Here is a 50325-nt window from a genome sequence, read left to right on the forward strand (position 1 = left end):
CCCGCGCACGTCATCGAGGGTGACGGAGCGCAAGGAGCCGGCCGTGCGGTAGCTCATGCTCCAAGTCTCGCAGTTCACGGTCGTGCGCGACGCGTGTGACCAAGCTCCGAGACCGGGTTTGCGCAGCGCCGGTACGGCCCGCGCCCGGGCCGCGTACCCTGTCCCCCAACCCAGCAGCCCTCATGAAGCGAGCCTCCGGCCATGCCCACAACACCTGAAATGTCGATGGACATGACGACCGTCGGTGACACCGGTCTTCTCGACACCCTCCAGCACGAGGTGGCGGTGTTCGCCCGGCGTGCCGAACAGACCCGGCTCGGCGGCGTCGGGCAGGTGCGCAACACCATGGACCGTGCCGCCTACCTGCTGCTCAACCGCCTCGACAGCGAGGGCCCGATGGGCGTCAAGGCGCTCGCCGCGAGCATGGGGATCGACTCCTCCACGGTCACCCGGCAGGTGGCCCCGCTGGTCGACACGGGCCTCGTCAAGCGCACCTCGCACCCGGAGGACGGGCGGGCCGTGGTGCTCCAGCTGTCCCCGCGCGGGGCCGCCCGTCTCGAGGAAGTACGTTCGTCGAGGCGTCAGTTGATGGCCGAGCTGACACACGACTGGGCGCCGGAGGAGCGCGAGCAGTTCTGCGCGCTCCTCACGCGCTTCAATTCCGCGCTCTCCTCCCGGATGGCGGTCCAGCCGGTGCCGGCGGCCGAGCGGACGCCCGCTTCCTGACGCCCTCTTCCTGACGCGCGCCCCGGACGGGTGCGGTCCCGAGTCTTGACCCCGGGCCGCCACTGGCCTCATATGAGACCGGGTCCTGCGTGGTGCGCGGTCCGCCCGTCCCGTACCGGACAGGACCCCCTCAGGGGGGAGGCGCGGTGCGTGATCGGCGGGCATCCCGCGATGCCCGCCGGGCCCGGGAGTTCGAGTCGTTCGTCGCGGGCGCGGCGGGGCGGCTGCTGCATGCCGCCACCCTGCTCACCGGAGAGGCCCCGGACGACAACCCGCGCGCGCGGAGGCTGCTGGCACCGGCGCTGGCCCGCACCTACGCCCGCTGGGACCGGCTGCGCGGCGAGGACCCCTACGACTGCGCCCGCCAGTGCCTGGCCACCCGGTTCGCGCACGAGGCCTGGCGGCACTACGGAGCCGTGGGCCGGCCCCGTCCGCATCCGCGCAGCCCGCTCGCCGAGCTGGCGCCGCAGGAGCGGCTGATCCTGGTGCTGCGGATGTTCGAGGGGGTCGCCGAGGAGCAGACGGCGGCACTGCTGGGCCTGCCCGTCGAACGGGTGCACACCATCTGCGACCGCGCCACGGCCACCGTGCTGCATCCGTCGCGCGGGGCGGCGCCGCGCGCGGTGGGCGTGAAGACGGCGGCGTCATGAGGCGGCCACCGGGCGGGAGGCACCGGTGAACCGCGCCCAGCGGGAGGCCGCCGTGCGCCGGATCCTGGAGCAGGCCGCGGTGCCGGTGCCGCCCGATCTGCACGCCGAGGCCGTCCGCCGCGGCAGCCGTCTGCTGCGGCGCCGGCTGCTCGCGCACCGCCTGCTGTGGCTGCTGCTGTGCGCGGCGGCCGTGGCGTTCACCGTGTGGGCGGTGCGGGTGCAGCCCTGGGTGGAGCCGCCGTCCCAGACGACTCCACCGCTCACCGGCTGGTGACGGGACGGCGGCCCAGCACTAGCCGAGCGCCTGCTGCAGGTCCTCGAGCAGGTCGTCGACGTTCTCGATGCCGACGGACAGGCGCACCAGGTCGGCCGGGACCTCCAGGGCGGAGCCGGCCGCGGAGGCGTGGGTCATCCGGCCGGGGTGCTCGATGAGCGACTCGACGCCGCCGAGCGACTCACCGAGGGTGAAGACCTTGGCGCGGTTGCACACCTCGACGGCGGCCTCCTCGCCGCCCTGGACCCGGAAGGACACCATGCCGCCGAACGCCTTCATCTGCTTGGCGGCCACCTCGTGCCCGGGGTGCTCGGGCAGGCCCGGGTAGAGCACGCTGCTCACGCGCGCGTGCCCGGTGAGCATGTCGGCGATCTTCGTGGCGTTCTCGCTGTGCCGGTCCATGCGCACCGCGAGGGTCTTGGTGCCGCGCAGCACCAGCCAGGAGTCGAAGGGGCCGGCGACTGCGCCCATCGCGTTCTGGTGGTAGGCCAGTTCCTCGCCCAGCGTCTGGTCGGAGGCGATCAGGGCGCCGCCGACCACGTCCGAGTGGCCGCCCATGTACTTGGTCAGCGAGTGCACCACCACGTCGGCCCCGAGCGACAGCGGCTGCTGGAGGTAGGGCGTGGCGAAGGTGTTGTCGACGACGAGCCGCGCGCCCGCGTCGTGGGCGACCTGGGCCACGGCGGCGATGTCGGTGATGCCGAGCAGCGGGTTGGAGGGGGTCTCCACCCAGACCACCTTGGTCTTCGGCGTCATCGCGGCCCGTACGGCGGCCGGGTCGCTGGTGTCGGCGACCGACCACTCCACGCCCCAGCGGGTGACGACCTTGGCGAAGAGACGGAAGGTGCCGCCGTAGGCGTCGTTGGGGATCACCACGTGGTCGCCGGGGCTGAGCAGCGTGCGCAGCAGGGTGTCCTCGGCCGCCAGGCCGGACGCGAACGCGAGACCGCGCCGGCCGCCTTCCAGCGCGGCGAGGTTCTCCTCGAGGGCCGTCCTGGTCGGGTTGGCGCTGCGGCTGTACTCGTAGCCGCCGCGCAGACCGCCCACGCCGTCCTGCTTGTAGGTCGAGACCTGGTAGATCGGCGGGACGACCGCGCCGGTGAGGGGATCCGCGGTGTTGCCCGCGTGGATCGCGAGGGTCTCGAAGTGCTGACTGATGTGCCTGTCGCTCATGTGCACCGAGCGTAGTGCGCTCGGCCGGATGGTGGCGTCCGACGGGCTCGGGGAGCGGGAAGTCCCGGGGCGCCGGCGGCGCCGGGCGGGGGTTTTCCACAGGTCCGGCGGGCGTGGTTGGCCAATTGTCGGCGGCGTCTGGTTCGCTTGAGGCATGGCGACTCTTTGGCTGCTCATGGCACTGGCCCTGCTGTGCGTCGTGCTGCTCCCGGTCCTGCGGCGCAGGCGCGGAGCGGCCGGCCGGGCTCCGGCGGGCCTGCCGGACGGCGCGCGTGCGGCGGCCTACGGCTTCGTGCCCGAGGAGGAGCTGGACGTGCGGATGCCGGGCCCTGACAAGGATCTGCTGGACGTGCTGGACGTGGTGCGGCGCGCCGGGGACTACCGGGCCGCCGCCCAGTTGCTGGCCGGCACCGAGGCGGAGGGCGAGACGCGCTGGCAGCGTGTGCAGGCCTTCGCCGGCGCGGCGGCACTGGAGCTGGCGCAGCGGCCGGGCGGGGTGCATGAGACGCCCGGCGGGCAGTGGCTGCGGGTGTGGCGGGCGGAGCGGCCCAAGGACGCCGGTGGCGCGGCCGTGCACGCCGAGTTCCTGGTGCAGCAGGCGTGGCGGACGTCCTCGCCGGGCACGGAGGACTTCCGGATCATCATGGAGGAGGCCCGGCAGGCCTGCGGCGAGGCGGCGCTGCTCGCGCCCGGCGACCCGGTGCCGTACATCGTCGAGCTGTCCGTCGCCCGAGGCCTGGGCTGTCCGCGGCCGGAGTTCGAGAAGCTGTGGCTGACCGTCCTGGAGCGCGCCCCGCACCACATGGGCGCGCACCTGGCCGCGCTGCACTACTGGTGCGAGAAGTGGCACGGTTCGCGCGAGGAGGCGTACGCCTTCGCCGAGAGCGCCGCGGCCCGTGCTCCGGAGGGCTCGCTGCTGGCCGCGCTGCCGCTCTTCGCGGTCTTCGAGCACCTCCCCGAGGTGAACCTGGTCCGGAGCTTCTACCAGAGCGAGGTGGTCACCCGGGCGATGCAGGGCGCGCTGCACGCCGTGCACACCGCCCGCTCGGACGACCCGGTGCTCGCGCACGTCCGCCATCTGCTGCTGTTCTTCCTGGTCCGGGCCGAGCGCTGGCCGGAGGCCATGGACCAGCTCGCGCACGTCGACGGGCATGTGGGCGCGCTGCCGTGGACCCTGTCCGCCGACCCGGCCGCCGCCTTCGCCGCCCACCGCGCGCTGGCGGTGGCCGGTTACGAGGCGGCCGGCGGCAGCCCGGCGGGGCTGCCCGGCTGACGGGGCCCGCAGAGGTCCGCCCAGGTCACGGCCGGGATTGCCCCGCTGATCTTCGGTAGGGCATACTCCGCTTGCTCCGGCTTTGCTCGCGCTTTGCCCGGAGCCGCTCCGGGCGCACCCCGGAAGTCGTCTCGAGTCCGCTCGAAGTCTGCTCCGAGTCCCCCCACACTCACCGGCAGCACCGCCCGGCGGTGCGCGTCGGCCTGTTCATTTTCTCCGGGTCCTGTGGGGGGATCTGCCCGATGGGCGCAACTCTGCGCGCGCTGCGTGCTCTCGTTCTGCTGTGCGGTTTCCATCTGCTGAGCCTGCTGCTGCTCGCGGCACTGGCCGGTGTCGACATGGCCGTGGTCACCTGGGTGCACGGCGCCGCCGGAATCAAGATCGTCGCGGTCTCGGTACTGCTCGCCATTCCCATCGTGCGCGGCATGTTCATGCTGCGCACACCCAAGGGTGAGGGGCCGCCCGGCATCGAGGTCACCGAGGCGGACGAGCCCCGGCTGTGGGCGCTGGTGCGGGAACTCGCCGCGGCCACCGGCACCCGCGCCCCCGACCGGATCGTGCTGACGGCCGACGTCAACGCGGCCGTCAGCGAGGACGCGCGCCTGCTCGGCCTGCGGTCCGGCCCGCGCCGGCTCTATCTGGGCGTCCCGCTGCTGACCGGCCTGACGGAAGCGCAACTGCGCGGTGTGCTCGCCCACGAGTACGGCCACTACACGGGCGGTGACACCCGGCTGTCCGCGCTCGTGGTGCGCGGCCGGGTGCAGATCGCCCGGGTGATCGAGCACTTCCACGAGAAGGCGGACGGCAAGGTGGCCGCCGAGCGCGGCCGCCAGGAGAAGGCCGCCGCCAAGCGGGTCGCGAAGGGCAGGAAGGCCAAGGAGGTCGACACCGCCGGGGCCGGGGTGACGTACCGGATGATGGCGTCGGTCTACACGCTGTACGGCAACCTCTATCTGCGCGCCTCCCTGTCCACGGCCCGGGCCCAGGAGTACGCGGCCGACCGGGCCGCCGCCCGGATCGCCGGGCGCGACGCGATCGCCTCGGCCCTGCGCGAGATCCCGGCCCTGTCCGCCTCGCACGACTTCTACCTCGACTCGTACGCCACCCTGGGCCTGCCGGTGCGGCTGCTGCCGCCGCGCGGCGAGTTCTTCGGGGGCTTCGCCCGGCTGCTCGCGGCCCGCGAGGAGGAGCTGGCGGCGCTGCGCACGGAGCTGCCCACGGCACCGGTCTCGCCGTACGACTCCCACCCGCCGATCGCCGAACGGGTGCGCCGGCTGGAGGCGCTGCCCGCCGACGGACGCGCGGCGGAGGCCGGGGGCCCGGCGCTCGCCCTGCTCACCGACGCGGAGAAGACGCTGACCGCGCTGGAGGACGCCGTCCTGTCGGACGAGATCCTCGGCCACCCGCGCGCCGCCGCGTGGCAGGAGCTGCTGGACGCCGCCATGGCCCAGGGCATGTCCACCGCGCACACCCCGCTGCACCGGGCGCTGGCCGAGTACACCGGGCAGCCGGCCACGCCGGCCGCGCTGCTTGCCGTCGTCGACGACGGCAAGCTGTGGCGGCTGGCCGAGCGACTGCCGCTGTCCGACGAGGCGGCCGCGGCGAAGGGCCGGGCCTTTCGCGAGTTCGTACGGCCGCGGCTGCGCTCGTCGCTGCGGACGATGGTGCTGGCCGAGTTCAGCGCCCGCTCGCTGGTGAGCTGGGAGTTCTCCTGGTCGCACGCTGCTGCCGCGCGGCTGACCGGCCCGGGCCCGCACGGCGCCCCGGACGGTGGCGCCGAGGCCGCGCTCGACGCGGCCGTGAACGCGGCGCTCGCCGACCACCCCGACACCGCCCCGCTGCGGGCTCTGCTGTTCCCGGCGGCGACGCCGCCCGTGTGAGCCGCGGGCCCGCCGTCCGCCCCGCACGACCACGCCACAACGGCCCGACGCCGGCTCCCTCGACGCCGGCTGTCCCGCCACCCCGACGAACGGACCGCAACTCCCATGACCGTCCTGCTTTGGATCCTCGGCATCCTGGCCGCCCCCGCGGTGCTCTTCGCGCTCTGGCTGGCCTGGGTCTTCCTGAAGGAGTTCTTCTCCCCCAGCCCCGACGACGACGCCGACGCCGCGGAGGCGGCCGCGGCCGGGAAGGCCGCGGAGAAGCTCGGGCTGCTGCCCGTCGAGCGGCAGAACACCGAGCACGCCGCCCCACTGCCCGCGGACTGGGCGGCGGCGCTCACCGCCGTCCGGGCCGGCGACTGGCGGCCCGCCGCCGAGCTGCTGAGCGGCATCGGCCGGGACTGGGAGCGCCGGTCGGCGGCCGGCTACCTGCTCGCCGAGCGTGCGGCCGAGGAGGACGAGTGGCTGCTGGCCTGGGAGACGGCGCGCCCCGACGACCCCGACGCGGCCGTGGTCCGGGCGCGCAGCACGGTGATCCTCGCCTGGAAGCTGCGCGGCGCCAAGACGGGCGAGCACACCACCCGGGAGCAGGCCGAGGGCTTCCACCGGACGCTGCGCGGCGCCCGTGAGGAGATCGCGCGGGCGGCCGCGCTGAACCCCGACGACCCGACGCCGTACATCGCGGAGATCTGGGTGGCGCTGGGACTCGGCTACCCGAACGCCGAGATGGAGAAGCTCTGGGCGCAGATCACCACCCGGGCGCCGCACCACTACGAGGCGCACTTCTCGGCGCTGCAGTACTGGTGCGCCAAGTGGCGCGGCTCCGAGCGGCTGGCGTTCGACTTCGCCGAGCGGGCCGCGGCCGAGGCGCCGGCGGGCAGCCTGCTGACGGCGCTCCCGCTCATCGCGCACTTCGAGCACGACGACTCGGACGACACCGCGGCCGACAACACCCCGCAGATGCTGGCCCGGGTGGAGGCGGCCCTCGCGGACGTGGCGGCCGCCGACCCGGCCCACCCGCGCCTGCCGGAGCTGCGCCACCTGCTGGCGTTCTACCTCCATCTCCAGGACCGCGACGAGGCGGCACTGGAGCAGTTCAAGCTGGTCGACGGCCATGTCAACACGCTGCCCTGGCGCTACCGGGGCGACGGCATGGCACGCCACTTCTGCCAGGTGCGCGACACGGTGGCCCACAGGGTGACGGCCGCGGACTGATCCTCACGGCGGTTTTTCCAGGCGACGGCACCGGTCCCGACCCCGTACATTCGCCCCTCGCACAAGGACGAGAAGACGTGTGAGGACGTGTGGACGGGAAGGGCCGGATGGGCGGTCGTACGTTTCTGATCGGTGGCGGATGGGACCGCGCGGAGGTGTACGCGCCGTTTCTGCGGGCGGCCGCCGAGCGCGCCGGCGGTGTGCCGCGGATCGGCTGTGTCGTGATGGACAAGGGCGACGGGCGGGAACAGTTCGAGCGGTTCGCGCAGGCGCTGGGCAGGAGCGGGGCCGGGTGCACACCCGTGCCGGCGCTCGTGCCGCTCGGTGGGCGGTTCGAGCCGGAGCAGGCGCTGGACGGCGCCGACGGGCTGCTGGTGTGCGGTGGGCTGACGCCCGCCTATCAGGAGGCGTTCGCCGGCTGCGCGGACCGGCTGCCGCGGCTGCTCGCCGAGCGCGGAGTGCCGTACGCGGGCTTCTCCGCGGGTGCCGCCGTCGCCGCCCGGCGGGCGGTGGTCGGCGGATGGCTGGTGGACGGGGTTCCCGTCTGCCCCGAGGACACGGCGGAGGACCTGGAGGAGGTCGCGGTGCGGCCGGGCCTGGGGCTGGTGCCGTTCGCGGTGGACGTGCACGCCGCGCAGTGGGGGACGCTGGCGCGGCTGGTCGCGGTGGTGGGGCGCGGGGACGCGCCCTGCGGCGTCGCCGTCGACGAGAACACCGTGGTGGAGGTGGCCGGTCCGGCCGCCCGGGTCGCGGGGCTCGGGCGGGCGCATGTCGTACGCCCCGGTGCGGACGGCGCGGTGGCCGTGCGGTCGTACGCCGACGGGGAGAGCTTCTACGTCGGCTGAGGCGGGGGCCTGACGGGCCCCCTGGGCCGTCCCGTCCTCCGGCCGGCGCGCCGAACGCGCCGGCCGGAGGACGGGCCCGGCAGCAGGACCGGTCGCAGGACCCGTCAGATGGTGGCCGCGTCGATGACGAAGCGGTAGCGGACGTCGCTGGCGACCACCCGCTCGTAGGCCTCGTTGATCTCGGCCGCGCCGATCAGCTCGATCTCCGCGCCCAGGCCGTGCTCCGCGCAGAAGTCCAGCATCTCCTGGGTCTCGGGGATGCCTCCGATGTTGGAGGTGGTCAGGTTGCGCAGGTTGCCGAAGAGCGAGGTGAGGGTCACGTGGACCGGCTCCTCGGGCAGGCCGACGTTCACCATCGAGCCGCCGGTGCGCAGCAGCGAGAGGTAGGCGCCGAAGTCCATCGGGGCCGAAACGGTGTTGAGGATGATGTCGAAGGTGCCCTTCAGGTTCTCGAAGGTCGCCGGGTCGCCGGTGGCGTAGTAGTGGTCGGCGCCCAGCCGCAGGCCGTCGTCCTTCTTGCGCAGGGTCTGGGACAGCACGGTGACCTCGGCGCCCATCGCGTGCGCGATCTTGACGCCCATGTGGCCGAGGCCGCCGAGTCCGACGACGGCGACCCGCTTGCCGGGGCCCGCGTTCCAGCGCTTGAGCGGCGAGTACGTGGTGATGCCGGCGCACAGCAGCGGGGCGGCCACGTCGAGGGACAGGCCCTCGGGGATGCGGACGACGTAGTTCTCGTCGACGACGATCTTCTCGGAGTAGCCGCCGTAGGTGGGCTCGCCGTCCCTGCCGACGGAGTTGTACGTCCAGGTGGGGCCTCGGTCGCAGTACTGCTGCAGCCCGGCCTTGCAGTTGTCGCACTCGCGGCAGGAGTCGACCATGCAGCCGACGCCCACCCGGTCGCCCACGGCGAACTTCGTGACGCCGGGACCGACCTCGGACACGACGCCCGCGATCTCGTGGCCGGGGACCATCGGGAAGATCGCCTCGCCCCAGCCCTCACGGGCCTGGTGGATGTCGGAGTGGCAGATGCCGGCGAACTTTATGTCGATCAGGACGTCGGACTCGCCGACCGGACGCCGCTCGATGGTGGTGCGCTCCAGCGGAGCCTTCGCGGCGGGCGCGGCATAGGCGGCAACAGTGGTCATGGGGGGATCTCCTAGTTGACTCTCGGTGCCCGGTCGCCTTCCGGCCAGGTACGTCTTCCAGCCTGCCCCATGTCCCGCGCGTCACCCAGGTCCCGCTTCTTCGTACGACCACCGTGCCTACCACTGGCGGGGTCAGGCTCGCCGGCGTACGACCACGCGGCACCACGGATACTTGCCGTATGGATGTACAGCCGGAAGCGGCCGCGGGACCACCCCTGGACCGGTGGGCCGAGCTGAGCGAGTTCCTGCGCAGCCGGCGGGCCCGGCTGAAGCCGGAGGACGTGGGCCTGCCCGAATTCGGCCGGCGCCGCAGGGTGCCGGGGCTGCGCCGCGAGGAGCTGGCCCAGCTCGCCGGGGTGTCGGCGGCGTACTACACGCGGCTTGAGCAGGGCAACGGCCGGAACGTCTCGGCGGAGGTGCTGGACTCCATCGCCCGGGCCCTGCGCCTGACGGACGCCGAGCACGCCCACCTGACCCACCTGGCCAAGCCGACGGCGCACAAGAAGAAGCCGGCGGCACGGCAGCAGCAGGTGCGGGCGGCGCTGCGCCAGCTGCTGGACTCGATGGAGGGCGTACCGGCGTACGTGGTCGGCCGGCGCACGGAGGTGCTCGCCTGGAACCGGATGGCGGCCGCGGTGTTCGGCGACTGGTCGGAACTCGCGCCCGCCGAGCGCAACTGGGCGCGGATGGTGTTCCTGCGCCCGGACTACCGGGACCTGTTCATCGACTGGGAGCAGAAGGCGATCGACATCGTCTGCGCCCTGCGCATGGACGCGGGCTGCTATCCGGACGACCCCCGGCTGTCCGCCCTGGTCGGCGAACTGTCGGTGAAGAGCGCGGAGTTCCGCCGCCTGTGGGCGACGCACGACGTCAAGGAGAAGGGCTACGGCGTCAAGCGCCTGCGGCATCCGCTGGTGGGTGACCTGTCGCTCAGCTTCGAGACCTTCCGACTGGCGGACGACGGCGACCAGGCGCTGCTCACCTACCACGCCGAGCCGGACTCCCCGTCGGCGCAGTCCCTGCGGCTGCTGGCGAGCTGGGGCACGGACGCGGCGCGCGCGGTGCCGTCGGCCTGATCCGGCATGACCGGCTCGGTCCGGCCTGATCCGGACGGGCCGACTCAGTCCTCGACGCCCAGGTCGGCCCGCATGAGCCGGCGCATGGCGGTGAGCAGGGGCTCGGCCTCCTTCAGGTCGCGCAGGGCCCCTTCGGCGCTCTCGCCCTCACGGGCCAGTCCCCGGTCGAGCCGTTTGACCACGGCGTCGATGCGGGCCAGGACCTCGTTGACGGCCCGGGAGGCGTCCAGGATCCGTTCGGGGACCACCATCTGCGCCTCGGCGTACCGGTCGCGGTAGTCCCGCCGGGCATCCTCGAGCTGCTCCCGGTCCTGCTCGGCGTAGACGCCGTCGCGCACCCGGTGCAGGGCGTCCTTCAGCAGGGTGTGGAACTGGCGCGAGGCCCGGTTCATGGCGGTGTAGGCGTCGCGCCGCTCCTCCAGCAGCCGCCGCCGCTCGGCCTGTCCGGCCTCCCGGAGGCGCTGCCGGTCCATGTGGCGCTGCGCGAGTACGGGCGCGAGGAGCGTGCCGAGGACACCGACGACGGCTGTGATCATGGCGGTCAGGGCGGCGGTCACGAGGGGACCCTACGTCGGCCGGGCGCGCCGGCACACGGCGAGGGGCGTACCGGAAAGCCGCTTCCGGCACGCCCCCCGTTCAGAGCACTCGGGACCGCTGTCCGCCGCTCACTTGCCGTAGTAGGCGTCGTAAACGGTGATCAGCGACGTGTTGCCCTTCTTGTCGGTGATTCCGGCGCGGAACGAGACGGACTTGTTCCTCGCCGGGTTCTTCACGGTCACCTTGCCGCGGCGGACCTCGGTCCTCTCGAAGGTCTTCCCGTCGTAGGAGACGTACACCTTCAGGGACTTCAGGTCGCGGCCCGCGGCCGCGCCCTCGACGGTGACCGGGAAGGTGAGCTTCTTCCCGGCCTCGACGCGGCTGTCCAGGCCGGTCCTCGCACCGAAGTGGAGTGTCGACACCGGGAGCCTGGCGACGATGCCGGCCTGCTTCTTCGAGCGGAAGGTCCAGCTCGCGTCGATCCGCGAGGAGGCCTTGGCGACCGTGGCCGGGCGCCGGACCGAGGTGGTCAGCCTGTAGGCGGCGTCACCGGCCGGGACCTTGAAGGTCTCGCCGCTGAACAGCGGGTCGCCGTTGGAGCCGACCTCGACGCCGTCCCGGTACAGGGTCGTGCGTGCCGAGGAGAACACCGAGTACCCGGCGTTGCCGGAGCCGTCGGCGAACAGCGGCAGGGCGCCGTAGATCTCGTCGCCGTCCCGGAAGACACCGGAATCGACGTCGACGCGCGGGGCGAAGACGGCGGTGTTGACGGTCCTGGTGTACGTCCTGCCCGCCCCGAACGACTGCGGGCCCGTCGAGTAGGCGGCGTCGGCGACCGGGAAGCCGTCCTGGTCGACCCCGCCGTCCTGCTCGAACATCAGCATCCACTCCACGCCGCCCTTGGCGGACAGGTGCAGGGTGTGGGTACCGGGCAGCTTCTGCGGGAGGACGGTGTAGGTGCCGCTGGTGCTGCCGGGCAACAACCCCATCGCGCCCACCGAGCCCGTCTTGCCGCTCGCGGCGGCACCCATCCTGACCTTGACCGTGGCCAGGTCGCTCGCCTTGTAGTGCTTGGTGTAGCCGGTGGCGAACTGCCGGGCCGGGCCGCCTGAGGTGACGGCGTACTCCTCCGTCGCGCCCTTCGACCAGTGGCCGTCCCACTGCTGGAACAGGGTGCCGGAGGCCGGCCGCGGGCCCAGGGCGGCGGTGTGGAAGTTCTTGTACGAGTCGAGCAGCCAGCCGTAGCCGTACTGGCTGTCTCCGACGGTGACGTCGAACTCCGGCGCGGCCAACTCGGACCGGGCACGGGACTGCGGCACGGTGATGTCCACGGGCCTGGCCTTGCGCGCGTCGACGGTGATCGTCCGCCTGCCGGTGACGGTCAGTTTCGGCTGGGCGATCCAGTCGATGCCCTTGGCCGCGTTCTCGGGGTCGGCGTAGACGGAGCTGTTGAGGATGTACGTGCCCTTGGGCGCGCGCACCTTCACCGTGCCGGACTTGTCGTACGGGTTCAGGAACCGGCCGTTCGCCAGGCCCGCCACACCGGTCAGGCCGGCGTCGTAGTACGGGGCCGGCCTGCCGTCGCGGCCGATGACCTTGAGGGTCAGTTCGTACGACTCCACCTCGCGCTGCACCACGGCGGCCGTACGGACGCTCTGTCCGCCGCCGGTCGCGGTCACGTACGCGGAGTAGGCGCCGTCGGTGGTGCCGCCCAGCCTGGTGTCGGCGGTGAGGCCGACCGAGGCCGTGCCGTGCGCCGGGACGGTCACGGTCGTCGCGGCGAGCTTGAAGAAGCCCGCCGGGGCGGCGTGGCCCCTGGGGTCGGTGGCGGTGCTGGTCAGGCCGAGCGTGACGGCCTCGTCGCCGAGGTTGCGGTACGTCAGCCGCTTGGTGACCGGATGGTCGTCGGTGTGCGGCCAGGCCTGGGTGCCGAAGCCGACCGAGACGGGCTCGGCGACGACGGACTGCTTGATCGCCCGGTCGACCGCGATCCGGCCCGAACCCTGCTGGAAGGGTGTGTACTTGCCGCCCTTGGCGGAGCCGGTGAGCGTGCCCTTCAGCTCGGCGTAACCCCAGTCCGGGTGCTCCTGCTTCAGGAGTGCGGCGGCGCCGGCGACGTGCGGGGTGGCCATCGAGGTGCCGGAGATGGTCAGGTAGCCCTCGGGCTTCTCGCCGACCTCCTTGTCGATGACGCTGCCCTTGGCCGCCGCGGCGGTGATGTCGACGCCGGGCGCGGTGACGTCCGGTTTGATGGCGCCGTCGCCGGTCCGCGGGCCGGTGGAGGAGAAGTCCGCCAGCCTGTCCTTGTCGTCGACGGCGCCGACGGTGAGCGCGGCATCCGCGCTGCCCGGTGAACCGATCGACTGGGGGCCCTCGTTGCCCGCGGCGATCGCGAACAGGATGCCCTTCTCGGCCGAGAGCTTGTCGACCTCCGCCTCGAGCGGGTCCACCTCGGGTGTGTCGTAGCCGCCCAGGCTGAGGTTGACGACGGAGGCGCCCTGCGCGGCCGCCCACTCCATGCCGGCGATGATGCCGGAGTCGTCCCCGTAGCCGGAGTCGTCCAGGACCTTGCCGTTGAGGATCCTGGCGTCCGGCGCGACGCCCTTGTACTTGCCGCCCGACTTGGCGCCGGTGCCGGCGACGATGGACGCGACGTGCGTGCCGTGCCCGTAGTGGTCGGTGGCGTCGGCGGCGGTGGTGAAGTTGCGGGCGTCGATCACCTGGTCCTTGAGGTCCGGGTGGGTGGCGTCCACTCCGGTGTCCAGGACGGCGACCTTCACGCCCTTGCCGGTGTAACCGGCGGCCCACGCGGCCGGGGCGCCGATCTGCGGCACGGACTTGTCCAGGGCGGCCCTGCGGACGCCGTCCAGCCAGACGCGTGCGACGCCGGGGGCGGCCCGGTCGCCGTCGGTGACCGCGTCCCACAGCCCGCTGGTCCGCCGGGCCGGGGCCTGCACGGCGTCCGCGTTCAGCGCCTTGAGGCTGCGGCGCAGGTGGCCCGCGTCGCGGACGCCGGTCCTGGCGGCGGTGGCGGTGCCGCGGTAGCCGACGATGACCTTCAGGCCGTTCTTCTGGGCCTTGCGGGTGGCCGCGCGGTTCAGCTCGGTGATGTCGAACAGCCGCTGGTCCAGCGTGCCGGAGGCGACCAGGCGGGCCGCGTCGGCGGGGACGACCAGGGTGTGTCCGCCGGCCCGGCGGACCTGGAACGGTATGTGCTCGCGCCCCTCGGCCCGTTGCAGGCCGACGACCCGGCCCTTGGCGTCGAGGGACACACGGTCACCGGTGATCAGGGTGACGTGGTGCCGGGCGGTGGACGAGGAGGCGGCGGCCGGGGTCTGGCGGCCGGGCTTCGCCGACGCGGGGCTGGTCATACCCGCTGCGAGGGCGACGGCTGCGGCGGTGGCCACAGTGGCCGCAGCTGCTCTCTTCACTTGTCTGCGCAAGATCTCCCCCTGGAGATGAGGTACCGGGCGAATTCCCCGTTCACCCGGCCGGGGGAAGATTCGTACACCTGAACGTCAATTCCCCCGGGTCCCGCAGTATGGCGGGGGCCGATCGGACGTCTCAAGAGCGGGGAGAAGGGCGGGAAAGCCCCGCCCGGAACTGTTACTCGCCGGGCGGGACACCGTTACACAACCGCGAAGTCCCTTGTGTGCGGGCGGCGTTATACGCCGTCAGGCGCCCGCGTTCTCCTTGACGCTGATCTTTCCCTTGCGGATGGTGGCCAGCCGCGGGGCCTTCCGCGCGATCGAGGAGTCGTGGGTGACCATGATGAACGTCAGCCCGTGCTCCTTCCACAGGCGTTCGAGCACGTCCATGATCTCGTCGCGCATGCCCTCGTCGAGGTTGCCGGTCGGTTCGTCGGCGAGCAGCACCTTGGGCCGCTTGACGAGCGCGCGGGCGATGGCGACGCGCTGCTGCTGTCCGCCGGACATCTCCGAGGGCAGATGGGCCAGACGCTCGCCGAGGCCGACGGAGTTCAGGGCCTCGGCCGCCCGTTCGCGGCGCGCCTTCACCTTCACCCCGAGCGGGACCAGGGCGGTCTCGACGTTCTCCTGGGCGGTGAGGGTGGGGATCAGGTTGAAGGACTGGAAGACGAAGCCGATGTTCTCGCTGCGGACGCGGGTCAGCCGGGCCTCGGAGAGCCTGGCCAGGTCGGTGCCGTCCAGAACCACCTCTCCGGAGGTGGGGCGGTCCAGGCCGCCGAGCATCTGCAGGAGGGTGGACTTGCCGCCGCCGGTGGGGCCCTGGATGACCAGGCGGTCGCCGTCGGGGATGGTCAGGTCTATGCCGTCGAGGGCGTGGACGGTCTCCTTGCCTCTCGTGTAGCGCTTGGTGACGTTCCTGAGTTCGTACATGGGGACTCCTGAGGGGGCGTTCGGTTGGTGCGCGTCGACGGGCGCCGCGCCTTCGTGCGGGCCGGCCGCTACTCCACGCGCCGCAGCGCGTCGGCCGGACGCAGCCGCGAGGCCCGCCAGCCGCCGAACGCGCCCGCGATCAGGCCGCCCGCCACCGCGAGGCCCACCGCCAGGACGATCGTGGTGACGCTGACCGGGGCCGTGAGGGCCACCTCCAGGGTCTTGGCGGCCTGCCGCCCGGGTCCGCCGAAGCCACCGCCACCGCCGGGCCCGCCGAGGCCCGCACCGCCCGTTCCGCCGCCGAGCTGCGCCTGCAGACTGGGGCTGATCGCCGTCACGGCGTAGGCACCCGCCAGGCCGAGCGCGATACCGAGGACACCGCCGACCAGGCCGTTGACGACGGCCTCGCCGACCACCTGCCGGGTCACCCGGCCGGACTTCCAGCCGAGGGCCTTCAGCGTGCCGAACTCGCGCACCCGGCGGGAGACCGCGGAGGAGGTGAGCAGACCGGCCACCAGGAACGCGGCCACGAGCACCACGATCGACAGCCACTTGCCGACCTTGGTGGCGAGCGAGGAGGCGGTGGACAGCGAGCCCGAGACGGTCTTGGCCAGGTCGGCGGAGGTGGTGACGGTCGTACCCGAGACGTTCTTCTGGATGGCGCTCTTGACCGAGTCGATCCGCTGGGAGTCGGCCGCCTTGACGTAGATCGTCGTGATCTTGTTCTTCTCACCGGCGAGGGTCTGTGCCCGCTTCAGCGGAACGTACAGGTTGGCCGCCGCGTCACCGCTGTCGGCGGTGGCGATGCCGATCACCTTGAACTTGGTGCCCTTGACGGTGACGGTCGAACCGACCTTGTACTTCTTCGTCTTGGCGTAGGCCGAGTCGGCCACGGCGACCTTGGCGTCGGTCTCGGTGGTCCGGAAGGTGCGGCCGCTGGTGATCTTCGAGGAGGTCAGCGGGCCGAGCGCGGTCCTGGTGACGTCGGTGCCGAAGACGGTGTACTGGTTGATGTCGAAGTTCGCGCCGCCGCCGCGGACCTCGCCCTGCGGCTGGCCGCTCCCTTCGCCGCCGGGACGGCCCGGCTGCCCGCCGGCGTCTCCGTTCTGCTGGAACTGGCCGCGGGTGAACCGGCCGTCGACCTTCACCACGTTGAGGCTGAGCCCGCCGACGGCCGAGGACACCCCCTGCTGGTCCGCGACCTCGGTGACGGTCGAGGAGGCGAGGGTGGTGAAGCCCTGCACCATGACCCGGTCGCTGCTCTGCGACTTGGAGTCGTCGTTCTGCGCGTCGAACTTGAAGCGCGGACGCTGCGCGTCACCGGTGGACGCCGACGCGGCCTTGGTGACGGTCATGTCCGTGCCCAGCCCGTACAGCGACTGCAGGACCTTGTCCTGGGCCTTCCCCATGCCGCTGGACACCGAGTTGACCACGATGACGAGCGCGATGCCGAGCGCGAGACCGGAGGCGACGACGAGGGCCGCCTTTCTACGGCGGCGCAGTTCGCGCCTCAGGTAGGTGAAGAACATGCCCGCAAGCTAGGGACGGACCGTGATGACTCGATAAGGCTGAAATAAGAGAACCATGAGAAGGCTGTGCCCCACCCCAGGAGGAGCCCGGAAAACGGCCGATGCCGCCCCTGGGACAGGGGCGGCACCGGAGCGGGTGTGCGGGGAGCGCGGGATCAGACGGCCGAACCGGCCTTCCACTGCGCCCAGTCCATGTTCCAGCCGTTGAGGCCGTTGTCCGGGGACACGGTCTTGTCGCCGGTGTGCCGGATCACCACGACGTCACCGACGAGGGAGTGGTCGTAGACCCAGGCGGCGGGCGTGCTGGGGTCCTTGGCGCCCTTGGTGTCGGACAGGCCCACGCAGCCGTGGCTGGTGTTGACGCTGCCGAAGATGGACTTCGCGCCCCAGTAGTTGCCGTGCAGGAAGGTGCCGGAGCTGGTCAGCCGGATGGCGTGCGGCACGTCCTTGATGTCGTACTCGCCCTTGCCGTCGTCGTCGGTGAAGCCCACGGTCGCGCCGTTCATCCGCGTCTGCTTGAACTTCTCGGACATCACCATGATGCCCTCGTACGTCTTGTTCTCCGGCGAGCCGGCGGAGATCGGTATGGTCTTGACCGTCCTGCCGTCCTGCGTGACCTTCATCTTCTTGGTCTGCGCGTCGACGTAGGAGACCTGGTTGCGGCCGATGTGGAAGGTGACCGTCTTCTGCTGCACGCCGTAGACGCCGGAGGCACCCTCGACACCGTCGAGCGCGAGCTTCAGCGTGACGGTGGAGTTCTCCTTCCAGTACGCCTCGGGGCGGAAGTCGATGCGGTTGGCGTTGAACCAGTGGCCCACGACCTCCTGACCGCTGCTGGAGGTGACCGTGATGCCCTTCTGCACGGCGGCCTTGTTGGTGATCGCCTTGTCGAAGTTGATCGACACGGGCATGCCCACGCCGACGGTCGAACCGTCCTCCGGCGTGAAGTTGCCTATGAAGCTGTTGGTCGGCGAGACCGTGGTGAAGGAGGCGTTCTCGTGGGCCACCCGGCCCGCGGAGTCCTTGGCCTCGGCGGAGAGCTTGTAGGTGGTCGACCGCTCGAGCTGGGCGCTGGGCTGCCAGCTCGTCTTGTCGGCGGACAGCGCGCCGGCCACGGCCTTGCCGTCCTCGGTGGTCATGGAGACCGTGGTGAGGGTGCCCTTGGCGACCTTGACGGCGGCCGAGTTGTTGATGGAGGCGTTGTTCGAGCCGTCCTTCGGCGTGATCGTGATCTGGGCCTCGGAGGACTTCTTGGCGGCTGCCTCGTCGGCCTTGGCCTGCGAGGTGTCACCGCTGCCGGAGGCCTTGGCGTCGCCGCCACCGGAACACCCGGTGAGTGCCAGCACACCGCCGAGCAGTGCGGACGCGACCGTCAGGCCCTTGCGCCGCTTACTGTCCGTCATCACACGCTTCTCCATCGTTGCCGAAATCGCGGAAACTCCGAGTCCCCAGGGGAACCGTCTACGCTACGGGCGATTCGTCCCGCTCCACATGGCCCGCGGGTGTGGGGCATCCCACGCCCGCCCGTGACGGGTGGTGCCGAGTCGTCCGTGCGCCCCCTGAGACGACAAAGCCCCGGACGGCGGTTGCCGTCCGGGGTGCACAAGTTCCCCGGGACGCTCAGCCGATGCCGTCCTCTTCTTCGTCGTCTTCCCCTCCATCATCCTCGTCCACGTCCCAGTCCAGGGAGTCGGGGTCGTGGTCGATGCGTTCGCTGGACCAGGACGCCTGCTGGAGCTCCACCCCGGGCACCTCGCTGACCAGGTCGAACGGGTCGACGAGGTACGCAAGGGCCTCGGCGGTGTCTTCCGTCACAGCGCTCTCGGCGTGCGACCGCTCCTCCTGCGGCAGCTCCGGGTCGGTGGCGAGCCGGCGCAGCGCGGCCTTGGTCAACTCGTCCTCGTTTTCGACCTCGAGGACCAGTTCCACCCGAAGGCGTACAAACCTGGATGTCTCTTCCGTGTTCATGGCGGGAGCGTACGACTGAAACCTCCCGTGACTTTCCTGTGACCCGCGACTTTCACTAACATCGCCCCACACGGCCAATTCGCCAGCGTCACAAGGGGATCGATATTCCGTGTCATCCGTTCGCCGTCCGCTGCTGACCGCCACCGCCGCGGGAACGCTGCTGTGCGCCCTGTGGTTCGTCCCGTCCGCCAACGCGTCGCAGGACGACACGGTGAGAGCGACGACCGAGGCGGCCTCGACGACACCGGTCACCCAGCAGGCGAAGGCCGTGAGCGAGGCCACGACGGCCGATGTCGCGGACACCACGGAGCTGGCCGACACCGGCAGCTTCGACACCACGCCGTATGTCGTCGGCGGCAGCGTGTTCCTCGCCGTGGGCGCCGGGTTCGTGGTGTATTCGGTGCGCCGCGAACGCCTCGGACTTTAATGTCGCTTGACGATCCTTTGACAGTGCACTCATAGTCCGCTCATGAAGAGATCATCGGGTGTGCGGCTGTGCGCCACCGCGGCTGTGGGCGCACTGTCGCTCGCCCTCATCACAGGCTGTTCCGACGGCGGTTCCGGGGACGGCAAGGGCGGCTCGGCGAAGGCGCTGAGCGCCGCCGAGCTGAAGGACCTGGTCATCGCCAAGGGCGAGGTGCCGGGATTCAAGGTGGGGGCCGTCAAGGGCGGCCTCCCCGACAAGAGCAAGGTCAAGGCGGAGGACTCCCGCTGCGACCCGCTGCTGCGGGCCCTGACCGCCATCGCGCCCGGCGAGCCGGCGGCGCAGGCCAGCCGCATGGCCACGGAGGACAAGAAGGACCCCACGGACGACGCCACGTCCCTGGACGACCTGGCCGACGGCAAGTTCGAGGAAGCGCTCAACAAGTCCATGGACCTGGACGTCACCGTGGTCACCCTGGCCTCGTACGACGGTGACGGCGCCGAGAAGGCCCTGAAGTCGGTCTCGGACGCGGTGAAGGCGTGCTCGGGCGGCTTCGCCGGTGAGCAGGACGGCGAGAAGGGGAAGTTCACCAAGGTCGCCGAGGAGAAGTCCGCCGGCACCGGTGACGAGTCGGTGGCCTTCACGGCGACCAACGACAGCTCCGACGAGGGCGACATGCCGCTGCACGGCGAGGTCGTACGGCACGGCAACACCCTCGCGACGTACTCCACGATCAACATCGGCGCGATGATGTCCAAGAAGCCGTACACGGTCTCGGCGCCGGTCGTCAAGGCCCAGGCGGCCAAGCTGAAGTGACGGCCCGTCTCCGGTGAGGAGGCGGTGGGGGTGCCGGCCGAGGCACCCCCACCGGGCCGAGGTCAGGCCAGCGGCCCCGTCACGGACTCGGCGGCGGCGACGAGACGCCCGCCGCGCACGAACGCGTCGGCGGCGGCCAGGTCGGGGGCCAGGAAGCGGTCCGGGCCCGGCCCCCGCACACCGGCGGCGCGCACGGCGTCGATCACCGCGCGGGAGGCGGGCGCCGGGCTCCGGCCCTCGCGCAGTTCGATGGCGCGGGTGGCCGCGTACAGCTCGACGGCGATGATCCGGGCGAGGTTCCCGACGGCGGTGCGCAGCTTGCGCGCGGCCGACCAGCCCATGGACACGTGGTCCTCCTGCATGGCGGAGGACGGGATGGAGTCCGCGGAGGCCGGGACGGCCAGCCGCTTCATCTCGCTGACCAGCGCGGCCTGCGTGTACTGGGCGATCATCAGACCGGAGTCGACGCCGGCGTCGTCGGCGAGGAACGGCGGCAGGCCGTGGCTGCGGTTCTTGTCCAGCAGCCGGTCGGTGCGCCGCTCGGCGATGGAGCCGAGGTCCGCGGCCGCGATGGCGAGGAAGTCCAGGACGTAGGCGACGGGCGCGCCGTGGAAGTTGCCGTTGGACTCGACCCGGCCGTCGGGCAGCACCACCGGGTTGTCGACGGCCGAGGCCAGCTCCCGCTCGGCGACGAGCCGGGCGTGCGCCAGGGTGTCCCGGCCGGCGCCGGCGACCTGCGGGGCGCAGCGCACCGAGTAGGCGTCCTGGACGCGGGGGGCGTCGTCCTGGTGGTGGCCGGTGAGCTGGGAACCCTTGAGCACGGCCAGCATGTTGGCGGCGGAGGCGCCCTGACCCGGGTGCGGGCGGATGGCGTGCAGCTCGGGGGCGAGCACCTTGTCCGTGCCGAGCAGCGCCTCCATGCTGAGGGCGGCGGTGACGTCGGCGGACTTGTAGAGCGTGTCGAGGTCGGCGAGAGCCATGACCAGCATGCCGAGCATGCCGTCGGTGCCGTTGAGGAGGGCGAGCCCCTCCTTCTCGCGCAGCTCGACGGGGGCGATCCCGTGCTCGGCGAGCAGTTCGCCGGCGGGCCGGACGACGCCGTCGGGGCCCTCGGCGTCCCCCTCGCCCATCAGGGTCAGGGCGCAGTGGGAGAGCGGGGCGAGGTCGCCGGAGCAGCCCAGCGAGCCGTACTCGTGCACGACCGGGGTGATCCCGGCGTTGAGCACGTCGGCCATGGCCTGCGCGACCTCGGGCCGGACCCCGGTGTGCCCGGAGCAGACGGTCTTGAGCCGCAGGAACATCAGGGCGCGTACGACCTCGCGCTCGACCCGCGGGCCCATGCCGGCGGCGTGCGAGCGGACGATGTTGCGCTGCAGTTGGGCGCGCAGTTCCTGGCTGATGTGCCGGGTCGCCAGGGCTCCGAAACCGGTGGAGACGCCGTAGACCGGCTCGGGCTTGGCCGCCAGGGCGTCCACGATCTCCCGGGCCGCCGCGAGGGCCGCCACGGCCTCGGCCGACAGCTCGATGCGGGCACCGCCGCGCGCCACGGCGAGAACGTCGGACGCCGTGACACCGGACGTCCCCACCACCACAGTGTGCATATCCATATTCAGGAGCGTACGCATTGAATGCGCATGTGTCACTAGTGGAGCGCGGGTGCGCCCCTTACCGCCTCGTGAGCTTCACCGCACACTCCCTCACGGCAGCCGGCCCCGGAAGCGGCGCCGCTCGGCCCGCTCCGGCGAGGGCTCGTCGGCGAGGCGTACGACGGGGTCGTCCGGCCCCTCCCGGCCCGCCACCACCGGCCGGTCCGCGCCCAGCGCCTTGGCCCGGTACTGCGCGGCGTCGGCCAGCCGGAAGAGCCGCCGGGCGTCGTGCACCGGCCCGATCGGATCCTCGGTCGAGGCGACGCCGCAGGCCACCCCCTCGCCCAGTTCCAGCTCCCCGGCCCGCCGGCACAGCTCGTCCGCAGCCTTGACCACGTCGTCGGCGGGCGGCCCCGCCACCAGCAGACAGAACTCGTCGCCGCCGAGCCGGGCGGCGAGCGCGCCCGGCACCATCGCCCCGCACAGCGACAGCACCGAGCCGAACCGCTCCAGCAACCGGTCGCCGACGGCGTGCCCGAGGGTGTCGTTGACCCGCTTGAGCCCGTTGAGATCGCAGACGACGAGACTGACCACGACGCCCCGCGTGCGGTGCCGCTCGACGGCCTCCTCCAGCCGCACGTCCACGGCACGGCGGTTGGCGAGACCGGTGAGGGAGTCGGTGAACGCCAGCCGGCGGGCCTCCTCCAGCCGCTCGGTCTGGGCCAGCCCGGCGGCGACGACCGCGGCCAGCACGGTGGCGAAGTCGGCGTCCGGGGGTCCGAACACCGGCGCGCTGACCGCCCGGGCCACGTACAGCTCGCCCCACGCCCGGCCGTGCAGCACGACGGGGGCGACCACACAGCAGCCCCGGCCACGGCGGCGCAGCGCGGCCACCCGCTGGTGGAAGTAGCCGCGGTCGCCGGCGGCCGTGCCCCCGGCGGTCTCCACCCAGGCGTTCGGGCCGCCCCCGCCCACCCAGCGCTCGTGCAGGAACTCGGTGATCTCCGGGAACTGGTGCACCGGGTAGGTCTCGGCCTCCGGGAACTCCTCCTCGTCCGCGCGGCGCTCTCCCACGTTCACCAGCACCCGCAGCCGGCCGAGGTCACGCTCCCACACCGACAGCGCGGCGAAGTTGCCGTCCAGCGCCCAGCACGCGCCGAGCGCGGCGGCGCGCCACGACTCCATCGGCGCACGCGCCGCGGCCATCCCCTGAGCCAGCGCCACCACTGCGGCCAGCCGCTTGTCCTCACCCATTGCTCCAGATTAGGAAGAAAATGGGATGAACAGGAACATCAAGAGACCGTCGCTCACTCAACGTGGCGGTCCGGCCCGGCGTGACCACGGCGGAAGATCCCGCCCGGCGGGACCCCGGCGGACATCACTTCCGCGGCGGCGCCCCCGGCGGGAAGGCCCGGACGGCGCCCCGCGGCCTCACTCCCCCGGCCACTCAGGCTTGCGCTTCTCGTTGAAGGCCGCCACACCCTCCGCACGGTCCCCGGAGAACGCCACCGACCGCCACGCCGCGTCCTCGACCTCGAGACCGGCCCGCAGGTCCAGCCCGTGCCCCAGTCGCAGCGCCCGCTTGGCGGCCCGCAGCCCCACCGGCGAGTTGCCGGCGATCCGCGCCGCCAGCGCCAGCGCCTCCTCGCGGTCCCGGCCCTCCTCCACGAGCTGGTCCACCAGGCCGAGACCGGCGGCCTCCGCCGCGTCCAGCCGCCGTGCCGTGAAGATCAGCTCGGCCGCCCGGGCCGCCCCGACCCGCCGCGGCAGCAACTGCGTACCGCCGCCGCCCGGGATCACGCCCACCGACACCTCGGGCAACCCCACCACCGCCGTCGGGTCGGCCACGATCAGGTCGCAGGACAGCGCCAGCTCGAACCCGCCGCCCAGCGCGAAGCCGTGCACCGCCGCGATCGTCGGCATCGGCAGTTCCAGCACCCCGGTGTACGCCCCGCGCGCCACCGGCCGCTGCTTCACCAGGTCGGCGTCGCTGAAGGAGTTCCGCTCCTTCAGGTCGGCCCCGACGCAGAACGCGCGTTCGTGCGAGGAGGTCAGCACGACCACCCGCGCCTCCCGGTCGGCGGCGAGCGCCGTGCACGCGCCCGCGAGGGAGCGGGCCATCTCCGTCGAGACGGCGTTCATGGCCTTGGGCCGGTCCAGCACCAGCTCCGCCACGTGCCCGTGCCGCCGCACCAGCACGAACTCCCCGTACCGCTCCTCGCTCATGACACCCTCCGGTTAACGCGGGTTAACTCACTGCCGCCCCGATCATCGCAGCCGCACCCCACCCCGGGAAAGAGCCGCCCGCATCGCCGCCCTACACCCGTTCGAGTGACATCCCGGCCGTCTCGCCCCACACCACCCACGGCAGCGCATAACGTGCGCTCCGCGCCACGGTGGGGAGGGGACCTCATGAGACCGACACGCGCTCAGTCCGGTACCGGAGAAACGAATCAGCGGACCGCCGTCGCGGAGACCGCCACGCTTTCCGCGCGCCGTGGCCGGCACCGCAAGCCCCGCCCCCGCAAGGTGCTGTTCGCAGCGGGCGGCCTGGCACTGGCCGCCGGCGTCCTCAGCCTCGTGCGTGCCGCTCCGGAGTCCGGCGTCGGCGTCCCGGACACGGCGCTGGCCGAGCCCCGCCCGGACCCGAGCGGCGGCGTCACCGCCCGCTCCACCGACCCGGCCGCCGGCATCGGCACCGCCCGCACGACCCGGCCCTCCGCCACCTCGGCCATGGGCGGGGTGAGCGCGGCCCCGACGGCCATGACGGCCCCGGCGGAGACGGACGAGGCCGCCCCCGGTCCCTCGGCCACCCGCGTCCCGCCCCCGGGCGGAACCGGCGCGCCGACCACCGCCCCTCGGCGCACCGATCCGGCCACGACCGCACCGCGCTCCTCGCCGACACCCCCCGCGCCGACCCGGACCGCCCACGAACCCGCGCCGACTCCCAGCCGGGGTACGACGGCACCGCCCACCTGGGACGACGGACTCTGCCTACCGGTGATCGGCCTCTGCGTGGACGTGCTGGGCGGCGGTCAGGACTGACCGTCGCGGCGGCCGAGCAGCCAGGGCTCGACCACCCCGAGCCCACGCACCGGGCGCTGCCACATCGGCTGCAGCGCGAAGCGGTACGACGGCGGCTCCTCGCCCTCCTTCTCCGCGGCGGCCGCGGCCTCGGCGGCCTCCGCCTCCGAGGCGGGCGCCTCCTTGGTGCGGATCAGTTCCTCGGCGAAGGCGCTGTCCACCAGCACGGCGTCGCGCGGGGCTATGGAGGTCAGCCGGGAGGCGAGGTTGACGGTCGTGCCGAAGACGTCGCCCATGCGCGTGGTGACCGTGCCGAACGCCATGCCGACGCGCAGCTCCGGCATCGTCTCGTCGTTGGCCATCGTCTCGACCAGCCGCAGCGCGATGTCCGCGGCCGTCCCGGCGTCGTCGGCGACAAAGAGCACCTCGTCGCCGAGCGTCTTGATGAGCCGCCCGCCGCGCGCCGCCACCAGGTCGGCGGCCGTGGTCTCGAAGGCCTCGACCAGCTCGCCGAGCTCCTCCTCCTCCATCCGCCGGGTCAGCCGGGTGAACCCGACCAGGTCGGCGAAGCCGACCGCGAGCCGCCGGTCGACCATCTCCTCGTCGTCGGCGGTCTGCACGACCCGGCCGGCCGAGGCGGCGAGCTGCCGCCGCCACACGTAGACCAGGAACTCCTCCAGCTCGGGCAGCAGCAGCTCGACGATCGGGTAGGTGACCTCGGTGCGGGTCATGCCCGGCTCGGGCGGCTCGGTCAGCCCCTCCAGGAAGGAATCGATCTGCCATTCGGCCAACCGGGCGGTGGTCTGCCCCGTGGACCGGGCCACCTGCACCGCCATGGCCTCGCTCAGCAGCCCCGCCTCGACCAGGCCGGCGAGTCGCCGCAGGGCCAGTACGTCGGCCTCGGTGAGCGCCTTGGCCTGCCCGATGTCGGCGAAGCCCATGGCCCGCCAGAAGCGGGACGCCAGTTCCATGGAGACACCGGCGCTGCGGGCCGCCTGGAACGGGGTGTAGCGCCGCTCGGCGCCGAGAATGAGCTGCTCGAGGCGGAGGGCGAGGGGATCCTCGCCGGTGTCGGCGGCGTGGGGATCCACCCGCGCGTCCGCGCCGGAGCCCGTGTCGTCGACGGTCACGCCTGCTGCCCTTCCGATCTGCCACGGTCAGGTACGACCGGCCTCAACTCTACGGCAGGTGTGCGCCAGCTCACTCCGTCGGGTTGGGCCGGGAGTGCGCCTCCCGGCACGGTCAGCCGGCGCTTCTCGCCGCCGGCGGTCTCGGGGGCTTCCGCCACCCTGACCCCGCGACCGGGCCCCTTCCGGGCACCCCCGCCGTCCCAGCCCGCGGTCCCGTGGGGGCCTGGGGCCCTTCCGCGCAGTTCCCCGCGCCCCTACAGGGCGCTTCCGGCCGACGGCGAAGGAAGGCCAGCCCCTGCCGGGCCCAACACCGGACAGCAACCCGCCATCCCCGACCGCCCGCCCGTGGGGGCCGGTCGCGCAGTTCCCCGCGCCCCTTCAGGGCGCTTCCGGCCGAGGACGAGAAGAAGCCCGCCCTCTGTCGGCACCGCGCCGTCCCGCCTACACGGGGCGCAGGTGGACGATGTCGCCCGCGCCCACCGGCTCCCGTACCCCCGCCTCCGTGGCGATGACCAGGCGGCCGTCGCCGTCGATCGCGATCGCCTCTCCGACCACGGAGCGGTCCCCGGGAAGTTCCGCGCGTACGGTGCGCCCCAGCGTCGCGCAGCCCGCCGCGTAGGTCTCCTGCAGTCCGCTGAGGGCGGGGTCGCCCCCGGCCGAGCGCCACCGTCCGTACCAGTCCTCCAGCGACCGCAGCACGCCCCGCAGCAGCGGGTCCCGGTCCGTGCTCACCGCGCCGGCCAGCGCCAGCGACCCCGCCTGCGGCACCGGCAGCTCCTCGGCGCGGAGGCTGACGTTGATGCCCACGCCGATGACGACCCCGTCGTCCCCGGCCCGCTCCGCGAGGATGCCGCCGGCCTTGCGCTCCTCGCCGCCGACGGTCACCAGCAGGTCGTTGGGCCACTTGAGTGCCGTGTCCACGCCGGCCGCGCGGGACAGCCCCGTCGCCACCGCGACTCCGGTGAGCAGCGGCAGCCAGCCCCAGCGGGCCACCGGCACCTCGGTCGGCTTGAGCAGCACCGAGAAGAACAGGCCGGACCGCGGCGGCGCGGTCCACTGCCGGTCCAGCCGGCCCCGCCCTGCCGTCTGCTCCTCGGCGACCAGCACCGCGCCCTCGTCCGCCCGGCCGGCCGCGGCCCTGGCCACCAGGTCGGAGTTGGTGGACCCGGTCCGCCGGACCAGCTCCACCTCCGACCACAGCCCGCCCTCCCGGACCAGCCCGCGCCGCAGCGCCGCGGCGTTCAGGGGCGGACGGTCCAGATCGGACCAGCGGTTGTCGTCTGATGCATTGTGCGGCGTCATGCAAGTCACCCTAGGTGTGGGAAACGCCGCACTGCTGATGCGCAGCGGCACCACTACGCTACGGATGAGTAACCGTCCCCCCTTTTGAGCAGGCAGGGAGCCGCGATCCCGATGTCCGAGCCGGAAGAGCGCCAAGAGATCGACATCCACACGACCGCGGGCAAACTCGCGGATCTGCAGCGCCGCATCCACGAGGCGACGCATGCCGGCTCGGAGCGCGCCGTAGAGAAGCAGCACGCCAAGGGCAAGCTGACGGCGCGTGAGCGCATCGAACTCCTTCTCGACGAGGGCTCCTTCGTCGAGCTCGACGAGTTCGCCCGCCACCGCTCCACCAACTTCGGGCTGGAGAAGAACCGCCCGTACGGCGACGGCGTCGTGACCGGCTACGGCACGGTCGACGGCCGCCCGGTCGCGGTGTTCTCCCAGGACTTCACCGTCTTCGGCGGCGCCCTCGGCGAGGTCTACGGCCAGAAGATCGTCAAGGTGATGGACTTCGCGCTGAAGACCGGCTGCCCGGTCATCGGGATCAACGACTCCGGTGGCGCGCGCATCCAGGAAGGCGTGGCCTCCCTCGGCGCCTACGGCGAGATCTTCCGCCGCAACACCCACGCCTCCGGGGTGATCCCGCAGATCAGCCTGGTCGTCGGCCCGTGCGCGGGCGGCGCGGTGTACTCGCCGGCGATCACCGACTTCACGGTCATGGTCGACCAGACCTCGCACATGTTCATCACCGGTCCCGACGTCATCAAGACGGTCACCGGTGAGGACGTCGGCTTCGAGGAGCTGGGCGGCGCCCGCACCCACAACTCCGCCTCCGGTGTGGCCCACCACATGGCCGGGGACGAGAAGGACGCCATCGAGTACGTCAAGCAGCTGCTGTCGTACCTGCCGTCCAACAACCTCAGCGAGGCCCCGGTCTTCGCCGAGGAGGCGGACCTCACCGTGGGCGCCGAGGACCTGGAGCTCGACACCCTGGTCCCGGACAGCGCGAACCAGCCGTACGACATCCGCACGGTGGTCGAACACGTCCTGGACGACGCCGAGTTCTTCGAGACGCAGGCGCTGTTCGCGCCGAACATCGTCACCGGCTTCGGCCGGGTCGAGGGCCACCCGGTGGGCATCGTCGCCAACCAGCCGATGCAGTTCGCCGGCTGCCTGGACATCGACGCCTCGGAGAAGGCCGCCCGCTTCGTACGGACCTGCGACGCCTTCAACGTCCCGGTGCTCACCTTCGTCGACGTGCCGGGCTTCCTGCCGGGCGTCGACCAGGAGCACACCGGCATCATCCGGCGCGGCGCCAAGCTGATCTTCGCGTACGCCGAGGCGACGGTCCCGCTGATCACCGTCATCACCCGCAAGGCGTTCGGCGGCGCCTACGACGTCATGGGCTCCAAGCACCTGGGTGCCGACCTCAACCTGGCCTGGCCGACCGCCCAGATCGCCGTCATGGGCGCCCAGGGAGCCGTCAACATCCTGCACCGCCGCACCATCGGCGAGGCGGAGGCGGGCGGGGAGGACGTCGACGCCGTGCGCGCCCGGCTGATCCAGGAGTACGAGGACGCCCTCCTCAACCCCTACGTCGCGGCCGAGCGTGGCTACATCGACGCGGTGATCATGCCGTCCGACACCCGCTCCCACATCGTCCGCGGCCTGCGTCAACTGCGCACGAAGCGGGAATCCCTGCCTCCGAAGAAGCACGGCAACATCCCCCTGTAGGACCTGTGGGGCCCGTCCGGCGGACCACGGCGGACGGGCCCCCGCCCCGCGCACCCCTGGAGCGGTCATGAACATCAAGGTCGTACGAGGCAACCCGACCCCGGAGGAGCTCGCCGCCGCCCTGGCGGTGGTCCGGGCCCGCGCCGTGGCGGCCGCCGCGGCGCCGCCCGGCGCGCCCGGGACGAGGGACTCGTGGTCGGACCCGGCCCGCATCGCGTCCGCGCGCCTGCCCCAGCCGGGCCCGGCGTCCTGGACCCGCACCTACTGGCCGAGCTGAGCGCCGCGCCGGGCGCCAACTTGAGTACGGGTACTCAGGCGCCCGGCCCGAAGCCACCCGCACGCTGGAAGAATGCTGTGGTCAGACCCCGAGAACGAGCCGCCCGAAGAACTGCGCGACACGCAGGAGATGCTTCGGCGGCTCGGACTCGTCCTGGCCCTGGCGATGGTGCTGGGGATGATCGTGATCGGCCTGCGGTAGCGCGGCGCCCGATCCGCGTGCGAGGGCCTAACCTGGCCGCATGACTGCCAAGCCACGCAGGCGACTCGTGCTCGCCTCCCAGTCCCCCGCCCGGCTCGGCCTGCTGCGCCAGGCGGGCCTCGCCCCCGAGGTGATCGTGAGCGGGGTCGACGAGGACGCCGTCACCGCGCCCACCCCCGCGGAGCTGGCGCTCGCCCTGGCCGAGGCCAAGGCCTCGGTGGTGGCGGCGAAGCCGGAGGTGCTGGGCGCCCTGGTGATCGGCTGCGACTCGGTGCTGGAGCTGGACGGGCAGGCGCTCGGCAAGCCCGCCGACGCCGAGGAGGCCACCGCCCGCTGGAAGGCCATGCGCGGGCGGGTCGGCACCCTGCAGACCGGCCACTGCGTCTGGGACACGACGGCGAAGCGCCACGTCTCCGCGACCGCCTCCACCGTCGTGCGCTTCGGCGAGCCCTCGGACGAGGAGATCGCCGCGTACGTCGCCTCCGGCGAACCTCTCTACGTCGCCGGGGCGTTCACCCTGGACGGCCGTTCGGCACCGTTCATCGAGGGCATCGACGGCGACCACGGCAACGTGATCGGTATCAGCCTGCCCCTCGTTCGCCGCCTGCTGGCCGAACTGGGCGTCGGCATCACGGAGTTGTGGGCACCGGCTGAGTGACCTGGGCGGGGACGGAGTCCTGCGGCTCCTCGTCCCCGTCCCGCGGCTCGCCGGTACCGCCGTGCGCCGCGCCCTCCGGGGACCCGGTGGCCGGTTCGTCCTCGGCCCTCGGGTCGCCGCCCGCCCCGGGGGCGCCGCCGGACACGCCCTGCTCCGGGCCGCCGTCCCGGTCGTAGGTCACCAGGAGCAGGACGACCAGGCCCAGCATCACCACCATGAAGACGAAGGCCGGCCAGCCCATCAGGCTCAGTGTGAAGGCACCCAGCAGGCCGTGCACGACCGCCACGCTGATCAGCAGCACCCGGCCGAAGCCGGCGGGGGCCCGGTCGCGTATCGCCACCAGCAGGGCCACCAGGGCGCACAGCGCGAAGTAGAGGCCGAAGACCAGGCCGCCGATCTTCGAGGACGTCGACATGACGTCCGGGTCGAGCCCGGCCAACGACATCTTCTGGCGTTCGACGACCATCCCGAGGAACCAGTTCAGCGCCCCGATGAAGAACGCCTCGGCCAAGAGGACGACCGCCACGACCCATGCCACCGGTCTGCGCACCACCGGCCCCCACCCACTCTCCAGCCAAAACCCGGTTACTCCGGGTACGTTCGAGTCATCGCGAACGCTACTAACGGGTAAACCCTGGGACAAGGGTTCGGCCACCGGCAAAGAATCATTGGGCCATTCGTAGGGACTCGACAAAGAAACAGAGTGGGGCGCGGCACCCTCTCACAGAGACCTTGACCACATGTCGGGGCTAGGGTTGCCCGGAGGAGGCCTGCCGCACCCCAGGTGCGACATGGGCTTTCGCGGGTCGAGCGGGCCTCGAATCACGCTCCGTGTGGGCAAGCTCACCATTGGGGACGGGTCGATGAGCCGTGTCGGCAGTCCCTAAACTCGGCTTGTTTCAAGGAGGGAGCCTCAATCGTGCGCAAGGTGCTCATCGCCAACCGTGGCGAAATCGCTGTCCGCGTGGCCCGGGCCTGCCGGGACGCCGGGATCGCGAGCGTGGCCGTCTACGCCGACCCGGACCGGGACGCTCTGCATGTCCGCGCCGCGGATGAGGCGTTCGCCCTGGGCGGTGACACGCCGGCCACCAGCTATCTGGACATCGAGAAGGTGCTGACCGCCGCCCGGGAATCGGGGGCCGACGCCATCCATCCGGGCTACGGCTTCCTCTCGGAGAACGCGGAGTTCGCGCAGGCCGTGCTGGACGCGGGCCTGATCTGGATCGGCCCGCCGCCGCAGGCCATCCGCGACCTGGGTGACAAGGTCGCCGCCCGGCACATCGCCCAGCGCGCCGGCGCCCCGCTGGTCGCCGGTACGCCCGACCCCGTCTCCGGCGCGGACGAGGTCGTCGCCTTCGCCGAGCAGCACGGCCTGCCGATCGCCATCAAGGCCGCCTTCGGCGGCGGTGGCCGCGGCCTGAAGGTGGCCAGGACCCTCGAGGAGGTCCCGGAGCTGTACGACTCCGCGGTGCGCGAGGCGGTCGCCGCCTTCGGCCGCGGCGAGTGCTTCGTCGAGCGCTACCTCGACCGTCCGCGCCACGTGGAGACCCAGTGCCTGGCCGACAAGCACGGAAACGTGGTCGTCGTCTCCACCCGTGACTGCTCGCTGCAGCGCCGGCACCAGAAGCTGGTCGAGGAGGCCCCGGCGCCGTTCCTCTCCGAGGAGCAGGTCGCCGAGCTGTACCGCGCCTCGAAGGCCATCCTGAAGGAGGCCCGCTACGAGGGCGCCGGCACCTGCGAGTTCCTGGTCGGCCAGGACGGCACCATCTCCTTCCTCGAGGTCAACACCCGCCTCCAGGTGGAGCACCCGGTGACCGAGGAGGTCGCCGGCATCGACCTGGTCCGCGAGATGTTCCGCATCGCCGACGGCGAGGAACTGGGCTACGACGACCCCGCGCTGCGCGGACACTCGTTCGAGTTCCGGATCAACGGCGAGGACCCGGGCCGCAACTTCTTGCCCGCCCCCGGCACGGTCACCCGTTTCGAGGCGCCGACCGGCCCCGGTGTCCGGCTGGACGCGGGCGTGGAGGCCGGCAGTGTGATCGGCCCGGCCTGGGACTCCCTGCTGGCCAAGCTGATCGTCACCGGCCGCACCCGCAAGGAGGCCCTGGAGCGGGCCGCCCGGGCGCTGGACGAGTTCCAGGTCGAGGGCATGGCCACGGCCATCCCGTTCCACCGCGTGGTCGTCAGGGATCCGGCGTTCGCCCCCGAACTGACCGGCTCCGACGAGGCGTTCAAGGTCCACACCCGCTGGATCGAGACCGAGTTCGTCAACGAGATCAAGCCCTTCTCCGCTCCGGCCGACGCCGAGGGCGAGGAGGAGACGGGCCGCGAGACGGTCGTCGTCGAGGTCGGCGGCAAGCGCCTCGAGGTCTCCCTGCCGTCCTCCCTGGGCATGTCGCTGGCCCGCACCGGCCTCGCCGCCGGTGCCAAGCCGAAGCGCCGCGCGGCCAAGAAGTCCGGCCCGGTGGCCTCCGGTGACACCCTCGCCTCCCCGATGCAGGGCACGATCGTGAAGGTCGCCGTGGAGGAGGGCCAGGAGGTCAAGGAGGGCGACCTGGTCGTCGTCCTGGAGGCCATGAAGATGGAGCAGCCGCTCAACGCCCACCGGTCCGGCACCATCAAGGGCCTGAACTTCGAGGTGGGCGCCTCGGTAACCTCCGGCGCCGCGATCTGCGAGATCAAGGACTGACGGCAGGCATCCCCGAACACCGACGCCCGGTGGCGCCCGACAGGGCCCGCCGGGCGTCCGGTTTCCGCGGGCCGGCCCGCGGGCACGGGCCCGGGCGGGGCCGGGAGGAGTGCGGGGCGGTGCCGGTGCGCGGCTCGGCCGCATGGCCGCGCGGCCGCGAGGAGCCACGAAGCACCCGCACCCGTCCGGCGACCCGCCGCCCCACGGCGCACCGTCGAACCGGCACCCCCAGGCCCTACGGCGAACCGGACCGGCGGCCTCTCAGCACCCGTGACGGCCTCGGCACCCACCCAAGCCCCAGCGCTCGTGAAGGCCTCGGCACCCATGCAAGCCCCAGCGCCCCACCGCCTTCAGCAACGCTGCGACAGCCCCTCAGCACCCGTGACGACCTCAGCGCCGCCGTGACAGCCTCAGCGCCCGTGAGGGCCCTCCGCGACACTGTGACGGCCCCTCAAGCGCCTGCGAAGACCTCAGCGCCTGCGCAGGTCGGCGACGCGACCCCGCTCGGCCCCGGCCGGCTGGTCGCCGAGCATGCCCCGCAGCGCGCCACCGGCGACCTGCCCCCGACGGGGCCCCGGCAGTGCGGACGACCTCTGCTGCCGGGCCGCGGGCATGGGTTCACCCACCGGGTTTCCCCCCGCTCCCGCCACGGCGATCTGCACGCCCTGGTCGGCGAGTGCCTGCAGCTCCGTGCCGGCGCGGTCGTCGTGCCCGGGCGGCTCGTCGGTGACCAGGCGGGTGATGACGTCGGTCGGCACCGTCTGGAACATCGTGTCGGTGCCCAGCTTCGTGTGGTCGGCGAGGACCACCACCTCGGCGGCGGCCTGCACCAGTGCCCGGTCGACGGACGCCGAGAGCATGTTGGACGTGGACAGCCCGCGCTCCGCGGTGAGCCCGCTCCCGGACAGGAAGGCCTTGGAGACCCTGAGCCCCTGGAGGGACTGCTCGGCACCGGACCCGACGAGGGCGTAGTTGGAGCCGCGCAGGGTGCCGCCGGTCATCACCACTTCCACCCGGTTGGCATGGGCCAGCGCCTGTGCCACCAGCAGGGAGTTGGTGACGACGGTCAGCCCGGGCACCCGCGCGAGCCGGCGTGCCAGCTCCTGCGTGGTGGTGCCCGCCCCGACCACGATGGCCTCGCCCTCCTCGACGAGGCCGGCGGCGAGGTCGGCGATGGCCGTCTTCTCGGCGGTCGCGAGATGGGACTTCTGCGGAAAGCCGGACTCCCGCGTGAACCCGCCCGGCAGTACCGCACCGCCGTGCCGGCGGTCGAGGAGTCCTTCTGCCTCCAGTGCGCGCACGTCCCGCCGTACGGTCACTTCGGAGGTCTGGACGACGCGGGCGAGTTCACGGAGCGACACGGCCCCGTTCGCTCGCACCATTTCGAGGATCAATTGGCGACGTTCTGCAGCGAACACGAAACTGACAGTAACCCCAACGACCGTCTGGTTTCAGCAGTTTGCGCCGAATAACAGAAGTTGTTCGCACAGCAGGACGGGAGGTGGTATAGGGACCTAGTCCACCCGCCTATGCCGTACGCATGCTCGACAACTCCCCGTGACCAGCGGGAAGTCGGCCTCCGCGGCTCAGGCCTCGATGCCCGCCTTGCGCGTGTGCAACTGCCGTGCCACCTCCGCGATCGACCCCGAAAGCGAGGGGTACACCGTGAATGCCTTCGCGATCTGCTCGACCGTCAGATTGTTGTCGACGGCGATCGAGATGGGATGGATCAGTTCCGAGGCGCGCGGCGCGACGACGACACCGCCGACGACGATCCCGGTGCCCGGCCGGCAGAAGATCTTGACGAAGCCGTCCCGGATGCCCTGCATCTTGGCGCGCGGGTTGCGCAGCAGGGGCAGCTTCACCACCCGGGCGTCGATCTTGCCGGCGTCCACGTCCGCCTGGGTGTAGCCGACGGTGGCGATCTCGGGGTCGGTGAAGACGTTGGAGGAGACCGTCTTCAGGTTCAGCGGGGCCACCGCGTCGCCGAGGAAGTGGTACATGGCGATGCGTCCCTGCATCGCCGCGACCGACGCGAGGGCGAAGACGCCCGTGACGTCACCGGCCGCGTACACGCCCGGGGCGGTCGTGCGCGACACCTTGTCGGTCCAGATGTGCCCGGAGTCGCGCAGCCTGACGCCGGCGTCCTCCAGACCCAGGCCCGCGCTGTTGGGGATGGCACCCACGGCCATGAGGCAGTGCGAGCCGGTGATGACCCGGCCGTCGGCCAGCGTCACCTCGACCCGGTCGCCGACGCGCTTGGCGGACTGCGCGCGGGAACGGGCCATGACGTTCATGCCGCGGCGGCGGAAGACGTCCTCGAGGACCGCGGCGGCGTCCGGGTCCTCGCCCGGCAGCACCCGGTCCCGGGAGGAGACCAGGGTGACCTTGGAGCCCAGCGCCTGGTAGGCGCCGGCGAACTCGGCGCCGGTGACGCCGGAGCCGACCACGATCAGCTCTTCCGGCAGCTCGGTGAGGTCGTAGACCTGCGTCCAGTTGAGGATGCGCTCGCCGTCGGGCCGGGCGTCGGGGAGCTCGCGCGGGTGACCGCCGGTGGCGATGAGGACGGCGTCGGCGGTGAGGGTCTCCTCGGTGCCGTCGGCGGCGGTGACGACGACCTTGCGGGAACCGTCCAGGGCCTGCATGCCGTCGAGCCGGCCCCGGCCGCGCATGACCCGGGCGCCGGCCCGGGTCACGGACGCGGTGATGTCGTGGGACTGGGCGAGCGCGAGCCGCTTCACCCGGCGGTTGACCTTGCCGAGGTCCACGCCGACCACCCGGGCCGCCTGCTCCAGCGGCGGAGTGTCGTCGGCGACGATGATGCCGAGCTCCTCGTAGGAGGAGTCGAAGGTGGTCATCACCTCGGCCGTAGCGATAAGGGTCTTCGACGGCACGCAGTCGGTCAGCACCGACGCTCCGCCCAGACCGTCGCAGTCGACGACGGTCACCTCCGCGCCGAGCTGGGCGGCCACCAGGGCCGCTTCATATCCGCCGGGTCCGCCACCGATGATCACGATCCGAGTCACGTACCCCATTGTCCCGCACGCTTCAAGGTGCATCTGCCCCGGGGCGCCCGCCGGTGCCTTTGGGACACGCGGGACGGGAGTTTCGGCTGCCGTACTCTTCGTGCATGTCGCTCTATGCCGCGTACGCCGGCAACCTCGACGCCCGGCTGATGTCCCGCCGCGCCCCGCACTCCCCGCAGCGCGCCGTGGGCTGGCTGAACGGCTGGCGGCTCACCTTCGGCGGCGAGCATCTGGGCTGGGAGGGGGCGCTGGCGACGATCGTCGAGGAGCCGGGGGCCCAGGTCTTCGTCGGCCTGTACGACATCGCACCGATGGACGAGGAGTCCCTCGACCGGTGGGAGGGCGTGGGTCTGGAGATCTACCGCCGCGTCCGGGTCCGCGTGCACACCCTGGACGGCGAGGAACCGGCCTGGGTGTACGCCCTCAACGGCTACGAGGGCGGACTGCCCTCGGCCCGCTACCTGGGCGAGATCGCGGACGCGGCGGAATCGGCGGGCGCGCCCCACGACTACGTGATGGAGCTGCGCAAGCGGCCGTGTTAGCGGCAGCCGCGCACCGGGCGCCCCCGGCCGGGACCGCGTCTCGTTGGAAACGACAAGACAACGATCGCCGTCCCGTTGGCTCCGTCATCTACGCGCGTAGGAGAGAACCGGCTACCCTCGTCGGCGTGAACGCATCTCTTCTTCCGGACGACATCCAGGGCGATCCCTACGCCGCCGCCGACGCCGCCGCCGCGCGCCTGCGGGAACTGACCGGCGCCGAGACCCACGACGTCGCCCTCGTGATGGGCTCCGGCTGGGCTCCGGCCGTCGACGCCCTCGGCGCCCCCGACGCCGAGTTCCAGGTCACCGAGCTGCCCGGCTTCCCGCCGCCGGCCGTCGAGGGGCACGGTGGCAAGATCCGCTCGTACTCCTTCGGTGACAAGCGCGCCCTGGTCTTCCTCGGCCGCACGCACTACTACGAGGGCCGCGGGGTCGCCGCCGTCGCGCACGGCGTCCGCACGGCCGTCGCCGCCGGCTGCAAGACCGTGGTCCTCACCAACGGCTGCGGCGGTCTGCGCGAGGGCATGCGCCCCGGCCAGCCGGTGCTGATCAGCGATCACATCAACCTGACGGCGACCTCGCCGATCGTCGGCGCCAACTTCGTCGACCTCACCGACCTCTACTCCCCGCGTCTGCGCGCCCTGTGCAAGGAGATCGACTCCAGCCTGGAGGAGGGCGTCTACGCGCAGTTCCCCGGCCCGCACTACGAGACCCCGGCGGAGATCCGCATGGCCCGCGTCATCGGCGCGGACCTGGTCGGCATGTCCACGGTGCTCGAGGCCATCGCCGCCCGCGAGGCCGGCGCCGAGGTGCTGGGCATCTCCCTGGTCACCAACCTCGCGGCGGGCATGACCGGCGAGCCGCTGAACCACGAGGAGGTCCTGCAGGCGGGCCGCGACTCGGCGGCGCGCATGGGTCAGCTGCTGACGCAGGTACTGGGCAGGATCTGAGAGACCGCCCGCCCGCCGGCCGGACCGGTGGGGCGGTGCGGAACGGGGGTCCGGGGGCGAAGCCTCCGGCAGGAACTGAGGAGAGGTTGATCCCAAGGTGCACGACCAACTCATCGCCAAGGCCAAGGCATGGCTCGCCGAGGACCCCGACCCGCGCACCCGCGAGGAACTGGCCGGGCTGATCGACGCCGGTGACGTGTCCGAACTGGCCGCCCGGTTCTCCGGCACCCTCCAGTTCGGCACCGCGGGCCTGCGCGGCGAGCTGGGCGCCGGCCCGATGCGCATGAACCGCGCGGTCGTCATCCGTGCCGCGGCCGGCCTCGCCGCGTACCTGAGGAAGAACGGTGCCTCCCACAGGGGCGAGGACGCCGGGCTGGTCGTCATCGGCTACGACGCCCGCCACATGTCCGCCGACTTCGCCCGGGACACCGCCGCCGTGGTGACCGGCGCCGGCCTGCGGGCCGCCGTGCTGCCGCGCCCCCTGCCCACCCCGGTCCTGGCGTTCGCCGTCCGGCACCTGGGCGCGGTCGCGGGCGTGGAGGTCACCGCCAGCCACAACCCGCCCCGGGACAACGGCTACAAGGTCTACCTGGGCGACGGCTCCCAGATCGTCCCGCCCGCCGACGCGGAGATCGCCGCCGAGATCGACGCGATCGCCTCGCTGAACGACGTCCCCCGTCCGGAGTCCGGCTGGGAGACGCTGGACGACTCGGTCCTGGACGCCTATCTGGCCCGTACGGACGCCGTCCTGGACGCCGGCTCGCCGCGTACCGCGCGCACGGTCTACACGGCGATGCACGGCGTCGGCCGGGACGTCCTGCTGGCCGCGTTCGCCCGCGCCGGGTTCCCGGAGCCGGTGCTGGTCGCCGAGCAGGCCGACCCGGACCCGGACTTCCCGACCGTGGCCTTCCCCAACCCGGAGGAGCCGGGCGCCATGGACCTGGCGTTCGCGCGTGCCCGCGCCACCGACCCGGACCTGGTCATCGCCAACGACCCGGACGCCGACCGCTGCGCCGTGGCCGTCCGGGACGGCGCCGACTGGCGGATGCTGCGCGGCGACGAGGTGGGCTCGCTGCTCGCCGCCCATCTGGTGGGACGCGGGGCCACCGGCACCTTCGCGGAGTCGATCGTCTCCTCCTCCCTCCTCGGCCGCATCGCCGAGAGCGCGAAGCTCCCGTACGAGGAGACCCTGACCGGATTCAAGTGGATCGCCCGCGTGGACGGCCTGCGCTACGGCTACGAGGAGGCGCTCGGCTACTGCGTCGACCCGGAGGGCGTGCGGGACAAGGACGGCATCACGGCCGCGCTGCTGATCACCGAGCTGGCCTCGGCGCTCAAGGAACGGGGCCGCACCCTGCTCGACCTGCTCGACGACCTGGCCGTGGAGCACGGGCTGCACGCGACCGACCAGCTCTCGGTGCGCGTCGAGGACCTCTCCGTGATCTCGGACGCCATGCGCCGGCTGCGCGAGCGGCCCCCGACCGAGCTGGCGGGCCTGGCCATCACCCGCGCCGAGGACCTGACCCGGGGCACGGACCGGCTGCCGCCCACCGACGGCCTGCGCTACACGCTCGACGGCGCCCGGGTCGTCGTCCGCCCCAGCGGCACCGAGCCCAAGCTGAAGTGCTACCTGGAGGTCGTCGTCCCGGCCCCGGACCACGCCGCCCTCCCGGCGGCCCGCACCAGGGCCGGCGAACTCCTGGCGGCCCTGAAGCGCGACCTTTCGGCGGCCGCGGGGCTCTGACCGTCGTACCCCGAGGGTCCGCCGTACAGGGCGGGCGGCGGACCCGGGCGGAACGGGGCGGTACGTGACGCGTGCTCCGGGGCCGGAGGGCGTGCCCGGTGGCCCCCGCCGTCTCGCACGGCCGTCATACGCGTATTACGCTGTCTCCGTGGCCAAGACGCGCATCAGCATCAGCCTGGAGCAGGACCAGGCCGAACGCATCAGACAGCACGCGGAACGGGCGGGCATGGACGTCTCGGCGTACCTGGTGCATGCCGCGACACGCCAGATGGCGGAGAGCGACGCCATAGAGGAGCAGTTCGCCGAGGTGGACGCGCTCATCGCCGGGGCGGAGCGGGCGGCGGAGGGGTTGCCCGCCGGACCTGCCCCGGAACCGGCCGTGGAACTGACCGAGCAGGAACGCCGTGAGGTCGAGGAGGCCCTGGGACTCGTCCAGGGCCGGGACCGGCAGGGCCGCCGCCCGGGAAACGCCGCGTGACCGCACGGGTTCCGGTCTACGACACCGGCATGCTCATCGCGCTCGCCGACCGGAAGGCGAAGGCGGTGGCGCTCCACGAGGGACTGCGCGCGGTCCCGCACCGGGCGCTGGTGCTCGGCCCGGTCCTCGCCCAGGTGTGGCGCCCCCAGCCGGCGCTGGTGCACGCCCTGTCCGGCGCCCTGAAGGACTGCACGGTCCCGCAGGTCCGTACGTCCGCGCCGCCGATGCGTGAGACGAAGGCGGGCCGTCCGGAGTGCCTGGCCTGTGCGACGGGCCCGGACCTCGCGGACTGGCGGCGCATCGGCACGGCCCTGGGGCGGGCGGCTCTGCCGGCGAAGAAGCGGCCGGACGCGGTGGACGCCTGGGTGGCCCTGGCGGCGGCCCGGCACGGCAGCGCGGTGATCTTCACCACCGACCCCGGTGACATCCACGCCTACCTGACGGTCCTCGCGCCGACGGACGTGCACGTGGTCGCCGTCTGACGCTTCGCGGCCACGCTCCGCCCCGTCGGCCTCGCCGGTCCATGCCACCGGCCGGATTCAGCCCACCGCCAGCAGCACCGCCAGCAGCACCGCCCCGGCCACCGCGGGGGCGATCACCTCGTAGGCCCAGCGCACCGTCACCTCGCCCTGGGCCGTCTTGGCCGGGCCCCGGCGCTCCACGGTGGCCCGCAAGTCGGCGATGATCTGGTCGGACTCCGCGCGGGTGGGGCCGTCCTGGTCGCCGAGGCCGCCGAGCACGCCGCCGAGGCCGAAGGCGCCGGACCCGCCCGGCCGGCCGCCCCGGGCCGCCGCGTCCGCGCGGGCCTGCCGGCGTGCCGCCTTCTTGCGGGCACGCAGCGAGACGGGAACGGCCCAGAGCTGGTACTTGTCGCCCGAGTTGGCCACGACCTCGTTGGTGTAGCCGGAACGCAGGGAGGCGACCTCGCCCCAGGGCAGGGTGACCGACCGGAAGGGGTTGCGGACCCGGAGCCGGTCCTCGCCCGAGAACACCGCCGGGCGCAGAGTGAAGGCGACCACCAGCGGCACGGCGAGGATCAGCGTGGCGAGCGCCAGCCAGGGGGTGCGCCCGTGCCCGCGGACCAGCGCGTCGAAGCCCAGCCAGCAGGCGAGCGCCAGCAGCAGCACACCGGCCACGAGTGCCATGGGCGAGCGGTAGATCACGTCCTTGGCGGTGGGCCGCGGCTCGGGTGACTGGTGGTCCGGGGTCGTCATGGTGCCGATTCTGCCCGACGTCGGCGAAGCGTTCCCGCGCGCCCCGGGCCGAGCGCTCATCCGTGATCGCCGGACAGGTGGTGAGCGCTCGGGACTTCCCATCCGCTACGCGCGTAGATATGCTCGTCTGGTGACCATGCCCACCACTGCATCCCTCGCACAGCCTTTCGCTGACGTCACCGCGTCCGACAGCACGCTGCGCCGCTTCCTCCACGGGCTGCCCGGCGTCGACGCGGTCGGCCTGGAGGCGCGCGCCGCGTCTCTCGGCACCCGTTCCATCAAGACCACCGCGAAGGCGTACGCCATCGACCTCGCCATCTCGATGGTCGACCTGACGACGCTGGAAGGCGCGGACACCCCGGGCAAGGTCCGGGCGCTCGGCGCCAAGGCGGTCCATCCCGATCCGACGGACCGGACCACCCCCGCGACCGCGGCCGTCTGCGTCTACCCCGACATGGTGGCCACCGCCAAGGAGGCCGTCGCCGGTTCCGGCGTGAAGGTCGCCTCGGTCGCCACCGCCTTCCCGGCCGGCCGGGCCGCCCTCGGGGTGAAGCTGGCCGACGTCCGGGACGCCGTCGCCGCGGGCGCCGACGAGATCGACATGGTCATCGACCGTGGCGCGTTCCTCTCGGGCAACTACCTCAAGGTGTACGACGAGATCGTCGCCGTGAAGGAGGCCTGCGGCACGAGCGCCCGGCTGAAGGTCATCTTCGAGACCGGTGAGCTGTCGACGTACGACAACATCCGCCGGGCGAGCTGGCTGGGCATGATCGCTGGGGCCGACTTCATCAAGACGTCGACCGGCAAGGTGGCGGTGAACGCCACGCCCGCCAACACCCTGCTCATGCTGGAGGCCGTCCGCGACTTCCGCGCCCAGACCGGCGTCCAGGTCGGTGTGAAGCCGGCCGGCGGCATCCGCACCACCAAGGACGCCATCAAGTTCCTGGTCCTGGTCAACGAGACCGCGGGCGAGGACTGGCTGGACAACCACTGGTTCCGCTTCGGCGCCTCCTCGCTCCTGAACGACCTGCTGATGCAGCGTCAGAAGCTGGCCACCGGCCGCTACTCCGGCCCCGACTACGTGACGGTGGACTGATCACCATGGCATCCGCATTCGATTACGCACCGGCGCCCGAGTCCCGCGCGGTCGTCGACATCGCTCCCTCCTACGGCCTCTTCATCGACGGCGAGTTCACCGAGGCCGCCGCCGGCAAGGTCTTCAAGACGGTCTCGCCGTCGACGGAGGAGGTGCTCTCCGAGGTCGCGCAGGCCGGCGCCGAGGATGTCGACCGCGCCGTGAAGGCCGCCCGCAAGGCCTTCGAGAAGTGGTCGGCGCTGCCCGGCTCCGAGCGCGCCAAGTACCTGTTCCGCATCGCCCGCATCATCCAGGAGCGCAGCCGCGAGCTGGCGGTCCTGGAGACGCTGGACAACGGCAAGCCGATCAAGGAGACCCGGGACGCGGACCTCCCGCTGGTCGCCGCGCACTTCTTCTACTACGCGGGCTGGGCCGACAAGCTCGGCCACGCCGGGTTCGGCACGGACCCGAGGCCCCTCGGCGTCGCCGGCCAGGTGATCCCGTGGAACTTCCCGCTGCTGATGCTGGCGTGGAAGATCGCCCCGGCGCTGGCGACCGGCAACACGGTCGTGCTGAAGCCCGCCGAGACGACCCCGCTGTCGGCCCTGTTCTTCGCGGACATCTGCCGCCAGGCGGGCCTGCCCAAGGGTGTCGTCAACATTCTCCCGGGCTACGGCGACGCGGGCGCCGCGCTCGTCGCGCACCCGGACGTGAACAAGGTCGCGTTCACCGGGTCGACGAACGTCGGCAAGGAGATCGCGCGCACCGTCGCCGGCACCCGCAAGAAGCTCACCCTCGAACTGGGCGGCAAGGGCGCCAACATCGTCTTCGACGACGCGCCGATCGACCAGGCCGTCGAGGGCATCGTGAACGGCATCTTCTTCAACCAGGGCCAGGTCTGCTGCGCGGGCTCCCGGCTGCTGGTCCAGGAGTCGATCCACGACGAGCTGCTCGACTCCCTCAAGCGCCGGCTGTCCACCCTGCGGCTCGGCGACCCGCTCGACAAGAACACCGACATCGGCGCGATCAACTCCGCCGAGCAGCTCGCCCGGATCACCGCGCTCGCCGAGCAGGGTGAGGCGGAGGGCGCCGAGCGCTGGTCCCCCGCCTGCGAACTGCCGGGCTCCGGTTACTGGTTCGCACCGACGCTCTTCACCAACGTCACCCAGGCGCACACCATCGCCCGCGACGAGATCTTCGGCCCGGTGCTGTCGGTCCTCACCTTCCGCACGCCCGACGAGGCGGTCGCCAAGGCCAACAACACCGCGTACGGCCTGTCGGCGGGCATCTGGAGCGAGAAGGGCTCCCGGATCCTCGCCGTCGCGGGCAAGCTGCGCGCCGGTGTCGTCTGGTCCAACACGTTCAACAAGTTCGACCCGACCTCGCCGTTCGGCGGCTTCAAGGAGTCGGGCTTCGGCCGCGAGGGCGGCCGCCACGGCCTGGAGGCGTACCTCGATGTCTGATCGGCTCAGTGTCTTCAAGACCTACAAGCTGTACGTCGGCGGGAAGTTCCCGCGTTCCGAGAGCGGCCGGGTGTACGAGGTGACCGACGCAAAGGGCAAGTGGCTGGCCAACGCCCCGCAGTCCTCCCGCAAGGACGCCCGTGACGCGGTGGTCGCCGCGCGCAAGGCGTTCGGCGGCTGGTCCGGCGCGACCGCCTACAACCGCGGCCAGGTCCTCTACCGCGTCGCGGAGATGCTGGAGGGCCGCCGGGAGCAGTTCGTCCGGGAGGTCGCGGACGCCGAGGGCCTGTCGAAGTCCAAGGCGGCGGCGGTCGTGGACGCCACGATCGACCGCTGGGTCTGGTACGCGGGCTGGACCGACAAGATCGCCCAGGTGGTGGGCGGCGCCAACCCGGTCGCGGGCCCGTTCTTCAACCTCTCCTCCCCCGAGCCGACCGGCGTGGTCGCCGTCCTGGCCCCGCAGGAGTCGTCGTTCCTCGGGCTGGTCTCGGTGGTGGCCCCGGTGATCGCCACCGGCAACACGGCGGTCGTGGTCGCCTCCGAGAAGGCCCCGCTGCCCGCCCTGTCCCTGGGCGAGGTGCTGGCCACCTCCGACGTCCCCGGCGGTGTCGTCAACGTCCTGTCGGGCCGTACGGCGGAGATCGCCACGCCGCTGGCCGCGCACCAGGACGTCAACGCGATCGACCTCGCGGGCGCCGACGAGCCGCTGGCCAAGGAGCTGGAGATCGCGGCGGCGGACAACCTCAAGCGCGTCCTGCGTCCACAGCCTGTGGATTACTCGGAGACGCCGGGCACCGACCGCATGACGGCGTTCCTGGAGACCAAGACGGTCTGGCACCCGACAGGCTCCCTGGGCGCGTCCGGCTCGTCGTACTGAGCCGCCCCACGCCCACACGAGCGAGCCGCGTCACCCCTCCGTCCGGGGGTGGCGCGGCTCTTCGTCGTACCGGGGCGCCGGCCGGGCGGCGCCGGTCAGCCCTGCGGGCTCATGGCCTGCCCCACCACCGGCAGGCTGCCGAACGAGTCCGCCTCGGCGACCGGCCGGGTCAGATCACGGGAGTCGACCGGCTTGAAGTCGGCGATCTGGGTGGCGACGCCGTTGTCCAGCGGGTCGACTCCGGTGCCCGCGAGCGGGTTCGGCTTGATGGCGGAGACCGGGCCGGTGGCGTGGCCGACCGCGCCGGTGACGGACGTCAGGCCCGCCGCCGGGTCGAGGTCGCCGAGCGAGGCGGGCGCGTCGGCGAGCCGGGCGCCGCCCTCCGCGTGCGCGGACGCCGCGCCCGCTCCCAGCGCCGCTCCCACGGCCGCGAGGGCGATCAGGGCACGCTGCACGGTGGGGTGCTGGGAGGAAGTGTGTCGGGCCATCGCCGGTGCCGCCTTCTGGTGCTCAGGGTAAACAGATCGGCACTCAGGGTAGTTGAGATGTGACGCGCGCTCCAAAGCCGACCCGCGGGGTCGGCAGGAGCGCCGCCATGCGTCAAACTGGTGTTCCGTGAGCCTTCATCCGCCGTCCCCCGCCCGTGTCGTACTGCTCTGCGGCCCCTCGGGTTCGGGCAAGTCCCTCGTCGCCGCCCGTTCCGGGCTGCCCGTGCTGCGCCTCGACGACTTCTACAAGGAGGCCGGCGACCCGACCCTGCCCCTGGTGGACGGGAGTTCGGACATCGACTGGGACCACCCCGCGTCCTGGGACGCGGACGTCGCGGTCGAGGCCATCGTCCGGCTGTGCGCCACGGGAGCGACATCCGTACCGGTGTACGACATCTCGCTGAGCGCCCGTACCGGCGAGAAGACGCTGAGCATAGGACCCGCGCCGCTGTTCATCGCGGAGGGCATCTTCGCCGCCGAGATCGTGAAGCGCTGCCGGGAAAGGGGCGTGCTGGCCGACGCGCTGTGCCTGAGCCGGGGCTCGGTCACCACCTTCCGCCGGCGCTTCCTGCGGGACCTCAGGGAGGGCCGCAAGTCGGTGCCGTTCCTGCTGCGGCGGGGCTGGCGGCTGATGCTCACCGAACGGTCGATCGTGGCCCGGCAGGTGTCCCTGGGCGCCCACCCCTGCGACCGGGACGAGGCGCTGGACCGGATGGCCACGGCGGGCCGGCGGGCTCCGCAGCGGACGGTGGCGTAGGGCCCGTCCGGCGGATCAGGGCCCAAGGCGGCCGCGGGGCACGCCGAACGCGAGACGGGACTGGACGGGCCGAGGCCCGCCAGTCCCGCTCCTTTTCGCTCCCCCGTGTTCCCCCGTGGGTTCCACCCCCCAGTGGTCCCCCGTTCCCCCGGTACTCCCCCCCGACCTCAGGCGACCAGCTCGCCGAAGGCGTTCTCCTCGTCACGGCCGAAGCTGAGGACCTCGTCCTCGCGCAGCCGGCGCAGGGACCGCCAGATGCTGGACTTCACCGTGCCGACACTGATGCCGAGGATCTCCGCGATCTCCGGGTCCGTACGGCCCTCGTAGTAGCGCAGGACCAGCATGGTGCGCTGGAGTTCGGGCAGCCGGGCCAGCGCCTGCCACAGGACCGCGCGCAGTTCGGTGCCGCGCATCGCGTCCGTGTCACCGGGCGTCTCCGGCAGTTCCTCGGTCGGGTACTCGTTGAGCTTGCGGCGCCGCCAGGCGCTGATGTGCAGGTTGGTCATGGTGCGGCGCAGATAGCCGCCGACCGCCGCCTTGTCGCTGATCCGCTCCCACGCCCGGTACGTCGAGAACAGCGCGCTCTGCAGCAGGTCCTCGGCCTCGAAGCGGTCGCCGGTCAGGTGGTAGGCGGTGGCGTACAGGGAGGCGCGGCGCTCCTGGACGTAGGCGGTGAACTCCGCCTCGGTCAGCGAGCGACGCTCCCCCGGTTCCTCCCCGTACGCGGTTCCCCCGTGCGCCTCCCCCGTGCGCGCGTCAACCACCGTCATGTAACCGGTGTGCTGACGCCCGGTACCGCGAGCGCACCCCCGCCCTCCCCCACGCTCGAACACGCTCGCGCGGGAGGTACCCCCATCAGCACCGGACTTCTCCGGTCCCCGGTGCACGTCGTGCAGACGCGTGACCACTGCGCTGGTGCTGATGCTGTGCAGCGTGTTCATCTCGCGCTCCCCGTCGTGGACTTCCGGTTCCCCGGCCTGCTCGGTCGTGCTTCCTTGCCTGTGCCGAAAAGCTTGCCGAGCGACCTTCATGGCCGTGTCCGCCGACTGTCACAGACCTGTCACAGGGGCCGGGCCGGGGCGTGTCAGAGGGGCTGCGCGGGAGGGGCGGCGCGGTCTCGCCGGGCACGGGCCGCAACGGTCCGCCGGGGCGCGCCGGGGCTGCCGTGGGGGACCCGGCACCGCGATCTCCGTCTCACCGGTCGATCCGCACCCCGTCCATGGGCCAGAATGAGCCCGTGCCTTCCCTGTTGCTGATCGAGGACGACGACGCCATCCGCACGGCCCTGGAGCTCTCCCTGACGCGCCAGGGACACCGGGTGGCGACCGCTGCCAGTGGTGAGGACGGTCTGAAGCTGCTGCGCGAGCAGCGGCCGGATCTGATCGTGCTGGACGTGATGCTGCCCGGCATCGACGGGTTCGAGGTGTGCCGGCGCATCCGGCGCACCGACCAGCTTCCGATCATCCTGCTGACCGCCCGCAGCGATGACATCGACGTGGTGGTCGGGCTGGAGTCCGGTGCCGACGACTACGTCGTGAAGCCCGTCCAGGGCCGGGTGCTGGACGCCCGGATCCGGGCCGTGCTGCGGCGCGGGGAGCGTGAGTCCAGCGACTCGGCGACCTTCGGCAGCCTCGTCATCGACCGCTCCGCGATGACCGTGACCAAGAACGGCGAGGACCTGCAGCTCACGCCGACCGAGCTGCGGCTGCTGCTGGAGCTGAGCCGCCGGCCCGGTCAGGCGCTCTCCCGGCAGCAGTTGCTGCGGCTGGTGTGGGAGCACGACTACCTGGGCGACTCGCGTCTGGTGGACGCGTGTGTGCAGCGGCTGCGCGCCAAGGTGGAGGACGTGCCCTCCTCCCCGACCCTGATCCGTACCGTCCGTGGTGTCGGCTACCGCCTGGACTCTCCTCAGTGACCGATACGCGAGGCGGGCCGCGCGGCTGGGCCGCCGGGCGCAGGAAAAGTGTGTCGCGGCTGCGGTTCACCAGTCTCAGGCTGCGGCTGGTCGTCGTCTTCGCGCTGGTCGCGCTCACCGCCGCGGTGTCGGCGTCGGGCATCGCGTACTGGCTGAACCGGGAGGCCGTGCTGACGCGCGCGCAGGACGCGGTGCTGCGCGACTTCCAGCAGGAGATGCAGAACCGGGCGGGCGCGCTGCCCGCGCGCCCCACCCAGGACGAACTCCAGCGCGCGGCGGGCCAGATGGCCGGCAGCAGCCAGCGTTTCAGCGTGCTGCTGGTCGCCGAGGACGCGCGCGGCAAGACGGTGTACGGCACCTCGGGCGGGATCAACGGCTTCTCGTTGGAGGACGTGCCGGCTTCGCTGCGCGCGGCGGTGAACAAGCGGCAGAAGGTGACCGACGGCAACAAGGCGCCGTACCACCTGTACTGGCAGCGGGTCGACGACCACGGCACGCCCTACCTGGTGGCCGGGGCTCGGCTGGCCGGCGGCGGGCCGACGGGCTATCTGGCCAAGTCGCTGGAGCCGGAGGCCAAGGACCTGAACTCGCTGGCCTGGTCGCTGGGGATCGCGACCGGCCTCGCCCTGATCGGCTCCGCGCTGCTCGCGCAGGCCGCCGCCACGACCGTGCTGAAGCCGGTGCACCGGCTCGGGGTGGCCGCCCGCCGGCTCGGCGAGGGCCGGCTGGACACCCGGCTCAGCGTGTCCGGCACCGACGAACTGGCCGATCTCTCACGGACGTTCAACAACGCGGCCGAGGCGCTGGAGAAACGGGTCGCCGACATGGCCGCCCGGGACGAGTCCTCGCGCCGCTTCGTGGCGGACATGAGCCATGAGCTGCGCACCCCGCTGACCGCCATCACCGCCGTGACGGAGGTGCTGGAGGAGGAGCTGGACGCCGACGCCGGGAGCATCGACCCGATGATCGAGCCCGCCGTACGGCTCGTGGTCAGCGAGACCCGGCGGCTGAACGACCTGGTCGAGAACCTGATGGAGGTGACCCGCTTCGACGCGGGCACCGCCCGGCTGGTCATGGACGACGTGGACATCGCCGACCAGATCACCGCCTGCATCGACGCCCGCGCCTGGCTGGACGCGGTCGAGCTGGACGCCGAGCGCGGACGGCACGCCCGGCTGGACCCGCGCCGCCTGGACGTCATACTGGCCAACCTGATCGGCAACGCCCTCAAGCACGGCGGATCGCCGGTCAGGGTGTCGGTGCGGATCGACGGCGACGATCTCGTCATCGCGGTGCGCGACCACGGGCCGGGCATCCCCGAGGACGTCCTGCCGCACGTCTTCGACCGCTTCTACAAGGCCAGCGCCTCCCGGCCGCGCTCCGAGGGCAGCGGCCTGGGCCTGTCCATCGCCATGGAGAACGCCCACATCCACGGCGGCGGCATCACCGCCGCCAACTCACCGGAGGGCGGCGCGGTGTTCACACTGCGGCTGCCACGGGACGCCTCCCGGCTGACGGCGGAGGACGACGAGAACACCAGGGACGACAAGGCCGGGAACACCACCGGGAAGGAGGGATCATGACCGCACGGACCGAACGGACCGCGCCGACGGCCCGGACCGTACGACGTCTGCTCGCGGCCTCCCTCCTGACCACGGTGCTCGCCGGGTGCGGGATCCGGCCCACCGAGGTGCCGACGGACTTCGGCGCGGCGCCCTCCCGGGTGCCGTGCTCGCTGACCGCGCCGGACGTGACGACCCAGTCCGCGCACGGCGTGCCGGTACAGGTGTTCCTGCTGTGCGGGTCCTCCCTGGTCGCCGTGGACCGCACGGTGCGCGTCCCGGAGGGGACCCCGGACGCGCGGCGCCGGGTCATCGTGGCCCAGGGCCTGCTGGCCCAGCTCGCCGCGTCCCCCTCGGCCTCGGAGAAGGCCGCGGGCTACACCACGTACGTGCCGGGCGGCCTGGGCGTGGCGGGGCCCTCCCACAAGGACCCGGAGGACACGCTGCGGCTGAGCGCCACCCCGGCCCGGCTGACCTCCTACGCCCTGGCCCAGATCGTGTGCACCCTGTCCGACTCGGCGGCGGCGGAGGGCGACGGCTCGGTGATCCTGGGCGGCCCGGCCCCCGCCCCGCTGCGCCGCTACGAGTGCACCGACACCGTCCGCAACCGCCCGGGCAGCACGGACCCGCCGTCGAGCGAGGTCACCGCGGCCTGAGGGGCCGGCGCCGCCCGGGTGTGGCGGACGCCTCACGCGCGTCCCCGTGACCGTTGCGGAACCGATTGTGCACAGGGGCGCGTCTTGGGGGGCGTGCAGCGTCAAGGCTCCATCGGCGGCAGCGCCGCGATCCGTATCCGTGTGGCGGGGGGTGTCCTCCTCGCCGCCCATCTCGGGCTCGTCGCCTGGCTGATGCTGCGACCGCTGGACGTGCCCTGGGTGATGCCCGCCAATCTGCGTCCGCTGGCCGGCCTGCGGGCCGATCTGGCGCTGGGCGGGGCCCAGGCGGCCAGACGCATCGCCGAGGGGCTGGCGCTGCTCGCGCCGCTGGGGGTGCTGCTGCCCGCGGCGCACGGCAGGCTCGCCGTGTCACCGCTCGCCTCCCTGGTCCGTACGACCGCCGCGGGCGCCCTGGTCTCCACCGGCATCGCCCTGCTGCAGACCGGCGTGCCCGGCCGGGTCGTGGACGTCGACTCGCTCCTGCTGAACACCGTGGGCGTGGCCCTGGCCCACCTGGCCGTGGTCCCGGCCGGCCGGGCCCGGCTGCGCCGGCGGGCCGCGCGGGCACCCGGTGCGCCCGGGCAGGTCACCGTCCAGGAGGACCTGGCTCAGGGTCGTACCCCGACGATTCCCAGGGTCGGGATCGCCCCGTAGAGCGACGCTTCGCCCCCTTCGTCTCCGTACTGTGGACATCGTTGAGGCAGCCGACCGGACCGCCTCGTCCGACGTCCACGAAGGAGCCGCAGATGTCCAGCCTCGCCCGCCCCACCCACGGCCGCATGATCGGCGGAGTGTGCGCCGCGCTGGCCCGCCGCTTCGGCACCTCGGCGACGACGATGCGGGTCGTCTTCCTGGTGTCCTGCCTGCTGCCCGGCCCGCAGTTCCTGCTCTACATAGCGCTGTGGATCCTGCTCCCGGCCGAGGACAAGGCCCGCGCCGCCACCTGGTGAGCCACCGCGGGCCGGACCCCGCGAACGCCGTCGGCGCGCCCCGGGAAGGTTCCGGGGCCTCGGGCACGGGGCCCGCGGTGACGACCTCGACGGAGACCTCGACCGTGCCGGAGGCGGGCAGCACGAGCGGGGCGACCAGCAGCAGGCCGGTGA

The 50325-nt window shown here is 72.5% G+C and carries 50 protein-coding genes (1 of these 50 cut by a window edge); 30 read left to right on the top strand and 20 right to left on the bottom strand.

Going from position 1 to position 50325, the window contains the following annotated elements:
* A protein-coding gene (ilvA, locus tag AB0924_RS30050; protein WP_358936386.1) for a threonine ammonia-lyase crosses the window boundary here: on the bottom strand, nt 1-57 show its 5' portion. 1173 nt of this gene lie to the left of the window's left edge; the window shows 57 of its 1230 coding nt (coding positions 1-57); its start codon is at nt 55-57; its stop codon lies off the left edge, out of view.
* Nucleotides 58-219: 162 nt separating this feature from the next.
* Here ilvA and AB0924_RS30055 point away from each other — a divergent pair, with 162 nt between their 5' ends.
* From AB0924_RS30055 to AB0924_RS30065, 3 genes are all read left to right on the top strand, one after another.
* Nucleotides 220-726: a MarR family transcriptional regulator gene (locus tag AB0924_RS30055; RefSeq protein ID WP_358936450.1), complete on the top strand. Its 507-nt coding sequence runs from the start codon at nt 220-222 to the stop codon at nt 724-726.
* 146 nt (nt 727-872) lie between these two features.
* Nucleotides 873-1376, top strand: coding sequence for a sigma factor-like helix-turn-helix DNA-binding protein (locus tag AB0924_RS30060; protein WP_358936383.1), 504 nt, complete (start codon nt 873-875; stop codon nt 1374-1376).
* A 25-nt stretch (nt 1377-1401) separates the two neighbouring features.
* Nucleotides 1402-1650 carry a hypothetical protein gene (locus tag AB0924_RS30065; RefSeq protein ID WP_358936381.1) on the top strand — a complete coding sequence of 83 codons (249 nt, stop codon included), beginning with the start codon at nt 1402-1404 and terminating at the stop codon, nt 1648-1650.
* Nucleotides 1651-1668: 18 nt separating this feature from the next.
* On the opposite strand, the gene AB0924_RS30070 is transcribed toward AB0924_RS30065, so the two are convergent.
* Entirely contained in the window at nt 1669-2823 is a 1155-nt protein-coding gene (locus AB0924_RS30070; protein ID WP_366913047.1) for a cystathionine gamma-synthase, read from the bottom strand.
* A gap of 154 nt (nt 2824-2977) precedes the next feature.
* Here AB0924_RS30070 and AB0924_RS30075 point away from each other — a divergent pair, with 154 nt between their 5' ends.
* The 4 genes from AB0924_RS30075 to AB0924_RS30090 all read left to right on the top strand — a co-directional run bounded on the left by AB0924_RS30075 (nt 2978) and on the right by AB0924_RS30090 (nt 8036).
* Nucleotides 2978-4096, top strand: a complete 1119-nt coding sequence (locus AB0924_RS30075; RefSeq protein WP_366913048.1) for a hypothetical protein — start codon at nt 2978-2980, stop codon at nt 4094-4096.
* Nucleotides 4097-4338: 242 nt separating this feature from the next.
* A complete protein-coding gene (locus tag AB0924_RS30080) occupies nt 4339-5976 on the top strand; it encodes a M48 family metallopeptidase (RefSeq protein WP_366913049.1) in 1638 nt (545 codons plus the stop codon).
* Nucleotides 5977-6081: 105 nt separating this feature from the next.
* On the top strand, nt 6082-7191 hold the full coding sequence (locus tag AB0924_RS30085; protein WP_366913050.1) for a hypothetical protein: 1110 nt from the start codon (nt 6082-6084) through the stop codon (nt 7189-7191).
* A gap of 107 nt (nt 7192-7298) precedes the next feature.
* Nucleotides 7299-8036: a hypothetical protein gene (locus tag AB0924_RS30090; RefSeq protein WP_366913051.1), complete on the top strand. Its 738-nt coding sequence runs from the start codon at nt 7299-7301 to the stop codon at nt 8034-8036.
* A 104-nt stretch (nt 8037-8140) separates the two neighbouring features.
* On the opposite strand, the gene AB0924_RS30095 is transcribed toward AB0924_RS30090, so the two are convergent.
* On the bottom strand, nt 8141-9181 hold the full coding sequence (locus AB0924_RS30095) for an NAD(P)-dependent alcohol dehydrogenase (RefSeq protein WP_366913052.1): 1041 nt from the start codon (nt 9179-9181) through the stop codon (nt 8141-8143).
* Between the two features lie 179 nt (nt 9182-9360).
* Here AB0924_RS30095 and AB0924_RS30100 point away from each other — a divergent pair, with 179 nt between their 5' ends.
* The gene (locus AB0924_RS30100; protein ID WP_358936367.1) at nt 9361-10257 is read left to right on the top strand and encodes a helix-turn-helix transcriptional regulator; all 897 of its coding nucleotides are present in this window, start codon (nt 9361-9363) and stop codon (nt 10255-10257) included.
* A 44-nt stretch (nt 10258-10301) separates the two neighbouring features.
* Here AB0924_RS30100 and AB0924_RS30105 read toward each other — a convergent pair whose 3' ends face one another.
* The 6 genes from AB0924_RS30105 to AB0924_RS30130 form a co-directional block, all read right to left on the bottom strand.
* On the bottom strand, nt 10302-10814 hold the full coding sequence (locus AB0924_RS30105; RefSeq protein ID WP_358936365.1) for a hypothetical protein: 513 nt from the start codon (nt 10812-10814) through the stop codon (nt 10302-10304).
* A 108-nt stretch (nt 10815-10922) separates the two neighbouring features.
* Complete coding sequence (locus AB0924_RS30110; protein WP_366913054.1) at nt 10923-14165, bottom strand: S8 family peptidase; 3243 nt, start codon at nt 14163-14165, stop codon at nt 10923-10925.
* Between the two features lie 303 nt (nt 14166-14468).
* Complete coding sequence (locus tag AB0924_RS30115; RefSeq protein WP_358936360.1) at nt 14469-15152, bottom strand: ABC transporter ATP-binding protein; 684 nt, start codon at nt 15150-15152, stop codon at nt 14469-14471.
* Between the two features lie 68 nt (nt 15153-15220).
* Nucleotides 15221-16681 (bottom strand): ABC transporter permease, encoded by a 1461-nt coding sequence (locus tag AB0924_RS30120; protein WP_358936358.1) that lies wholly within the window; start codon nt 16679-16681, stop codon nt 15221-15223.
* A 155-nt stretch (nt 16682-16836) separates the two neighbouring features.
* Nucleotides 16837-18084: an Ig-like domain-containing protein gene (locus tag AB0924_RS30125; RefSeq protein WP_366913055.1), complete on the bottom strand. Its 1248-nt coding sequence runs from the start codon at nt 18082-18084 to the stop codon at nt 16837-16839.
* Nucleotides 18085-18301: 217 nt separating this feature from the next.
* Entirely contained in the window at nt 18302-18649 is a 348-nt protein-coding gene (locus tag AB0924_RS30130; protein WP_358936354.1) for a hypothetical protein, read from the bottom strand.
* 109 nt (nt 18650-18758) lie between these two features.
* On the opposite strand from AB0924_RS30130, the gene AB0924_RS30135 reads away from it, so the two are divergent.
* A complete protein-coding gene (locus AB0924_RS30135; protein ID WP_358936352.1) occupies nt 18759-19076 on the top strand; it encodes an LAETG motif-containing sortase-dependent surface protein in 318 nt (105 codons plus the stop codon).
* 42 nt (nt 19077-19118) lie between these two features.
* On the top strand, nt 19119-19889 hold the full coding sequence (locus AB0924_RS30140; protein WP_366913056.1) for a hypothetical protein: 771 nt from the start codon (nt 19119-19121) through the stop codon (nt 19887-19889).
* A gap of 62 nt (nt 19890-19951) precedes the next feature.
* On the opposite strand, the gene hutH is transcribed toward AB0924_RS30140, so the two are convergent.
* The 3 genes from hutH to AB0924_RS30155 all read right to left on the bottom strand — a co-directional run bounded on the left by hutH (nt 19952) and on the right by AB0924_RS30155 (nt 23701).
* Nucleotides 19952-21490, bottom strand: coding sequence for a histidine ammonia-lyase (hutH, locus tag AB0924_RS30145; RefSeq protein WP_366913068.1), 1539 nt, complete (start codon nt 21488-21490; stop codon nt 19952-19954).
* Between the two features lie 96 nt (nt 21491-21586).
* Complete coding sequence (locus AB0924_RS30150) at nt 21587-22729, bottom strand: GGDEF domain-containing protein (RefSeq protein WP_358936348.1); 1143 nt, start codon at nt 22727-22729, stop codon at nt 21587-21589.
* 177 nt (nt 22730-22906) lie between these two features.
* Nucleotides 22907-23701 (bottom strand): enoyl-CoA hydratase-related protein, encoded by a 795-nt coding sequence (locus tag AB0924_RS30155; protein ID WP_366913057.1) that lies wholly within the window; start codon nt 23699-23701, stop codon nt 22907-22909.
* Between the two features lie 186 nt (nt 23702-23887).
* Here AB0924_RS30155 and AB0924_RS30160 point away from each other — a divergent pair, with 186 nt between their 5' ends.
* The gene (locus AB0924_RS30160) at nt 23888-24520 is read left to right on the top strand and encodes a hypothetical protein (protein ID WP_366913058.1); all 633 of its coding nucleotides are present in this window, start codon (nt 23888-23890) and stop codon (nt 24518-24520) included.
* Here the strand turns inward: AB0924_RS30160 and AB0924_RS30165 are convergent.
* Together AB0924_RS30165 and AB0924_RS30170 are read right to left on the bottom strand one after the other, a co-directional pair.
* Complete coding sequence (locus AB0924_RS30165) at nt 24511-25629, bottom strand: adenylate/guanylate cyclase domain-containing protein (protein WP_358936342.1); 1119 nt, start codon at nt 25627-25629, stop codon at nt 24511-24513. The two genes, AB0924_RS30160 and AB0924_RS30165, sit on opposite strands and share 10 nt — an antisense overlap.
* Nucleotides 25630-26070: 441 nt before the next feature.
* Nucleotides 26071-26931 carry a biotin--[acetyl-CoA-carboxylase] ligase gene (locus tag AB0924_RS30170; RefSeq protein ID WP_358936340.1) on the bottom strand — a complete coding sequence of 287 codons (861 nt, stop codon included), beginning with the start codon at nt 26929-26931 and terminating at the stop codon, nt 26071-26073.
* A 111-nt stretch (nt 26932-27042) separates the two neighbouring features.
* Between AB0924_RS30170 and AB0924_RS30175 the strand changes: the two genes are divergently transcribed.
* The 4 genes from AB0924_RS30175 to AB0924_RS30190 all read left to right on the top strand — a co-directional run bounded on the left by AB0924_RS30175 (nt 27043) and on the right by AB0924_RS30190 (nt 29783).
* Complete coding sequence (locus tag AB0924_RS30175; protein WP_358936337.1) at nt 27043-28647, top strand: acyl-CoA carboxylase subunit beta; 1605 nt, start codon at nt 27043-27045, stop codon at nt 28645-28647.
* 67 nt (nt 28648-28714) lie between these two features.
* Entirely contained in the window at nt 28715-28924 is a 210-nt protein-coding gene (locus AB0924_RS30180) for an acyl-CoA carboxylase epsilon subunit (protein WP_250402483.1), read from the top strand.
* 72 nt (nt 28925-28996) lie between these two features.
* Nucleotides 28997-29125 carry a hypothetical protein gene (locus tag AB0924_RS30185; protein ID WP_268894155.1) on the top strand — a complete coding sequence of 43 codons (129 nt, stop codon included), beginning with the start codon at nt 28997-28999 and terminating at the stop codon, nt 29123-29125.
* Nucleotides 29126-29165: 40 nt separating this feature from the next.
* Nucleotides 29166-29783, top strand: a complete 618-nt coding sequence (locus tag AB0924_RS30190) for a nucleoside triphosphate pyrophosphatase (protein ID WP_358936334.1) — start codon at nt 29166-29168, stop codon at nt 29781-29783.
* Here AB0924_RS30190 and AB0924_RS30195 read toward each other — a convergent pair.
* The gene (locus AB0924_RS30195; protein WP_358936332.1) at nt 29755-30336 is read right to left on the bottom strand and encodes a hypothetical protein; all 582 of its coding nucleotides are present in this window, start codon (nt 30334-30336) and stop codon (nt 29755-29757) included. The two genes, AB0924_RS30190 and AB0924_RS30195, sit on opposite strands and share 29 nt — an antisense overlap.
* A 366-nt stretch (nt 30337-30702) precedes the next feature.
* Here AB0924_RS30195 and AB0924_RS30200 point away from each other — a divergent pair, with 366 nt between their 5' ends.
* Nucleotides 30703-32475 (top strand): biotin carboxylase N-terminal domain-containing protein, encoded by a 1773-nt coding sequence (locus AB0924_RS30200; RefSeq protein WP_358936330.1) that lies wholly within the window; start codon nt 30703-30705, stop codon nt 32473-32475.
* Nucleotides 32476-32945: 470 nt separating this feature from the next.
* Here the strand turns inward: AB0924_RS30200 and AB0924_RS30205 are convergent, their stop codons facing one another.
* On the bottom strand, nt 32946-33869 hold the full coding sequence (locus AB0924_RS30205; protein WP_358936446.1) for a DeoR/GlpR family DNA-binding transcription regulator: 924 nt from the start codon (nt 33867-33869) through the stop codon (nt 32946-32948).
* 192 nt (nt 33870-34061) lie between these two features.
* Complete coding sequence (locus AB0924_RS30210; RefSeq protein ID WP_358936328.1) at nt 34062-35510, bottom strand: NAD(P)H-quinone dehydrogenase; 1449 nt, start codon at nt 35508-35510, stop codon at nt 34062-34064.
* Nucleotides 35511-35605: 95 nt separating this feature from the next.
* Here AB0924_RS30210 and AB0924_RS30215 point away from each other — a divergent pair, with 95 nt between their 5' ends.
* The 5 genes from AB0924_RS30215 (at nt 35606) to AB0924_RS30235 (ending at nt 39697) form a co-directional block, all read left to right on the top strand.
* Entirely contained in the window at nt 35606-36043 is a 438-nt protein-coding gene (locus tag AB0924_RS30215) for a gamma-glutamylcyclotransferase (protein WP_358936326.1), read from the top strand.
* 125 nt (nt 36044-36168) lie between these two features.
* Nucleotides 36169-36993 (top strand): purine-nucleoside phosphorylase, encoded by an 825-nt coding sequence (locus AB0924_RS30220; RefSeq protein WP_199211729.1) that lies wholly within the window; start codon nt 36169-36171, stop codon nt 36991-36993.
* A 97-nt stretch (nt 36994-37090) separates the two neighbouring features.
* Nucleotides 37091-38737 (top strand): phospho-sugar mutase, encoded by a 1647-nt coding sequence (locus tag AB0924_RS30225; RefSeq protein WP_366913060.1) that lies wholly within the window; start codon nt 37091-37093, stop codon nt 38735-38737.
* Between the two features lie 148 nt (nt 38738-38885).
* Nucleotides 38886-39215, top strand: a complete 330-nt coding sequence (locus AB0924_RS30230) for a ribbon-helix-helix protein, CopG family (protein ID WP_358936321.1) — start codon at nt 38886-38888, stop codon at nt 39213-39215.
* On the top strand, nt 39212-39697 hold the full coding sequence (locus AB0924_RS30235) for a hypothetical protein (RefSeq protein WP_358936319.1): 486 nt from the start codon (nt 39212-39214) through the stop codon (nt 39695-39697). The genes AB0924_RS30230 and AB0924_RS30235 overlap by 4 nt, the downstream gene beginning before the upstream one ends.
* A gap of 57 nt (nt 39698-39754) precedes the next feature.
* On the opposite strand, the gene AB0924_RS30240 is transcribed toward AB0924_RS30235, so the two are convergent.
* Complete coding sequence (locus tag AB0924_RS30240; RefSeq protein WP_358936317.1) at nt 39755-40429, bottom strand: PH domain-containing protein; 675 nt, start codon at nt 40427-40429, stop codon at nt 39755-39757.
* 136 nt (nt 40430-40565) lie between these two features.
* Between AB0924_RS30240 and deoC the strand changes: the two genes are divergently transcribed.
* From deoC to AB0924_RS30255, 3 genes are read left to right on the top strand one after another with little or no spacing between them, the layout of a single operon-like run.
* Nucleotides 40566-41525, top strand: a complete 960-nt coding sequence (gene deoC / locus AB0924_RS30245) for a deoxyribose-phosphate aldolase (RefSeq protein WP_366913061.1) — start codon at nt 40566-40568, stop codon at nt 41523-41525.
* Between the two features lie 5 nt (nt 41526-41530).
* Nucleotides 41531-42967, top strand: a complete 1437-nt coding sequence (locus AB0924_RS30250) for an aldehyde dehydrogenase family protein (protein WP_358936313.1) — start codon at nt 41531-41533, stop codon at nt 42965-42967.
* Nucleotides 42960-43844, top strand: a complete 885-nt coding sequence (locus tag AB0924_RS30255; protein ID WP_366913062.1) for an aldehyde dehydrogenase family protein — start codon at nt 42960-42962, stop codon at nt 43842-43844. The genes AB0924_RS30250 and AB0924_RS30255 overlap by 8 nt, the downstream gene beginning before the upstream one ends.
* A gap of 95 nt (nt 43845-43939) precedes the next feature.
* On the opposite strand, the gene AB0924_RS30260 is transcribed toward AB0924_RS30255, so the two are convergent.
* Nucleotides 43940-44332 (bottom strand): hypothetical protein, encoded by a 393-nt coding sequence (locus AB0924_RS30260; RefSeq protein WP_358936309.1) that lies wholly within the window; start codon nt 44330-44332, stop codon nt 43940-43942.
* Nucleotides 44333-44459: 127 nt separating this feature from the next.
* Here AB0924_RS30260 and AB0924_RS30265 point away from each other — a divergent pair, with 127 nt between their 5' ends.
* Entirely contained in the window at nt 44460-45089 is a 630-nt protein-coding gene (locus AB0924_RS30265) for a uridine kinase (protein WP_358936307.1), read from the top strand.
* Between the two features lie 167 nt (nt 45090-45256).
* Here the strand turns inward: AB0924_RS30265 and AB0924_RS30270 are convergent, their stop codons facing one another.
* Complete coding sequence (locus AB0924_RS30270) at nt 45257-46030, bottom strand: SigE family RNA polymerase sigma factor (RefSeq protein ID WP_358936305.1); 774 nt, start codon at nt 46028-46030, stop codon at nt 45257-45259.
* 296 nt (nt 46031-46326) lie between these two features.
* On the opposite strand from AB0924_RS30270, the gene afsQ1 reads away from it, so the two are divergent.
* The 5 genes from afsQ1 (at nt 46327) to AB0924_RS30295 (ending at nt 50172) form a co-directional block, all read left to right on the top strand.
* Nucleotides 46327-47004: a two-component system response regulator AfsQ1 gene (gene afsQ1 / locus AB0924_RS30275; protein WP_199211724.1), complete on the top strand. Its 678-nt coding sequence runs from the start codon at nt 46327-46329 to the stop codon at nt 47002-47004.
* Nucleotides 47001-48587 carry a HAMP domain-containing sensor histidine kinase gene (locus AB0924_RS30280; RefSeq protein ID WP_366913063.1) on the top strand — a complete coding sequence of 529 codons (1587 nt, stop codon included), beginning with the start codon at nt 47001-47003 and terminating at the stop codon, nt 48585-48587. The genes afsQ1 and AB0924_RS30280 overlap by 4 nt, the downstream gene beginning before the upstream one ends.
* Nucleotides 48584-49222, top strand: coding sequence for a hypothetical protein (locus tag AB0924_RS30285; RefSeq protein ID WP_366913064.1), 639 nt, complete (start codon nt 48584-48586; stop codon nt 49220-49222). Before AB0924_RS30280 ends, AB0924_RS30285 begins: the two co-directional genes overlap by 4 nt.
* Before the next feature lie 93 nt (nt 49223-49315).
* Nucleotides 49316-49876 carry a VanZ family protein gene (locus AB0924_RS30290; RefSeq protein WP_358936298.1) on the top strand — a complete coding sequence of 187 codons (561 nt, stop codon included), beginning with the start codon at nt 49316-49318 and terminating at the stop codon, nt 49874-49876.
* 92 nt (nt 49877-49968) lie between these two features.
* Nucleotides 49969-50172 carry a PspC domain-containing protein gene (locus tag AB0924_RS30295; RefSeq protein ID WP_199213633.1) on the top strand — a complete coding sequence of 68 codons (204 nt, stop codon included), beginning with the start codon at nt 49969-49971 and terminating at the stop codon, nt 50170-50172.
* Nucleotides 50173-50325 lie beyond the last annotated feature (153 nt).

The organism is Streptomyces sp. NPDC047869, assembly GCF_040704065.1.
GTDB lineage: Bacteria > Actinomycetota > Actinomycetes > Streptomycetales > Streptomycetaceae > Streptomyces.

Excerpts from the sequence above, each read along its gene's own strand:
- AB0924_RS30055 (WP_358936450.1), top strand. The coding sequence starts at position 220 with ATGTCGATGGACATGACGACCGTCGGTGACACCGGTCTTCTCGACACC.
- AB0924_RS30070 (WP_366913047.1), bottom strand. The coding sequence starts at position 2,823 with ATGAGCGACAGGCACATCAGTCAGCACTTCGAGACCCTCGCGATCCAC.
- AB0924_RS30075 (WP_366913048.1), top strand. The coding sequence starts at position 2,978 with ATGGCGACTCTTTGGCTGCTCATGGCACTGGCCCTGCTGTGCGTCGTG.
- AB0924_RS30080 (WP_366913049.1), top strand. The coding sequence starts at position 4,339 with ATGGGCGCAACTCTGCGCGCGCTGCGTGCTCTCGTTCTGCTGTGCGGT.
- AB0924_RS30085 (WP_366913050.1), top strand. The coding sequence starts at position 6,082 with ATGACCGTCCTGCTTTGGATCCTCGGCATCCTGGCCGCCCCCGCGGTG.
- AB0924_RS30090 (WP_366913051.1), top strand. The coding sequence starts at position 7,299 with ATGGGCGGTCGTACGTTTCTGATCGGTGGCGGATGGGACCGCGCGGAG.
- AB0924_RS30095 (WP_366913052.1), bottom strand. The coding sequence starts at position 9,181 with ATGACCACTGTTGCCGCCTATGCCGCGCCCGCCGCGAAGGCTCCGCTG.
- AB0924_RS30100 (WP_358936367.1), top strand. The coding sequence starts at position 9,361 with ATGGATGTACAGCCGGAAGCGGCCGCGGGACCACCCCTGGACCGGTGG.
- AB0924_RS30110 (WP_366913054.1), bottom strand. The coding sequence starts at position 14,165 with ATGACCAGCCCCGCGTCGGCGAAGCCCGGCCGCCAGACCCCGGCCGCC.
- AB0924_RS30115 (WP_358936360.1), bottom strand. The coding sequence starts at position 15,152 with ATGTACGAACTCAGGAACGTCACCAAGCGCTACACGAGAGGCAAGGAG.
- AB0924_RS30120 (WP_358936358.1), bottom strand. The coding sequence starts at position 16,681 with ATGTTCTTCACCTACCTGAGGCGCGAACTGCGCCGCCGTAGAAAGGCG.
- AB0924_RS30125 (WP_366913055.1), bottom strand. The coding sequence starts at position 18,084 with ATGACGGACAGTAAGCGGCGCAAGGGCCTGACGGTCGCGTCCGCACTG.
- AB0924_RS30130 (WP_358936354.1), bottom strand. The coding sequence starts at position 18,649 with ATGAACACGGAAGAGACATCCAGGTTTGTACGCCTTCGGGTGGAACTG.
- AB0924_RS30140 (WP_366913056.1), top strand. The coding sequence starts at position 19,119 with ATGAAGAGATCATCGGGTGTGCGGCTGTGCGCCACCGCGGCTGTGGGC.
- hutH (WP_366913068.1), bottom strand. The coding sequence starts at position 21,490 with ATGCACACTGTGGTGGTGGGGACGTCCGGTGTCACGGCGTCCGACGTT.
- AB0924_RS30150 (WP_358936348.1), bottom strand. The coding sequence starts at position 22,729 with ATGGGTGAGGACAAGCGGCTGGCCGCAGTGGTGGCGCTGGCTCAGGGG.
- AB0924_RS30155 (WP_366913057.1), bottom strand. The coding sequence starts at position 23,701 with ATGAGCGAGGAGCGGTACGGGGAGTTCGTGCTGGTGCGGCGGCACGGG.
- AB0924_RS30160 (WP_366913058.1), top strand. The coding sequence starts at position 23,888 with ATGAGACCGACACGCGCTCAGTCCGGTACCGGAGAAACGAATCAGCGG.
- AB0924_RS30170 (WP_358936340.1), bottom strand. The coding sequence starts at position 26,931 with ATGACGCCGCACAATGCATCAGACGACAACCGCTGGTCCGATCTGGAC.
- AB0924_RS30175 (WP_358936337.1), top strand. The coding sequence starts at position 27,043 with ATGTCCGAGCCGGAAGAGCGCCAAGAGATCGACATCCACACGACCGCG.
- AB0924_RS30180 (WP_250402483.1), top strand. The coding sequence starts at position 28,715 with ATGAACATCAAGGTCGTACGAGGCAACCCGACCCCGGAGGAGCTCGCC.
- AB0924_RS30185 (WP_268894155.1), top strand. The coding sequence starts at position 28,997 with ATGCTGTGGTCAGACCCCGAGAACGAGCCGCCCGAAGAACTGCGCGAC.
- AB0924_RS30190 (WP_358936334.1), top strand. The coding sequence starts at position 29,166 with ATGACTGCCAAGCCACGCAGGCGACTCGTGCTCGCCTCCCAGTCCCCC.
- AB0924_RS30210 (WP_358936328.1), bottom strand. The coding sequence starts at position 35,510 with ATGGGGTACGTGACTCGGATCGTGATCATCGGTGGCGGACCCGGCGGA.
- AB0924_RS30215 (WP_358936326.1), top strand. The coding sequence starts at position 35,606 with ATGTCGCTCTATGCCGCGTACGCCGGCAACCTCGACGCCCGGCTGATG.
- AB0924_RS30240 (WP_358936317.1), bottom strand. The coding sequence starts at position 40,429 with ATGACGACCCCGGACCACCAGTCACCCGAGCCGCGGCCCACCGCCAAG.
- deoC (WP_366913061.1), top strand. The coding sequence starts at position 40,566 with ATGCCCACCACTGCATCCCTCGCACAGCCTTTCGCTGACGTCACCGCG.
- AB0924_RS30250 (WP_358936313.1), top strand. The coding sequence starts at position 41,531 with ATGGCATCCGCATTCGATTACGCACCGGCGCCCGAGTCCCGCGCGGTC.
- AB0924_RS30255 (WP_366913062.1), top strand. The coding sequence starts at position 42,960 with ATGTCTGATCGGCTCAGTGTCTTCAAGACCTACAAGCTGTACGTCGGC.
- AB0924_RS30260 (WP_358936309.1), bottom strand. The coding sequence starts at position 44,332 with ATGGCCCGACACACTTCCTCCCAGCACCCCACCGTGCAGCGTGCCCTG.
- AB0924_RS30270 (WP_358936305.1), bottom strand. The coding sequence starts at position 46,030 with ATGAACACGCTGCACAGCATCAGCACCAGCGCAGTGGTCACGCGTCTG.
- AB0924_RS30285 (WP_366913064.1), top strand. The coding sequence starts at position 48,584 with ATGACCGCACGGACCGAACGGACCGCGCCGACGGCCCGGACCGTACGA.
- AB0924_RS30295 (WP_199213633.1), top strand. The coding sequence starts at position 49,969 with ATGTCCAGCCTCGCCCGCCCCACCCACGGCCGCATGATCGGCGGAGTG.